Genomic DNA, 57,671 nt, shown 5'->3' with positions numbered 1-57,671 from the left:
TGCCAGGACGAATACGAATACGATACTTAGAAGGTCCGTCTCGAAGAACAGCGTTAGTGTCAGATCTACGAACGCTAACACTCGCAAGATTTTCGCCTGAGCCTCGCACTGAGTCAGGACTAAGTTGAACTGCATAAGCAACGTTTAGTACACCCTCTGGAGGAATGCTGCCATTGGATCTGAACGTAACCGTTGAACCAGCCTGAGTTGCTGAAATGACAACTGTATTTCCTGCCAATTCACCCCGAATGCTTTTAGGCAGAAAGACAAATCCTAGTGGCAACTGATCAACAATCTCGATTTGATTGCTAGCAACGGTGTTTAAGTTCCGCACCGAGAGGCGATAGATCACTGTATCGCCCGGTTCTGCGGCGGCGCGATCGGCGGTCTTGGTAATTTGAACGGGCTGAGATGCACCCACGCAAATCGGGCGATCGAGCAAACTTAGTGCCGAGAGCGTGAGTCCTGTTCCGGCTGCATTACTAATCGCTACCGTTGTTGAGAACGTCGCTGGATCTCCGTCCAGACTGATGCCTCTACCATCTAATGCTGTTGCTGTGTACGAAACCGTATTCGCAACATCATCTCTTGCTGTAATTACAATCCGAATTTGACGTTGACTGTAGCGATTCAGAGTTGTAGGCGGACTGACGATCAAAATGTAGCGTTTACCGACTTCAATCTGTCCGTTGCTACGATTGAGAAAGAAGTTATACGCTCCCTTTGGCTCGTCATTTGCAAGAAAGAAAGGATTGCTATTTTGAAGGTTAGGCGGCGCACCTGTAAAACTCGTTCCCGCTCCTGTTCTAGTGAGTGAAACCAATGCCATAGGCATATCGTTCGCACTCGCGTCATACAGTCCGGCGCTAAACCCAGCATAATCTGGCAAAACTTCTCCCCCACAGCCTCGAATTCGCCCAAACGGATCAACTAACTCCTGCTTCAGTTGATTGGTTGTCCCTGAAACAGTATTTTTTTCTGCATCTTGGAATGAATAGGAGGCAGTGTTGAGAATATCTGTAGCAGCTTTCACAGCTACAGGTTGGAAGAGAATACTGGAGAGAAGTAACGCCGTTAGAAGACGACTTCGTTTGCGGTGAAACATGGGGGAGCCAAATCGGGTAGGAGACTGCGGACTGACGAAGCAGTAGAACAATCGCTCGTCAAACTGATATAGGCGTTCTGAGGCTGTAGCACCCAACATCTTCTGGTGAGGATAGAAGAGTGTAGGGAGGCCAAACCACCTCCCTAACCTTGAGAAAAACTAGCGGACTTTGACTTGATAGGCTGCGATCGCACTAGCGTTGGGTTTGAGATCTTGGCTCATCGTCCAACGCACGTGACTATAGGCTTCTGCTGGCGCAGGGCGCTCTTCCACCTTGCCGTTGGGCAGCGTCACTTTAACAACGGGACGCGCCACAAAGGTTTTGCCCTGATCAATGCTGTAGGTCGCGGTAATGCCTTGGGCAATGGTCGCTGAATCTAGCTGATAGACCGTTCCTTTAGGCACAGGCTGCGTGACTGCAAACTTCTTGGCTTCACGATTGCCTTCGTTTTTACCCGTCACGGTAAACCGGAAAATATCGCCCGGTTTGGCTTGCGCCTTGCCATTCATCGGCTGCCAAGTTGCGATGGTTTTGCCCTGCTGATCTTTTTTCACAACTTGCTGATCTACCACCAGATGTAGATTGATCTTCGGTTGTGTCAGAACATTTTGCGCGATTTCTACGAAGTTGCGCGTTGAGCCAATTGCTGAACCGTTGAAGATCTGCGCGATTGCAGGGGAGCCATTTAGCGGAAGTGCTGAGAGTGCGATCGCGGCACCTACACTCAATATCCAATACTTTTTCATGATTAATCCTTGTGACTGCAACAACTCAAATTTCGGCTTCTTCAAGCTCCGTTCATCCTTGCCAAAGCCATTTCCTTTACTTGATCGTTCGCTGGAAGATGAACGCACCTCCTGCAGAACCAGGCGCGACAGACGATACGGTATCGGTATAGGTCTGGATGTCTACCGGAGTGCCACTGGTTGTCACCGCGATCGCTCCACCTGGATCGACTGCGGAACCATTACTGCCGTTCGTGGCGTACTTCTGATCAAACGTGGTCGTAAACCAAGTGTTGGTTCCAGCACTGCCATCCTCAGTAATCACCAGATTATTAGCAGGTAAGGTAACGCTGTTCGTTCCACCGCTCGTCGAGATGTTTTTGTAGGTGATGCGATACTCGATAATTCTGCCTGGAACCGCGGCAGCACTAAGATCCGCCTGATCGGTTGTAAATGTACCTGCCGCACCCGCAACTGGCGTTCCATTCGGTTCTAGCATTCGCGCTTCTTTCACCAGGCTGACATAGTTGGTGTAGAGACGATCAATGGTGATGTTACTCGGCTCGTTGGCTGGGCTACCATCATTATTTGTATCGATAAACGCCGTAATTGGAACTGGGAAACCTGTCAGTTGAGGCGCATCAGGCAAATCGATTGTGACCTTGTAGTTAGCTGTGCTATTGCCTGCAATGGTCAACTTCACCGGACTGGTAGCTGTGGCTCCTGTACCTGATACAAAAGCGAATCCGCCTGCTGAAGTGTAGTTATAGAGAGCATTATTGCCCGTTGCCGGATCGGTAATGGTTACCTTGGTGTTGTCTGGTATTGCCGTTGTAACATCTGGAGGCGTTGGCAACAGAGAAATCATTGCCGAGCTTGCACTAGTATTTTGAGCGGTGTTGTCAAACGTAACTGCTGGCGTTTGAGCATCTGTTAATGGCGTGTCTGGCGATAAACCAGGCGGAACAACAATTGATTTGTTGGTGTAATCATCGTTATTGCTAGTTGGTCCAACTGCACCGGGTTGTCCGAATGGACCGTTGAGAGGTGTTGCCGCGATCGTATATATCGTGTCTTCCCCCCCTGCTGGTTTAGTTCCAGCACCCACACCCGCATCTACACCTTGGTTCGTGTTACCTGCGATCGCCGGATCGGTTCCAGTTCCTGGATCCATCCCATCCGCAGCAGGATTAGCAACCCCATCACTAATGCCGCCATTGGCAGCAGAAGTTCCGCCAGTAGTTGCATCAGGGTTACTACCAGCTAAGCCATTGTTCGCCGTTTGGTCACCCGACTCGTCATATACAATCTGCGTCGGTGTTCCGGGTACAACAGCGCCGGGTTGAGACTGACCAAAGACCTGAGCAATATTGGCAATTTGTCCACCTGTAAACGAACCCATTGGAGTGAGGTCGAAGGCAAAGCCAGAAATGGTGTTTCCTACTCCAACCGTTCCTCTAGAAATTGGAGTGGTAGTAGTGTCATAGATGAAGCCGACTCGCGTGATAGGTGCCCCGGCTGTGGGTCGAGTGGTTGTCCACTTTGCCTTGAGTGCCGTTGTGGTCACAGGATCTTGGGTATAGACTGGCATCCATCCCCCAGGTGCAGGAGTGGGAGCGGTTGCACCGAGCTGTAAGCCAGCAGGAATCGCATCGGAAACAAGCACGTAAGGCTTGGTAGTGATGTTGTCAACATCTAGCTGAGTACCGTATAGATCGGATGCGACTAGTCCAGTTGGAGGAGTCGTAGGATTCTCGACTCGTAGTGCTAGCCGATAAGTGAGAACGTCATCTGTAAGCACGCTTGGCGTGTTGTTGTTGGCGTAGCTGCCCACTGCTTTAAGGACAGATGCAAAGGCTTGCTGTCGAGCATTGACCACAATAGGAGCGCTAGTCGCCATTGCTTCCCGCACTCCAGGATTGGTCTCATTTGTTTCGCCGCCAACTTCTACCTCATTGTCTACGGTGTAAACGTCTTCCGTCTCAACGCTGCCTGTGCGGTCTTGGTTCTGTCCATCGGCAGGAGCCGTTTTACCTAGTGATACGGTGAGCGTGTCTCCTGCGATCGCAGTTCCCAACACCTTAATCGGTACGCGAACTTTAATTGTTCCTGTTGTCCCTGTTCCTGGATTTGCAGGCAATGACCCTTCGGTGGCTCCGGTTCCCAGCAAATTGCCTGTCGTGTCCCCAGCAGTGGGAACATCTTTAAACGTTCCTAATGGTGCGCCGTTTAATTCAACGATTTGAATGTTTCCGTTTTGGCTAAATTTGGTGGGGTTGGAGAGCGTAGCAACACCTGGAATAAAAAACTGCGTCGGATCATTTCCTGTGTTGGTAATCAGGAATTCTACATAGAGCGTGTCTCCAGCATTTGGAGCCGCCACGCTCGGAGGTTGAGCCGTTACGGTAATTCCAGCAATTTCAGAAACGACGATCGTAACCTCATTAGAGGTCGTGTTATAAGTCGTGGTTCCATCTGTAAATGTACCTGTTGCGGTATTTCTGATCTCTTCTCCAGCGGCTGTGCCACCAGCTAGAACGGGAGCAGTCATGGGAAAGGTACTGCCAATTGCAACTGCGGCTAACACATACCGCCAGCGTGAATGTAGAGATTTCATACGGGTAGATCGAAGTAATAACAGTCAGAAGCAAAGCTGTTAAAACTAAAGGGCACCAAGACGTATCGTTCGGTCTTCAGATGTTAAGAAGTAAATTTCTAATCTCCATTAGAAGTCGGAGGTTGAAGATACTCCTTTAGAAGGAGGACACGAGTAAATGAAACGAATAGCTCAGTAGTTAGAACTAGGGTTAGACTGCCCTAAATTTCAGCGATGAACACATTGAGATGAAACGTCCATCGCCTTCTCAGCGATCTCACTGAGAAAAAGTAGCAAAATATACTTTAGGTTCAATGTTGCGACGCATTGCTCCGACACGACAAATTAACGCACCGCAGGGATCGTGCGTCCAAGGCTATACAGAAAAATTTAGGGAAATTACTTAGACAAGGCAGATCAGATCTAACTCTTTAAAGCGCGTACTGACTACAGGTGGGACGTTTGTGTACAGCACATCAGGTTTCACCTCGTAATTCACTAAGAACAGTCCCTTTCAGCAAAAAACAGCGCGCGATCGCGCGCTTCCATCAGTGCCGCTATGCCAAGCAGTGGTGTAGAAAGCCCATGCAAAAGCAGACTGTCTTTATCAAATGCTCTGCCTACCTCAGCACCAGAACGTGGCGCTTAAACAGAACCATCTTCTAGAAAGTTGGGTTTAGGATGCTGTTCTGAAGTTGCAGAATCATCAGAAAAAGAAGAGCGCTCTGTCGATCGCGACCCACCACTGGGCGAAGTCAATCGAGACTCCGCTCCACTATTATGGGTTGCAAACTCGCGTTCAGATGAGGTAGGTGGCGTAGGCGGATCATGGGGATCGCGTCGTCGACGGCTAGAAATCGACTCATACAGACTCTTAATCACCACATAGAGAACAGGGACTAAGAGAAAACTCAAAATGGTTGCTACGAGTAGACCTCCGAAAACTGCCGTTCCTAACGACCAGCGACTCGCAGAACCCGCTCCGGATGCGACGACGAGAGGGAAAAATCCAACTAGTGACGCCGAAGCCGTCATCAAAATCGGACGAAATCGTTGTTCAGAGGCATGCTTCGCGGCTTGCACAATCGACATTCCTTCCTCTCGCGATTGATTGGCAAACTCCACAATTAGAATGGCATTTTTACTTGCCAAACCAATCAGCATCACTAGGGCAATCTGGCAGTACACATCATTCTGCAACCCTCTTAGCGCCACAAATGACATGGCTCCTAAAATAGCCAAGGGAACCGTTAATAGAATAATCAACGGATCAACATAGTTTTCGTACTGAGCCGCTAACACTAAGAAAACAACAACAATACTCAACCCAAAGATCAGCAGCGTTTGACCACCCGATTTAAGTTGCTCAAGCGCAAGTCCCGTCCAAGCATAATCGAGATCGCTTTGACCTTGAGTGACCTCTGTAAACGCTTGTTGCATTGCCGCGATCGCTTCTCCAGAACTCCGACCCGGTGCAGGACTACCCTGAATTTTAATCGTGCGGAACAAGTTGAAGTGACTGATAACCTGCGGACCAGAAATCTGTTTTAAAGTCGCGATCTCACTCAGACGAACTAGCTTATTGTCCCGAGAGCGGACTTGAATTTGACGAACATCATCGGGCGAACTACGATATTTTGCATCTGCCTGAACATAGACGCGGTAGTTGCGCTGAGCGAAGGTGAAATCATTGACGTACCGACCTCCCATAAACGCACCTAATGTGCTGACCGCTTGACCATAGTCAACGTTTAGAGCTTCTAGCTTGTCGCGATCGAGATCTATCTGAATCTGGGGTGTACCCGTCGTGAATTGTGTGAAGACCCGTTGCAGCACAGGATTTTGATTAGCTTTGGCAATAATCTGCTGAGCCGTTGCTGCAAAATCATCAATGCTGAGTTTACCGACTGACTTATCGAGTAACTGAAGCTCAAACCCACCCGTGCTGCTGAATCCAGGTACAGCGGGAAGATTAAAGGCACTGATAATCGCCTCTTGATTTTTACCAACCTCTTGGTTTAAGCGCCCCACAATCGTCGCGACTGAGTGCTCTTGACCATGCCGCTCTTCCCAAGGCTTGAGCCGGACAAAAAAGGCTCCTTGGTTAGGCCCACTGCCATTGAGACCAAAGCCCGGAATTAGCACATAGGTCTCCACCTCCGGCATTTGTGACAGCGTATCAGAGACCGTTGCCGCTACTTTTTCGGTGTAGCTGAGCGGCACGCCATCGGGAGCTTGAATAATGCCGAGAAACAAGCCCTGATCTTCATCGGGGACAAATCCGGAGGGCACGGAAGTGTACACCATTACGGTAGCCGCTAAACCCAGAACGAACACTCCTACGACTAGCATTCGCACTCGAATTAATCGATTCACCAAACTGCGATAGCGATCGATAACCCAACCAAAACCTCGATTAAATTTACGGAAGAACCAAGCCAGCGGACCTCGTCCCTCTGAATCCGTCTGACGCAAAAGAATGGCAGAGATACTCGGCGTAAAAGTGAGCGCATTGAACGTAGAAATTGCGATCGCAAAGGCAATAATGAGCGCAAACTGCCGATACATAATTCCGGTTGATCCGGGCAGAAACGAGACAGGGATGAACACCGCCATCAGCACCAATGACGTTGCAACCACAGCCCCTGATAATTCCTGCATTGCTTCGACTGAGGCTTGACGAGCATTTAACCCCTGCTCCATCTTTGCTGTAATGTTCTCAACTACGATAATGGCATCGTCTACAACAAGACCTGTTGCTAGAACAAGTCCAAACATCGTGAGATTATTAAGAGAGAATTTAAACGCCAACGCAAACGCCAACGCGCCGATCAGGGATACGGGAATAGCAATGACCGGAACAATCGTAGTCCGCCAATTCTGTAAGAAAACAAAAATGACCAGAATAACGAGAACGATCGCAATAATCAGAGTATTAAATACATCCTCGATCGATACTTCAATATACGGAGTCGTGTCGTAGTTGATAACATACTTCAGCCCCGGCGGAAAATTTTTCTCTAGTCCAGCCATCGCTTCTTCAAGCGCTTTGGCAACTTCCAACGCATTACTTCCAGGAAGCTGATAGAGCAAGAGCGCCACGCCAGGTTTTCCTCTAATTAGGGCAGAAGTCGTGTAATCCCTCGCGCCAAGCTCAGCCCGACCAATATCCTTAAGCTTGACCAAGGCACCGTCTGATTGGCTTTTAAGAACTAAATTCTCAAACTCAGTTACGTCTTTCAATCGGCTATCGACCCGCAGCGTAAAGGTATACGCTTGGTCATCCGGAGCAGGAGCCTGCCCCACTGCGCCTGCTCCGACCTGAACATTCTGAGAGGTGAGCGCATTGGCAACATCGGTGGTCGTCAATCCTCGACTTGCAAGTGCATTCGGGTCGAGCCAAAGTCGCATTGCATACTGCCGCTCTCCCACGACGCGCACATCGCCAACTCCCGGAATGCGTTTGAGGGGATCAATCACATATAGATCAACATAGTTACTAATAAAGGTGCTGTCGTACTCTTTGTTTTCACTAAAGAATCCGTATACTTGCAGAATACTAGTTGATCGCGATAGCGTTGTTACTCCCGTTTGTCTCACCGCATCGGGAAGCGTGGGTTGCGCGATCGCAGCCCGGTTTTGCACGTTGACCTGGTTGATGTTGCGATCAGTGCCCGTCTCAAAGTAGGTCGAGACAGAACTAGCGCCATCATTGCTGCTGGTTGAAGAAATATACGCCATTTTCTCCACCCCGTTCACCTGACGCTCGACGGGCGTGGTAACGGTTTCTTCAACGGTTTCAGCATCCGCGCCAATATAGGTTCCAGAAGTAATAATCTGAATAGGCGCAATGTCTGGCAAGCTATTGATCGGCAGTAGGGGAATCGCGATCGCGCCAGCCAGCAAAATCAGCAGCGTACAAACCGTAGACAGAACGGGTCGTTTGATAAATGCATCCGAGATCGATAGGATGACCATAGGTAATTCCTAAGATTGGGGCTGAACCGGAGAACCGTCGCGCAACTTCAGCGTGTTGGAAACCGCAATGCGATCGCCTGCTTTGATACCCTCTGTCACTTGATAACTGTCGCCCTGCACATCGCCGAGCTTGACGGGACGTTGATGAGCAACTTGGCGCGGTTCGCCTTGAGACGTATCCTCATCCACCGCAAACACAAAGCTTTGTCCGCCGATGCGAGTTACGGCAGTCGTTGGAATCAAAATGCCCGGACTTTGGCTCCACAGCACCTTCGCCCGCACATATTGTCCGTCTCGCAGCTTTCGCTCTGGGTTGGGAAAGCGAGCCTTGACTAAAATTGACTGAGCGCCAGATTCAATTTGGGGAGAAATAAAATTAATGTTTCCCCTGGCCAAAGACTGGTTGGTATTGGGATCGATCAAATCGACAGGCAACCCGATGCGGAGTTTGGATTGGTCATTGGAGGGAACCGAAATTCGCATGTCAAGGGCGTCGTTTTGAATAATCGTCGTTACCGTTTGCCCCGTGTTGACGTAATCTCCGACTTTGACCGAAAAATCTCCTACCACTCCGTTAATGGGAGCAGTGACATCCTTTTGATTGAGACTGACTCTGGCAGCAGCAGTCTCTGCCTCAGACTCCTTAACCCCTGCTGCAAACTGATTGACATTTGCTCTGGCGGCCCCGACTTGCTTGGTTGCTGCTTGCAGGGTTGCGATCGCGGCATTGAGATCATTTCGGGCAACATCGAGTTGACGTCTAGGCTGTGCGCCGACTGCCACAAGCTGCTGAGTTCGGTTAAAATCGGCTCGCTTAAGCTCTACATCAGAGGCTGCTTTCACTCGGTCGGCTTCGATCGCTTGCAGTTGCGCTTCAGAACTATTCAGAGCGGCTCTCGCAGAATTTGTAGCAGCGTTGGCTTTCAGGACATCGGCCTGAGTTTGATCGAGACTGAGGGAGAAGATTTGCTTCCCTTGCTGAACGCGATCACCACTCGCCACAAAAACACCTTCTACTCGCCCCGGAACCTGCGGCTGCAACGAAACTCGGCTTAAAGCTTCAAGCGATCCCACAAACTCAGCGCTATCTTCAACTTGACCTGACTCTACAGTTTGAACCTTAACAGGAAGCGCAGGAGGAGCCTTGGCTGAAGCAGAAGGGTCACTCTTTTTGCAAGCGGTGACTGAAACAGTGACGAACAAAGCAAGGAGGAGCGGCTTCAGCGATCGCTGAAAGAGAGGGATTTTCAGCATTTTTAGGTAAGCGTTTTTGAGAGGATCCCACACACATTAAGAAAAGTACATATAGCAAAAGAGGTAGGTTCTTACGTGCTTATCGAGGTGTGGTTTGGCGACTGCCATTAGTTTCAGAGTGCCTCTATAGGAAGATGTCTCACGAACTAACTACAGCAACAATAGTTACAATCGATCTTAATGTTGCGTAACAAACCTTCGATCCCGGAAATTGGTTAGAGTGCGAACTAGTTTAACAGTGTACACCATCATGTCAACCGCCTCTGCACAATAAATCCTCATCAATAAACACTCATCAAGCCGTAATTTATTTCATAGATTCTGCAATGGCAAAAGCTACACATTGGCATTCATGGCAACGCGCTATTGTGCAAAACGTTAAAGGGCAAAATTCTAAAGAAGCGTCGATCAAGCTTCTTGCCACAGTCGGAATAGTGGCAAATCTGGCGGCATGTCAGCCAAGCTTCCATCACTCAACAACAGGTGAGCAGGCGGCGACAGCAGCTCAGCCAAGCTTTAAGCCTGATGAATTTGGGACTCTGCAAGATCAAGGACGGCAACGAACCTATTACTTGCATACGCCGCCAAATTATCAGTCTGCCCGTCCCATACCCCTTGTGTTAGCTTTTCATGGCTCCGGTCAGCAAGGCAAACCCCTCGCAGATCTCACGGGTCTGAATCAGTTAGCAGACCAACAGGGCTTTATTGTTGCTTATCCTGACGGCATTGAGAAGAAATGGAATGTGTCTGGCAAAGCCACTACAGGTGAAGATAATGTAGCATTTGTCGATGCTCTCTTGGCCCACTTAAAGCAAATTCGCGCGATCGACACTCGCCGAATTTATGTCACGGGCATCTCAAACGGAGGCATTTTGGTGCAAAAACTCGCGTGTCAACGTCCTCAAGAAATTGCCGCGTTTGCAACCGTTGCGGCCTCTCTTCCCCATCAGTTTACGCCGACTTGCCAAACTAAAACTCCGATTTCTCTGATTATGATTAATGGCACGGCAGATGCGGTTGTGCCGTGGAATGGTGGTTCGCCTCCTAAAGTACAAGTCGGTCGGCAACTCTCGATCCCGCCTATTCCCGCCGTGATCAATTTTTGGCAACAGCGTGATGGATGCACATCTCCAGCCACGACTCAAACAAGCCAGAACGATCGCGTTGAAATTTCCCGTTATGCCAATTGTCGCGCTGGGTCAGAAGTGGTGTTAGTTGCCCTAAAAGGAGCAGGGCACGTTTGGACGAAAGGCGGACAGTCGGCATTTCCAGATTCGGGACAGATGGTTTGGAACTTTTTTCAGCGCCATTCGCTCTAACGAAACTGTTTAAAGCTGTTTTAGAAGCGCAACATTCGTTTTTCAATAAATCTTTGGTGAGGTGACTAGCGCTATACGAATATGTAAGGGTGAGGGAGATAGTCCTTTGGAGGTATGCCTAGTTTTATGAGTGCATTAATTCAACAGATTCAAGCGAGTTTGCTTAACTTAATTGGTGATGGAGTCCGCTTGCTGCCAGGATATTTGACGGCGATCGCAGTTCTGCTCTTCACTCGCTACCTCGCACAATTTGTGAGACGGATGATGAGTCTTGGGACAAAACGTGCACTCCGAAGTCAATCGTTGCAGTCGCTGTTCACTCAACTTAGCTATGTTACTACTTGGATTGCTGGAATTTTAGTGGCTTGTGTCATTTCAATTCCAACGATGCGCTTAGGCGATGTTATTGGATTGTTAGGACTAAGTTCTGTTGCAATCAGTTTTGCGTTCCAGGATATCTTCAAAAACTTTTTGGCAGGCATTTTATTACTGTTAAACGAACCGTTTCGACTCGGTGATCAGATTATTGTTGATGATTATGAAGGAACGGTTGATGAAATTACCATTCGAGCCACGCAAATCCGTACCTACGACGGAGAGCTAGTAGTTATTCCTAACGCCCTTGTGTTTACAAGTCCAGTTCATGTTTTAACGGCGTTTCCCCATCGCCGCACGGATTTAGAAATTGGCGTTCACTATGAAACAAATTTACCTGAGGCAGTCCAGACGCTCTACCAAGCCTTGTTAGAAGTAGAAGGCGTTCTGCCAAAACCAACTCCTGAAGTCGATGTCGTGAGCTTTGGCGATAGCTCGATCAATCTAATAGCACGGTACTGGACGTTACCTCAGATTATGCACGTCAGGCAAACGAAAAGTCGAGTCATCATGGCACTGAAAGCGACGTGCGATCGCGCTAACATCAACATCCCGTTTCCGATTCGGACGCTGCAGTTTGAAGTTCCAAAGGAATTGACACTAACAAAGGGAGGCACGTCGCTGGATCAAGTTGCTCATCAGGATGGCTAAATCCTACGGAGACTGGAGCTTATTGAGTCTGGCAAAGAGTATTACTAGAGAATGGTAGCGACCTCCTTGAGATACACTCGGCTAAACGGTTCGTGGAACCCTAGCTGATATTGCTCAAACAGTCCCTCACGACGAATGGAGATCTGATCTTCTTGCTTGATCACAATCGTCGAATCTTCAAACACATCTCGGGTTAGCATCATCTCAATATCGGTTGGATGATCCAAGATCACAACATCGCTGCCGTAGTAGAACATTCCAGCAGTGTCGAGAACGTTTTCTCGGTACTCGGTGATCAGGAGATCGAGTTTAGGATTCCGCAATAGGTTCTGAACGTTCGTGTTGTAGTCTGCGTGCTGGTTTTTCTCAGAACGATTAATGAAAACAGCATCTCGGCAGACCGCGCCAATTGTCCAGTCTGGATGAATCAACAGGATGTGATCGATCAATTCCTGAAGTTCTTGAACTGCAACGCGATTGAACGTGATGGTTGGAATGCGGGCATCGGCTCCAGAAGCGAAAAACGTTTTCAAAATTGCAGATGTGACATCAACCCGTTCCCCGATCGCAGGTTTCAAGTGCATGAAAATGCCAGGAGCCGCGTTAATTTCGATAATGCCAAACTCGCCAGATTTCCAAGAGTGGGCTAAATCATGAGCGATCACATCCACACCTAAACACGTTAACCGGAAATGCTGAGCGACATCTTGCGCCAACACAATGTTGTCAGGATGAATGGAATGCGTTGCATCAATGCTCATCCCGCCTGCTGACAGGTTTGCCACTTTACGTAAAGGAACGGTTCGACCTGCCTCTAACACACTGTCGAGCATTAAATGTTGCTCTTTGAGATGGAGTTCCATTGACTCATCGAGCTTAATTTTTCCGAGGGGCGATGTTGGCGTATCGCTGCGATCGGGCTTGCGATTCTCGCGCTCGATCAATTCTTGAATCGTCGAGTCTCCATCGCCTGTAATGGTCGCCGGATGGCGCTCTGTTGCCGCCACAAACCGACCATTCACACACAGCAATCGAAAATCTTTACCCGTGATACTGCGCTCTACAATCACGCGAATCGATTGGTCGGGTGGAACTGCTTCAACCGCACGATTGAAGGCAAATTCTAGCTCATCCTCATCTTGCACATTTGCCGTAACGCCGATGCCTTTGTGACCAACGACAGGTTTAACAGCAACCGGATAACCTGTGCGCTCGGCGGCCACCAGAGCTTCATCGAGGTCAACAACAATCCTGCCTTGAGGAACCGGGAATCCGAGAGTACTTAAAAACGCTTTGCAATCGTCTTTGCGGGTCGTAAAGTCAGAATCTAAATGGCTATCTCCATCAAATGTGGTGGCAACTCCCCGCACTTGCTTTCTGCCGTAGCCATACTGCATCAGCCCTTCATCCCACAGATAGAAGGTCGGAATCCCGTGTTCTTCTGCCGTTTTAAGCAAAGCATACACTGTAGGTCCGCCATAGACAGACTGACGAAATGAAGCTTGCAGTTCTTCAATTTGGTCTTCAATCCAAAATCGTTTATTTTGCGTAATGGCTTCAAACCAGTCCCATACGCAGTAAATGATGGCTCGACTAGTACGGCGATGTAAGGCTTGAACCGCAATCTGAAACGACTCATGAGCCGGGGCAATGCTCCAGCGATCGAGATGCAAATCCATGTCGAGTCGGTTGACTTCGGCGAGGACACGAACAAATAAGTGAGCGTGAGATTCGTAAGATTCATCCGCGAGATGAGGATAGCGATCGCTAACTTTTGCAACATACTGATCAAGCGGCAGGGGTTCGGTATTTCCTGTCAGCGTGAACCGGAAGGCAAAGGCAGCCGTATTGAGGTACGGATTTGGACCAATGTAGTAATTGAGATTAAACAGGTCAAACGCATCAGTTTTCCTGGCGTTTACGCGAGTTGGATGAGGATCTGTATGTAAAACCATTGGTCATGAATGCGATCGCAACTACGGTTTGACATTAGTTCTGAAGCCCACTCTTTGCGTCTACCATAAGGCTTTGATTGAGCCAGCCTACGTTATGAAATCTTGAAAAATTGCATGGTTAAGTTGTTTTTTAAGGAGCGATCGCGCTAAGTATTCTCTCGATCGGGTTAGTCCTACGGATGGGTGAAATTAATGCATTAATTGAGTAATCTTTATAGCACCTAGAGAGCATTCAAAAGTTCAAAGAGGAAGCAAAATTATGAGTACTGCAACAGACGCCACTCTTAGAGGTGAAGTGCAGCATCTCGCTGAGTATGCATTTCACCATCACCTAATCTCTGGATATGGAGACGGAGAATACTCAAACGAGTATCAGATCGTTTACCAGGGTAAGCCAAGGCACTTATCGTTAGAGCAAGCTCGGTCGTTCCTATCTAATCTGATTGAGTGCCCTTAGCGGCTACGTTACTTCATCTACGCAACTAGCACTGGTACTCAATCAGAAATTTGCTATTAAGTGAAACATCAGCGTTTGCACAGATTGCAACTTACATATAACAGGGTGTAGTTAGGATTGAGTATTTTCTTGTGAGCATCAGTAAGATATGACTTATGCAATCACACTGGATGCTTCAAGATTGGCAAAGTTAGGAGCTGAGTGAGCCAGTTCTAACCATAAAAAAATTAACAGAGAATCGTAAAATTAATGAGTAAAGCGGGTCAAGTTCGTAACTTAAGTCCCGCTTTTTTGGTAGCTGATTAAGCTCAACTTAATTAGCATAAAGACCACTAGCATAAAGACCTACAAATTTATGTCTTAATCTCTACCAAACGGGTGTTATTAACCATTTCGTCTCTGTGATTTATTGAGAGACAGACTGGACGACACATAGGGCACGGCGTAGGAAACAACATGGTAGCGAATTCAGAACCCATCGTAGAAGCAACCGAGAATGTAGCATTGCCTGAAACCTACGGGCAGCTAGTTATCATTGGAGGAGCGGAGGACAAAGAAGGAGACTGTAAAATCCTTCGGGAGTTTGTGCGACGAGCAGGAGGACTTCAGGCTCGAATTGCTGTAATGACAGTAGCGACTGGCCTGCCTGGTGAAGTGGGTGAGCAATACATGCGCATTTTCGAGCGGTTGGGTGTTGAAGACGTGCAGGTTGTTGACACAGCAAGGCGCGAAGATGCAGATGATGCTAGAGCCTTAGAGACTATTACCCAAGCTACAGGCGTCTTTTTCACAGGAGGTAACCAAGCTCGCATTACGGAGTGCATGAAGGATACACAACTTGACACAACCTTGCACAAACGATTCTCAGAAGGCATTGTGATTGCGGGCACGAGTGCTGGAGCTGCAATGATGCCCGATATGATGATCGTCGAAGGTGAGTCGGAAACTAACCCCCGGATGGAAGTTGTCAACATGGATCGGGGCATGGGATTTTTGCCCGGTGTGATCATTGATCAGCATTTTGCTCAACGCGGTAGATTAGGGCGTTTGCTATCTGCGGTAGCGCAACAACCCGTCAATCTAGGATTTGGTATCGACGAAAATACTGCGATCGCGGTCAACGGCAAGGAGCTAGAAGTCATTGGTGAAGGAGCCGTGACCATTGTTGATATTGCCAACATCACTCACAACAATGTTGATGAATTATTAAAAGACGAGCCATTAGCGATGTGCGGAGCCACGCTGCATATTCTGCCGGACGGATACAAATTTGATTTAGAGAAGCGATCGCCAATGACCTAAACGGCCTGTCTGAGTGAAACACTCACTGGCTTAATCAATGAAGCTTAATTAATGAAGATGAACGAGAGAAGCGATCGCATTTAGCGATCGCTTCTCTCGTTCATCTTTAGCATCACTTACGGTTTGTGCAGCGAATTCCCTTTGGTAATCGCGCTCTGCGATCGTGCAATTCTAGAATTCCTGAGCCAAGGTGAACGCTACTGATTTTGAATCTTGGCAATGCTTTAAAGAGAAAGTCGTTGAGCGCTAATCTTCGCTTTTAGTCAAATGTTTGCTCAACTCAACTGTCCTGTGGAATAATGGATATTCGTGTCTTGACATCATCTTCTCAAAGCTGCTGAAATTATGGCTAAAAACAAAGGCGTAAGAATTGTGATTACGCTGGAATGCACTGAGTGTAGAACCAATCCAGCTAAGCGTTCTCCGGGTGTTTCTCGCTATACCACCATGAAGAACCGTCGGAATACCACAGCGCGTTTAGAATTGAAAAAATTCTGCCCGCACTGCAACAAACACACCGACCACAAGGAAATTAAATAGCCTGAAAAATCAAATAGCTAGCAGTATCTAATAGCCTGCTTGTTGTCAGCAAAAGCGATTCGTTTTTGCCCGTAGTTTGCAAGATTATCCTGCTGACTACCGCCCATTGACCTCTTATCGTATTGTCGAACCATGAGTTACTTCCGCCGTCGCGTCTCTCCCATCAAACCAGGTGATCCGATCGACTACAAAGACGTTGATCTTCTGCGTAAATTCATCACAGAACGCGGTAAAATCTTGCCTCGTCGCATCACTGGCCTAACCGCTAAGCAGCAGCGAGATTTAACCGTCGCCATCAAACGAGCCAGAATTGTTGCGCTGTTGCCTTTTATTAACCAAGAAGGTTAAGTCCGTGGAGTGTTGTTAAGGTGTTAGGATGTGAATTTGGTTCTTTAAAACCAAAGGCACTTCACTTTGTTGACTAGTAGCATTTAACACATAACACCTCAACGACCTCCATGGAGAAGGGAACTTTAGTCGAATTTCGCGCCAACGGAGACCGCCGCCTTGCGATCGCTGAGCGTCCGGAAGGCAAAAAGCACTGGATTGTGATTGATGAACGCGGTCAACATCACACCCTTCATCCTCGTCAGATCGAATACGAGATTTCAAACCAAACCTATAAGCCTTCCGATATTCCTCACTTTCTCCAGACGATTCAGCCCTACCTCGATCCGTCAAGTTTGGAAGTCGCGTGGGAGATCCTGAATGAAATGGGGGACAGCGTTAACCCTAGCGAGATGGCCTTGCTGCTCTTTTCCGAACAGAGCGCTGCACTCTGCTATGCTGCCCATCATCTTCTCAGCGACGATAAAATTTACTTTAAACAGAAGGGCGATCGCTACGAACCTCGTCCTGCTGCTCAAGTCGCCGAACTGAAACACCAAGGGGAAGCAGAGGCGCAACGCCAGCGAGAATGGCAAAGCTTCTTAGAGCGAGTGCAGCATGCCACAACAAGCGAAACGGTCGAGTGGCAACCGAGTGATCGTCCGCGCCTCGATTCGCTGGAGCGATTTGCGACCTTTGGCGAGGAAGCGACCAATCGCACTCCCGCGCTGGAAACTTTGGCAGCTCTCAAGCGTCATGAAACCCCTCAAGGTGCGCTGGCGCTTCTCGTTGAACTTGGGATGTGGAGTCCTCACGAAAATCTTGCGTTGCGGCGCAGCCAAGTTCCTACAGCGTTTTCTACCCAGGTTCTGCAAGTGTCGCATCAGCGTTTGGAGTTTCCGCCCGATGATTTAGACCGCGATCGCCTCGATCTAACGCAGTTAAAGGTCTACACAATTGATGATGAAAGTACCCGCGAGATTGATGACGGGTTAAGCCTAGAAATTTTGCCAGATGGTCGAGAGCGACTGTGGATTCACATTGCTGACCCAACCCGATGGCTGACGCCAGGCGACGAGCTTGATTTAGAAGCTCGTCGCCGCAGCACGACAATTTATTTGCCGACGGGCATGATTCCCATGTTTCCGTCTGAACTAGCAACAGGGCCGATGAGCCTCAATCCAGGAAAAACATCCTGCGCCTTGAGCTTTAGTGTAATTTTGGATGAGTCAGGGGCGGTTGAGGACTACAGCATCCACGCCAGTTTAATCAAATCGACCTATCGCCTCACCTATGAAGATGTCGATGAAATGGTGCAGTGGGGTGTGCAGGCAGAATCGGAATTAGAAGCGATCGCTAGGTGGGCAAAGCGACGGCAGGCATGGAGGCAATCCCAAGGCTCGATTACAATTCACATGCCCGAATCCTCAATCAAGGTGCAGGACGAAGAGGTGACGATCGAGGTGTTGGAGGATTCCATTTCTCGGCAGCTAGTGGCAGAAATGATGATCTTGGCAGGGGAAGTCGCCGCTCGTTACGCTCAGACCCACAGCCTGCCGCTTCCGTTCCGCTCTCAGCCACAGCCCGATCTTCCCTCCGAAGAAGAGCTTCTCTTGCTTCCGGCAGGCCCAGTCCGCGCTTGTGCAATTCGTCGCTGCATGCCGCGCAGTGAAGTGACGGTGACGGCAGCTCGCCACGCTAGTTTGGGTCTAGACACTTATGCCCAAGTCACTTCTCCCATTCGTCGGTATAGCGATCTGTTGGCTCACTTTCAGATCAAGGCGCATTTGCGGGGCGACGTTCCTCCCTTTTCAGAGGAGACCGTGAAAGAACTGATGCTAACGATCGGCAGTACTGCGTATGAAGCGGTCTTAGTTGAGCGTCAAACGAACCGATACTGGGGACTAGAATTCTTGCGCCGTCATGCGGATCAAGTTTGGCAAGCGTTGATGTTGCGCTGGCTACGAGAACACGAAGGCTTAGCCCTCGTTTTGTTAGAAGATTTGGCGCTGGAGTTGCCCGTTCTGCTCAACCGGACGATCGCGCCGGGCGATCAAATTCTGCTGAAGGTCAGCCGCGTCGATCCGCGTCAGGATGAAATTCGGTTCCAAGAGGTAGCGGCACAAGCAGTTGGCTAAGTTGCACTTCTAAGATGACTGCATTCTGACAGACTGATCGCTTGGTATGCCTGTTATCAGGATTGAATAAAAATTGTGCGATCGCTCTGATCAGATTCTTTTTTAGTACTGACCATAAAAAACTCGATCTGCAGATGGCTAAACGCAATTAGATCGCCATCTTGCAACACGCGGCGTTCTAAGATTGGCAAACGCTGTCGATTGAGAAATGTCCCGTTGGTGCTACCCACATCCATTACATAAAAGCCCTGCACAGGATGATGCCCGATCACCGCGTGACAGCGTGAAATAGATCGGTCTAAAACAGTAATTGCACAATTATGACTGCGGCCAATCAGCCAGGTAGAAGCCGTTAGGGCAGAACGCAGCACAGGTGAAACCGCAGTCACCTTAGCCTCTCTAGTTTCTGCTAGATTTGTTGTCAAAAATGTCGTTTTTCCTGTCGTTGCCGCTTGGATGAAATAGGGGGTCGTACACTGACTGGGTGGTTCTAAAAATGGCTCAACTAAGGTAGACAACTGCTCCACGCTATAGTCAAGATCCGCAGGAAGCGATCGAGAAGTGGCAGAATGCTTGTTGAGAAAGCGGTGCGATTCGCTGCACGAAGCTCCGAACGATCGCGGCTCTGAATTGTCATAACAATCCTCTTCCTGACTAGACGGTGACGGATTTAACATAATGCCTATTTGAGAAGTAACCGTACTGTGCCAACAAGCCGAACAACCAAACTTTAAATATCTGTCACCATCAAGCTGACAAGCTTCAGCTATTCACTCGGCAATCATTAGCATTGATATTACTACTACCCTCATCCTCAACCCTTCTCCCCTAGGAGAAAGGAGTGGACTGTTGTTCCCTCTCCTGCGGGAGATAGCCAGGGTGAGAGCGATTCGGATGGTAAATCAAATGCTGCCAGGTTAATAGGTAGTAGCGAAACTTGAAAAATCCCGTTTGGATGAAAGCAGATAGGTTGAACTGGAGCCGTTCTCACCCTTTTGTGTGAGCTTACTTGTGTTAAGTAGAATAAACACCATTCTCTGTACAAGTGACAATAGGCTGCACTGCCTTCTTCTCAGAAGCTTTACATGAGGACTGAAATCAATTCTCTTTCTGAATTCCTGATGAAATTTGCTACCACAGACACTTCTTCTAAATAAGGATTCCAGTAATATTACTCAAGTATTAATACAAAGCGAAGAGGCAATTAAGCTAGAAGATTCGTCGCTTCAAAAATATATAAAGCTAATTTTCTATCTACTTCCATGAATTATTTATACTTAGGATTGGTTGATGAATAAGTAGACGCGATCGCGCTGATACTCTAGTCGAAACATCGGGTCATTCTGAGCTTTTTGGAGAAGAGCCTGCGCTAATTCTGGGCTACTCGCCCAACCTGGATCTTGAAGGTTCAAAAGCACATACCGAAATGGATCTAAGCGATTAGGCGGCGCAACAAGTTTGGTGTACTCTAGCGCTACTCGGTGGGTTAGATGAGGCGCAATGTAGCTTGTTGTCAAAACAGATTCTTTAGCACGACGTTCTTCGATTTGGTGGATCGTGCTAATCGCTTCTTGCGTTGCTGACAGGCTACTTAATCGTGTTAAATAAAGCGAACCAAAAAACGTGTACTTTGCCAAGGCTAAAAAGCTAACCAATGCCCAAAGGACAATCCAACGCGGTTTTCTAAACCAGGCAGATCCAGCCGCAAGACTTGCGATCGCCGCTAGTAAAAGAAACGGCACAGCAGGAAGCGAATATTGATGCAGCAAATCTCGTTGAGCGGGCGAGTCCGACAAAACATTGATGAGGAAGGTTGGTAGCGCAGGCAAGAGTGGTAGAAGATGACGGCTAGAAATACCCCACAGAAACGGAATACCGATCAGTGCCAAGTAAATAGCTGTATCAAGCGAAAAAACCTTGCCTAGAATCAGTCCTGGCTTTAGAAAAAGATTCGCGATCACGTCAGATAAAGAGTTGCCTAAATAGGCGTATCGCGTCACTGACTCAACTCCCAAAGGCCGAAAATAAGGAATGACAACCTGAGTGGCAATCAAAAACCACGCCGTTCCCAGACTCAGCGCGATCGCACCACAAATTCTTTTTTGCTCAAAGATAATTAACCATAGCCCCATCGCTGCCACTGTAATTGAAAGCGCATCCCGGCAACCTAGAATTATCACAACACAGAGCGTAAACCAGCCCGTCCGGTTGCCTTTTGCTGCCCAAACTGCCCCCAGCAGAAGCGGTAGCGCGATCACTTCAGGGTGAAAATCAAACAAATTGAGATTGAAAACCAGTGGATAGAGCAGGTAAACCAACGCGATCGCGGTTGCCTGCGATACCTCTAATCCGGCTTGTCGCGCCAAATGCCAACTCGGTAACGCTCCTCCTGCTAATGAAAGCGCCTGAATTGCAAATAGCCAGTAGACACTGGGATACAGCTTATAGAACCCCGCAATCCCGTAAATGATCCAATCCGCGTGTCCCCCCATGACGTGGTATCCCCAAAAAGACACAACGGGGGGCAAACCTTGGCTAATGAGGTAAATTGCCTGGTCAAAATAGCCCAAATCCAACGCTGTAGATTGAAATAGCTCATGGCGGAAGCTGCTGCAAACAAAGAGAATGAGAGCCGCAATCGTCATTATCACGCCGACTTGCCAGGGGAGATCAAGAAGTAAAAGGCGCTTTTTCCAGGGAGCATGCATGATCAGGAAACGGATTGTGATGTAAACAAGCCGCGAGAAACGGATAAAGGGCTAAGTGCAGTTTAGGAGAATTTAGTCGTATTTTTCGGAGCTTGCGATGTCGTTCCTACGTCCTAACTTCTACAGTCCCTTCCTTATTTGTCCTCTAGTGAGCGACAATAAAGTAACTTTCCCTTCTACCCGATTGAAGGAGCTATGAAGGGAAGGCTGTCTGATAGAATTTGTAAGGTTTTTACAAACTTAGCTAATGGGATCAACGCGGGTACGAATTGCAATTGATGCCATGGGAGGCGACAACGCTCCTGCTGAAATCGTGGCTGGAGCGCTCCGGGCACAAGAAGAATTGGAGGCAGAGGTTTTACTAGTTGGCGAGGCCCAACAAGTAGAAGCCGCTCTCAAGCAACACGCGCAAACTTCTCTGATTGAAATTGTTCCTGCTGAAGGAACGATCGAAATGGAAGAAGAGCCGCTCACGGCCTTGCGTCGCAAGCCTAAAGCATCCATTAATGTGGCCATGGATCTGGTGAAAAAGGGTCGAGCCGATGCGGTGGTATCGGCGGGACATTCGGGTGCGGCCATGGCGGCTGCGCTGCTGCGTCTCGGTCGTCTACCCGGAATCGATCGTCCAGCGATCGGGGCGGTGTTGCCGACGCTGATTGCCGGAAAGCCAGTTCTAATTTTAGATGTTGGAGCAAATGTCGATTGTCGTCCCAAGTTTCTAGAGCAATTCGCGCTCATGGGAACCATTTATTCTCAGTATGTTTTGGGGAATCCCGATCCAAAAGTTGGCTTGCTCAACATTGGTGAAGAACCGAATAAAGGGAACGAATTAGCGATTCAGACCCACCAACTGCTGCAAGAGAATCCGGCCATTCCCTTTATTGGCAATGCGGAAGGGCGAGATGTGCTGTCAGGGCATTTTGATGTGATTGTCTGCGACGGCTTTGCTGGAAACGTTCTGCTCAAATTTGCAGAAGCCGTTGGAGAAGTGGCACTGCAAATTCTTCGGGAAGAACTTCCAAGAGGCTTGCACGGTAAAGCAGGCGTTTCGCTCTTGCGTCCCAATCTCAAGCGGATTAAACAACGGATGGATCACGCTGAGCATGGCGGTGGACTCTTGCTTGGTGTAGCGGGAGTTTGCATTATTAGCCACGGCAGTTCTCAAGCGCCGACGATTTTTAACGCCGCTCGATTGGCAAAAGATGCGATCGACAATCGGGTGTTAGATCGCATTCGGTCTAGCTATGAAAAAACCGCCGTGAGTAGCTGAGCCACTGATTTCCCACGAAGACGCACGGCGTCTGAACTATTGCCCTGCAAAGATGGAGTAAAGAACCTTGGAACACTCAGGGTTAGGACTAGCAATTACAGGCTGCGGATCGGCAACTCCCGCTGTGTCTGTTGACAATACTCAACTCAGTCAAATCGTGGAGACATCGGATGACTGGATTGCCTCGCGGACGGGCATTCGTCACCGACGGTTAGCGCCGCCTGATGGCTCCCTAGCTGAGCTTGCGGCAGAGGCGGCAAAGAGCGCGATCGCAATGGCAGGCATTACCGCAATGGATGTCGATCTGATTCTCCTGGCAACGTCCACTCCGGACGATTTGTTTGGCACTGCCTGTCGAGTTCAGGCAGAAATCGGAGCGTCTAGAGCCGTAGCGTTTGACCTCACGGCTGCCTGTTCTGGTTTTGTCTTTGGCATGGTGACTGCCGCACAGTACATCCGCACTGGTGTTTACCAAAATGTGTTGTTGATTGGGGCAGACATTCTCTCCCGCTGGGTTGATTGGACAGATCGACGCACATGCGTTCTATTTGGCGATGGTGCAGGTGCAGTTGTAATGCAGGCAACCGAGGTCGATCGCTTGCTCGCGTTTGAGCTTCGCAGCGATGGCATGCTTAATAAGTGTCTCAATTTGTCGTATGAGAGCCAACCAAAACCTTTATTGGAAGATGTAGCAATCGCACAGGGTACATTCAATCCAATCACGATGAACGGGCAAGATGTCTATCGCTTTGCCGTCAAGCGAGTTCCCGAGGTGATCGAAAAGGCTCTATTTCGGGCAAATCTAACCGTTGAACAGGTCGATTGGCTCCTGCTGCACCAAGCCAACCAGCGAATTTTAGATGCCGTTGCCACCCGACTTCATATCCCTTCCCATAAAGTCATTAGCAATCTGGCACAATACGGCAATACGTCGGCGGCGTCGATTCCCCTAGCGTTAGATCAAGCCGTGCGCCACGGACAGGTCAAACCCGGAGATACGATCGCGGCGTCTGGGTTCGGCGCAGGCTTGACGTGGGGAGCGACGCTCTTTCAATGGGGACGGTTCGATTAGTTCCTCGACAGATGCACTCTGACAGATCCCTATCCATCACTTTTCTATCCATCACACTGTAGAACCACTAATGACGAAAACTGCATGGGTATTCCCTGGGCAAGGATCTCAGGCAATTGGCATGGGCATCGATTTACTGGATCTGCCATCCGCAAAGGCGCGATTTGAGCAGGCTGAGCAAATTTTAGGCTGGTCTGTTATTGAAACCTGTCAGAACGAAGACGACAAGGTTTCTCAAACGCGCTACACGCAGCCTTGTATGTACGTCGTTGAAACGGTTCTAGCAGACCTGCTCAATGCTCAAGGACATCGCCCTGATTATGTAGCAGGTCACAGTTTAGGAGAATACGCCGCTCTCTACACCGCAGGCGTCTTTGATTTTGAATCTGGACTGCGCCTGATTCAACGCCGAGCCGAATTGATGGACACTGCCTCAGATGGCATGATGGCAGCATTATTAGGCTGCGATCGCGCTCAACTCGACGCTATTCTTGCTCAAACGCCCGACGCCGTTCTTGCCAATGACAATAATTCTGGACAGGTCGTTATTTCTGGAACGCCCGACGCGGTTGAATTGGTTTTAGGTCAAGTCAAGGCGAAACGCGCAGCCCGTCTCAATGTGAGTGGGGCCTTCCACTCTCCGCTGATGGCAGATGCCGCTGCTCAGTTCAACACCGTTCTCGATCAGGTTGAATTTCAAACGGCTCAAGTTCCAGTATTATCGAATGTTGACCCAACTCCCAGCACTGACGCGGTGGCGCTCAAAGATCGGCTCAGTCGTCAGATGACGGGTTCTGTCCGGTGGCGCGAGATCTCACTAGAGTTTCCTCAGCAAGGCGTCAGTCGTGTGATTGAGGTCGGACCTGGTAAAGTTTTAACAGGCATTATCAAGCGTAGCTGCCCTGAGTTAGGTTTAGAAAATATTAGTAGTGTTGCAGACTTACCTGCTTAGTGGGGACGCTAGGAGTCACACTCCCCCTACCCAATACCTATGACCCCCAATTCTATAGAACCATCCCCCCAGTCTTCAAATCTTGAACCTCAGCGCGAACCGTTCATCAGTCTAGCTCTCTATCACCTGTTTAAATGGTCTGTTGTCGCTCCCGTCCTCCACGGCTATTTCCGGGGGCACATTCATGGCGCAGACCATGTACCTCGCTGCGGACGATTACTCGTTGTCAGCAATCATGCCAGCGATTTTGACCCTCCGTTACTATCGTGCGCGGTAGGGCGTCCTGTAGCCTACATGGCAAAAGAAGAGCTATTTCAGATTCCAGTTCTGAAGCAAGCCATTCAGGCGTATGGAGCGTATCCTGTGAAGCGAGGGAGCGCTGACCGCGCTGCGATGAAAGCCGCGATCGCATCAATTAAATCGGGCTGGGCAACGGGCGTATTTCTTGATGGCACTCGCACCCTTGACGGGCGCATTACTGATCCAAAACTCGGGGCGGCATGGATTGCTGCCAAAACAAATTCTCCACTCTTACCCGTTAGCTTGTGGGGAACCGATCAAGTCTTTAAAAAAGGCTCTACCATTCCGCGTCCTGTGCCTGTGACCATTCGGATTGGAGAGATCATTTTGCCGCCGCAATCGAGCGATCGCGCTGAACTGGAAGCCGTTACTAGTCGCTGTGCCGAAACCATTAATGCCTTGCTTGACTTAGGTCGCTAATGCTGGCACACGGGATTGCCCTAATCTGAAAAACTAGCTTCAAGCTTCAAACAATTTCGACCGTTGACCTGGAGACGATATTCCACGCGATCCATCAGTCGATTGAGAATGAGCCATCCATAGCCATGTTCCTGCATCTCTTGCGGAGAAGGAGCAAGATAGGTAGATAGGTCGTAGCCCGCGCCATGATCCCAAATTTCTAAGGCAAACTCTCGGTTTCTCAATTCCAACCGCAGAATCACGGGAAGCGTCGGCTGATCGCGGTGAGCGTGACGCACAACATTTGAGTATGCCTCGACTAAGGCAAGGCGCAATCGAGTCGATTGACGTGACCAATCGACTTGATCGCCAATTTCAACTTCCAGCGTACCAAGGAGCCAAGTCTCAGCCACGTTAAGGAATTTTATATCACTCGGGATCTGAAGCTCAGTTCTCATAAATTACAGAACCTCCAGAGAAAGAATCGTCTGGTCATCTTCCTGAATAGCAGTTTGGGCTTGAATGCGACTGAGAAGTTGCTTTAAATCTAAGCATTCCCTTGTTTGCTGTAATAATTGCCATAGTCCAGTTTCTCTCAGCATCGAACCCGTTCCACATCCTCCTGAAGGAGACTCACTATAAACAGTTGCTTCTGTAATACCATCGCTTGTCAGTAGCAACACTTCGCCAGGTTGAAGCGCCAGATGACCTGCGGTCGCCCTCCAAGTTGGTAGAATACCGAGCGGTACTCCGCGAACTTTCAGGTAATTCGGCTCAGCAGGTTCGGTTCGGTTTGACCAGACTAGCGGATAAATATGTCCAGCATTGGCGTATACCAGTTGTTTTGTATCTGGGCTATAGCGGGCAAGAACTAAGGTGATAAAGCAATTTGCACTAACTAGGTCATTTACTAAAATGCTGTTGAGATTTCGCATCACTTCATCTGGTTCTGGCGGCGCTTCTTGAGCTAATTCTCGTCGTAAGACCGAAATGGCGCTTGCCATAAACAAGGCGGCTGGAACCCCTTTTCCAGACACATCCCCAACCGCTAACCAAACATCGCCATGGGGATGCTGATATACCTCAAAAAAATCGCCGCCCACTTCGCTTGCCGGATGACAGCACGCTTGAACTTTAAACTCCTCCACATCGGGCAATGTCTGACGTAGGAGATTGCTTTGAATCTGGCGGGCGACTCCTAACTCTACGCGAATCTGCTCTGCTTGCTGTTGGGTACGCTGATAGAGTTGTGCTTGCGAAATAGCGAGCGCGGCTTGTTCTGCTACTTCTTCAATGAGATGAATATCTTCTTTCGACCACAAAGGAGTATCAACTCCTCGATGCAACGAGAGAATCGCTAGTAACCCTTGTTGATACGTGAGCGGAACAGCAAGATGAGGCGCTTGCTCACCTTGACTAGATGGCTCCATTCCCGTCTGGTGTTGCTTGAGAACCGATTGAATCAGAGCAGACTTGCGATCTGCATCGCAATCTTCGTCTCGGCAACTCGTGGAGCAAAAAATGGCCGATTGAGAGAGTAGCACATCTCCTTCTACCGGGTGGAGCATGCTACAGGTCGCTTCAAACGCCTGCCCCAAGGTCTCCACGATTGTTTGCAGCATACTCTGATAGTTTAGAGAACTGCGAATGGCGGAAGTGATGGCATTAAAGAGTGATTCCCGCCGCAGGGCGCGCTTTAAATCTTCGGTGCGTTGTTTGATAACACGGTAAGTTTCGGTTGCCTGCTCGATCACGACTTGAAGTTGCTGAGGCTTCCAAGGCTTTGTGATGTATTTGAAAACTTTACCTGCATTGATGGCATCCACCAAATCTTCAAGATCGGTGTATCCCGTGAGAACAATCCGAATTGTGTCTGGGAAGCGATCGACGGTTCTGCTGAGAAACTCAGTGCCGAGCATTTCGGGCATCCGTTGATCAGAAATAATAATTGCCATCTCGCCATGATCATCCAGCAGTTTGAGAGCCTCGATCGCGCTCGTTGCTCTAACCACGTCATAGTCCCGCCGGAACGTGCGATAGAGCAGATCAAGGTTATCTGGCTCGTCATCTACGATCATGAGTTTAAGCTTGGGCTTTGATTCCCGTCTCATGCCATTCCTCACTCCTTAGAGCTCATAAACTCTGGGTAAAGTGTTCCCTTTCTAGGGGTTGAACGAACGGCTGGGGCAGAGGCGCAAGCTGAAAACTAGTTTGATTGAGCCAGGTTTTGCCAGCTCTGGATGACAGTTTGGAGAGGACTGGGAAGTTGATTTTGAACTGAGTCAGAGTATTGAACCGTTGCCGCTGGACTCGTAAGCGTGACGGTAAAGAAATCAGCAGAACCTGGCTTTGCAGGATAGCTGAGCCGATCAAATTGCTCCAAATGAGCTTGCTCTAGCATCTTCTGAAAGGGCTGTAGCTGCTGAGGAGAGAGGCGGTAGACCTTGGTTGGAGCGTAGGTTCCGTTGGCTCTCATTCTGGCGTGAAGGAGCCGTCCATCAGCTAATAAAACGGTTTGAGCCGTTTGCCCAGCGAAGCCGCCGCTTGTGATGACGCGAAAAACGGTTCCTCGCTCCAATGGTTTCGGAAGTTCGTCGTCTCCCAAGCGAGTCGGATTAAGTTGGCTCGTGCGGGTCGAGGGTTCAAGCTTGATCACGGAACCTTGACGATCGCTGCGATACGTCCATGCTTGGTTCTCGCCTTCAACGCGCACCCACCAACCGTCAACTAGCGCTTGGGTGCAGAGTACTCCGGGTTCTGCTAAGCCCAGACAGCCATTGCTCCAAGTGCGAGGCTCAACTTGGATGATTTTTAACGATGAACGGGAAACGTCGGATTTTCGAGTAATGTCTTGTAGAATCGCATTGGTCACCCGGATCGGAGCCATTGAAGAGCGAGAGGCGTTGACCGGACGAGCAGTAGCGTCTTCAGATGAATTACTCAGTTTCTTGACTTCGGAAGATTGCTTGAGGGGATTCGCCGAAGCAGGTTGAAGCAATGGCATTCCGGTCATGAGAGACAACGCTCCAACAAGCGCGATCGCGGCAAGAAGCTTGGCAGAAGAACTAGGACGCATGGGAAAATTCTGAAAGAGTAGGTACTAGTTATGACGACACCAGCGCAGGGCAAGGTTCCGGGACAGGTGTTTATTTAGTAAGCAAGAAATTTAACAAAGTGGACAAGTTAGCCCGATTGCACAATCAAACCAACTATCCAAACTAACCACCAATTCCTAGTCGTCCTGCAAGGCTGGGCGTTAGCGGCAGCAGAATTGTAATCATTAAGAATAACGCTAGTAACCCAAGGGCGGCTCGTGCGTCGTCCGGTTCTGTCAGTTCGTTAAAGCTTGGACGCTCAAGGCTGCGTTGCAATACCACAATGACGATTGCCCAATACAAGGCTAATGGGTTTACGAGGGAAGCAATTCCGAGGACCAAAATAGTAGCAACCGTGGTTCTATTAGCGGTTTTGCGTCCGTAAATCGCTTGAACAATTCTGCCGCCGTCTAACTGTCCAGCAGGCATGACATTGATAGCAGTAATCACTAACCCAATCCAACCGAGAACGACTAAGGGATGAATAGCGACAATGGGTTGTTGAACAGCCGTTCCTAAAAGCACCCGTGCCAAGGTTCCGATCAAGATCGACCCTTCAAAAAACTGGGTTGGCACTTTGAATAGACTATCGGCATTAGAAAGAGACAGTCCGGTAATCAGCATTCCTAGCGATAGAATCCCTCCAGCAGCAGGACCCGCGATCGCGATATCAAATAAGGCGCTGCGGCTTGGCAGAAATGATTCAAATCGCGTAATTGCGCCGAATGAGCCAATTTGCCAAGTCGGAATGAAATAGGGCAGACTCAATCGAACCTGATAGCGGCGCGCCATGAGCCAGTGACCTAGTTCATGAATTCCCAAGATTGCCAGCAGCCCTATGCTAATGGGTAATACTTCCCGATAGCGATCAATGGAGCTGTAGAAGTCAAATCCTAATAGAATTCCCCCTGTTTCTAAGCTTGTAGCGATCGTTGCGATAAACAAAACGAGTGCCAGCAGCTTCTGCGTTAGAGTAGACGGCTTTGGATCATTTTTACTGGGTAAAACAACCACCACTGGCTTTCCTTGGGGATTTTCAACCAGAAAGAGATGGTAGCGATCGCCGACCCGTTCTTCTAAACTCTTCGACAGCCTAGTGAAGGTAGGCTCAACCTCGCCCCGCAAATTGCCTTGAAAGATAGCTCCTTCTTGATAGGGCGTTGTTTCAGTTACAAAAAATGTATCAATTCCAAAGATTTCTTTGATGGTTTGCAAATCTTCTGCCGGAATCGGTAAAACTTCGGGAGGTTGAAGCGCTTCTGCGACTTTTTCTACGGCTTGCTGCTCGCTCAGTGCCGCTTGAGAAGGGGAGTCCCCGTTAGGTTCTAGGTTTGGATTGGCGAGGGTTGCCGCTCGTTTCGATAAAACATCTTGCCCAGCGGCTCTTAGCTGGCGTCCAATAAAAATATAGGAGGCTGTAGATGCAATAAATAACAGCAGCATCCCAGCAAGATTTAAATAGATTCCAACAGCAAATAGTCCAAAAAAGAGCAGCCAAGGAGCCATCAAGACCACAGACTGGAGCCACGCTAAAATGCCTATCTTTCCATAGGGTCGAGCGCGGTTAAACCCCCAGCCCAAGACAGCTATAGCGACTAATACGGTTAGGGCAGTAATCATACTATTAAACCCCTGTAAGACAGTGCTGACCTTGATTAAATTCAGTCTCAGTGCAGCGTTTACAGTTCTATCAGTGGAACATCTTCAGTTCTACTGTATACCGAACGCGGGGTCTTCTAAAGGGAGAAAGCGAGACATCACAAAAATTGTGTAGAGACAGTCCATAAAACTATCTCTACACAATTTCAGCAGCGTGTTGTCCAACCAACAAATTATTGCTTCATGCTGTTTAGATTGCTGAGCGAGTTGCGGTAGCCCTCGGCATTACTATCTTGGCGGTAAAGCTCTGCCGCCTTCTGGAGATCCAGGAACGCGGCTTGACGATCGCCAGAGCGGGCAAGTAACATGCCGCGATTGTAATAAGCTTCAGCGCTATTGACATTGAGCCGGAGCGTCTGATTGAAATCCTCGATCGCGCCCTGCAGGTCGCCGAGTTGCATCCGGGCTTTGCCCCGCGCCTCGTAAGCCTTGGGATCGTTAGTGTTGTAATTTACTGCTTGTGTGTAATCGGCAAACGCACCTTGTTTATCGCCTAGCTGAGATCGCACTGAAGCCCGTGCAGCATAAGCAGTGGTCAGGGTAGGTTGCGCTAAAAGGGCTTGATCGTAATCTGCGATCGCGCCTGGTTTGTCGCCCATGATACCCCGCAGATCGCCTCGACTTTTCAGAACATCGGCATAGTCTGATTTCAGGCGAAGTGCTTGATTATAATCGTCCATTGCGCCGGACTCATCGCCTAACGCCGCTCGAATCAAACCCCGTTGATGGAACGTCTCAGGCTGATCAGGACTGAGTTGAATGACTTGCGTATAATCGGCTTGAGCCGCTTCTAAATTGCCCATTTTAGAATTTGTAGCCGCGCGGCTGAAGTAAGCGGCAATGTAGTTGGGCTTGAGGCGAATCGCTTGGCTGATGTCCTCGATCGCAACGGCGTCTTCGCCCATATCGTGACGCAAGGTTCCTCGAATCAGAAAGGCTTCCGCATAATTGGACTGAAGCTTGATGGCTTGATTTAGGTCATCTAACGCGCCCGTGCGATCGCCCTGATTAAATTTGACATACCCCCTATTTAAGAGGGCTGGAGCATAAGTCGGCTGGACTTGTAGAGCTTTCTCAAAATCTGCGATCGCGCCGCTCGTATCTTGAGACTGCGATTTGATGTAACCTCGATTCACATAGGCCGCTGCCAAAGTCGGATCAAGCTCAATTGCCTTGCTCAGATCGTTGATTGCGGCTTCCATGCTGCCTGAGTTATAGCGAACGCCACCGCGATGAGCGTAAACGATCGCATCGGCTGGGTTCATTGTGGCCGCGTGATTGAGGTCTTGCATTGCCCCTTCACGATCGCCAAGCCGTGCCCGTACCATACCCCGTCCGACAAACGCGCCACTCAAGCTCGGATTGCGTTGGATCGCTTGGTTATAGTCCTCTAGCGCCTCACGATAGCGGGCGCTGCGGGCCTTGCTTTCTCCCTGATTGTAAAAATTTTGAGCTTCTTGAATAACTTTTGAAAGTTCGATGGTCTTGGCCGGTGGCTGAGTCGTTTCAGCGGAAGCTAGGCCGCCAACAGCAGCAATCATACTGATTGTAGTAAGAGCGGTCAGCGCAAAGCGCGAGGCAATTGCAACCTGAGATCGAGTGTGACGAATGAAGCGCATGGCTCTCCAACGCTATGGGATTTTTAAACTTCCCTCTCAGGATTCCCATAACTAGCCATCGAGTTGCATTTTAGATATCTCGCTGACGCTGCACTGCTATTTTAAGTTGCTACTAAGTTGGCACTAACTCACCCGGACGGAGTTTCACCCACTTTCCTGATTCCTCTTTGAAGCTGAGGCAGCCAACTACATCCCACTCCATTTCGATGTAGTCACCGCGATCGCGGATGTTAACATTGATCGTTGGCTCAGTTGCCTCAAAATCGGGCGTTTCGGTCAAATGAACTTGCTGGTGCTGCGTTTCTACTGCGTTGTAGGTCGTGCAGCGATCGACGTAATGGCAATTGATGCAAATACACATGGTTCTAGTCTCTCTGCTTCAAATAGAATCGAGATCCTCTCTATTTCTGCTACTCTAGCTCAGGCACAACCATTAAATCACTCACTATTGGTTGATTTATGTTGCGGAAACAGCAGAGGTTGAACCCCAAATTTTGTTGCTTCACTAAGTCTAAATTACCTACGGATTGATCGACCATTGACTGTTCTGAACGAGTATCAACTAAACGTGTTATCCGACTCCTCGGTGCTGTCTCCTCGGAAATGGCCCTTCAGCATCAAGTGGCTGCCGAAGGCAGCTTGTTTGGTAGGAGGGACAGTCCGAGACGCCCTGCTCGGTCGAGAATCAGAGTATTTAGATCTCGATTTTGTGTTGCCCAGCGATGCGGTCGAAACGGCAACCGCGATCGCCCGCCACTATCGAGCCGGATTTGTGCTGCTTGATGCAGAACGTCAGATTGCGCGGGTCGTGTTTGAGCAAGGAACGGCTGATTTTGCGCTACAGGTAGGAGCTTCTCTAGAAGCAGATTTGCGGCGACGCGATTTTACCGTCAATGCGATCGCATACAATCCGCACACAGCAGAGTTGCTTGACCCACTTGGGGGTTACGAAGATTTGCAGCGCAAACGCCTCCGCATGATTTGTGCTGAGAATTTGCAGGAAGATCCCTTACGGTTGCTGCGTGCCTATCGTCAAGCGTCTCAACTCGGATTTACGCTAGATCAAGACACGCAGCACGCCATTCGCCAGCTTGCCCCGCAGTTACGCCACATTGCGGCAGAGCGGGTCCAATCAGAACTAAATTACCTGCTCAGCACGGTAAAAGGAACGCCTTGGCTGCGGAGCGCTTGGGAAGATGGCTTACTGAATGATTGGTTCCCCGACGCGACCGATGAAGGATTGCGCCGAATTGCGGCGATCGATCAAACTACCGTCGTGATTCAAGAAACTTGGGTAGAATTTTGGGCAGAACTGGTGGGCGGAGTCCGTGGTGCGACAGCCGGAAAATCCCGAATGGAGCCAAAAGCGTCGGGATCAGCCCGAACTTGGATTACGATCGCCAAGCTTGCTAGCCTGCTCTCAAGCGATCCCCAAACTGCAGAAGGGCAGCTATGGCGGCTGAAATACAGTCGGGCAGAAATCCAGGCCGCAAGTATGGTGATCAAAGCATCGCCTGCATTTCAGCCTGCTAATCCTTGCTCCAAGTGGACGCTGGCAGAGCAGTATTTCTTCTTTCAGAGCGCTGGCATTACGTTTCCAGCGGTGATGCTGCTGGCGATTAGCGCTGCCAAGCTCCAAAGGGATGTGCACGAAGTCTCAAGTATGACAGCGGGAATGTTTTTCGATGGGCTAAGCGCTGGCAATTCCGAAGGAGGCGCTCTCCTAATTCATCGGTTTTTAAACAGCAATGATCCAGTCGCCCATCCGAAGGCTTTGGTGACAGGGCAAGACCTAATGAAGACCTTGCATATTCCTGCTGGGCCTATTATCGGACGACTGCTCGCCGCACTGCAACTGGCACATGCTGAACAAAAAATTACAAGTCGTGATGATGCGTTGGCGCTGGCTAAAACCTTCTTGGCGGCTGATTCCTCGAATTTTTAGCTTATAGCCTCAAATTCTTATTTTTTGACACGACGCGGGATCGGTAAATACTGAATAGTCGCTCTGAGGAACGGTGTTTTCTCGGTTGTGGTAAAGAGTAGCGAGACTTTTGCCAAAAACTTCCGGAGTGAAAAACTTGGATAGAGAAGGTAACAAGATACCCATTTCAAATCTTGACTTCTGCTGTCAAGCAACATCCTGCCTTTGTTACAAATCATTCGTCTCTACCGCTAGGAATAATAGAAATAGGGAGTCCTCAATTTTCTTCATTAAAGAAACCAATTTGACAGGAACTTAGTTGGTTTCCACAATCAAGAGGAGTAATTTAACGTGCTCGTCATGATCCCCTCACTCACCGATTAAAAATCTGCTCAAAGAGTTTTAATGTCTTTAAACTCTACCCTTAGGTAGGTTGCAATCATAAAATTTAATTAAAGGACGTTGAGATCATATGGCGACAGGCTTTTCATCTGCATCTACTAAAAATTGGGTCAATCGGACGCGATCGCACCGCACCTCTCGTGCCATTGTGTTGTTGATGATTGCAACAGGGTTAATTAGCATCTGTTTGTTTCGCGTTGCTTACCTACAGCTTGTGCAGGGCGAGTACAATCGGCAACTTGCTGACAACAACCGGATTCGCCCGCTGCCGATTGTTGCCGATCGCGGCAATATTCTCGATCGCAACGGCAAAACACTAGCGACGAGTCAACTCTCGCGATCGGTGTATCTCTATCCACGCGAGCAAACGAAAGAGCAATGGCAGGAAAGCGCTAAAGAATTGAGTCAGCTTCTAGGGATGCCTGCCGAAGAAATTCTCAAGAAAATAGAAGAGCGAGGATATCGATCGGCAATGCCTGTGCGGATCTTTCGCAAACTCGACGAGAAACGCTTTATTGCCCTTTCTGAAAGCGGAACGATCCCCGGACTCGAAATGCAGCCTGAATCGAACCGATTCTATCCCCATGGCAGTTTGGCATCGCATGTGATCGGCTATATCGGTGAGGCAACCCAAGACGATCTCAAAGGCCATCCCGAATTTCCGGTCGGAATGCTGCTGGGTCGAATGGGAATCGAGCGGATCGCAGATGATGTGTTGCGCGGAACTTGGGGCAATCGCTTGATTGAGGTGGACTCTGTTGGTAAAGAGTTGAACATGTTGGGCGTACAGCAACCTGCTTCAGGTTCCCCTTTACAACTCACCTTAGACTTGAAACTGCAACAGGCGGCGGAGAAAGCGTTGAACAATCAGCGCGGTGCGGTTGTGGCAATGGACATCAAGACCGGAGCGGTATTAGTGCTAGCGAGCGGTCCAACGTTTGATCCCAACATGTTTACGCGCAAGATTACTCAAACCGAATGGGACGCGCTTCAAAACGAAAACACGCCCTTGTTAAACCGAGCATTGCAAGGCTATCCACCGGGAAGCACATTCAAAATTGTGACGGCGACAGCAGGAATGGAGTCGGGTAAGTTTTCGCCCACTTCCACCCTACCAACCTATGGCGCAATTAATATTGGCGGCACGCTGTTCCACGAACATGGGGGCGCGGGCTACGGTGTGATTGGCTTTCGAGATGCGTTTGCCTTCAGCAGCAACACGTTCTTCTATCAAGTCGGCATGTCGGCTGGTCCCGAAGAAATTGCGAAATGGGGACAGAACCTCGGCATTGGAACATCGTCGAACATGGGGCTTGAGGGGGGCAATCATGGCGTGATTCCCACACCAGAGCAAAAACAAAAGCTCTACAACGAGCCGTGGTATGGAGGCGACACAGTGAGTATGGCGATCGGACAAGGTGTTGTTCAAGTGACGCCGCTCGAGATGGCAGTGATGGTGTCTGCGATCGCCAATGGTGGTAAGCGAGTTAAACCTCACCTCATGGTCAACCAAAACTTTCAGCCTGAGATGCAGCCCGAAGCGACCGGAATGGATCCAGGCACAGTTAACGCGATTCGAGAAGGACTCATTGCAGTGGTGAAAGAAGGAACCGCGCGTCAGCTTAGCGATGGCTCTATTCCCCCAACAGCTGGTAAAACCGGAACGGCTGAAGTGCTTGGACAACGCGACAACGCGGTCTATGTAGGGTATGGTCCGGTCAAGAATCCACAGATTGCAGTGGCGGTTGTGGTAGAAAATGGCGGATTTGGAGCAGAATCGGCAGTTCCGATCGCGCATGAGATCTATAAAGCTTATTTTGGCCCTCAGAAGAAACCTAATTCTTAATTCATGGCCAATCCATTTCTAGGATAGAGATTTTTGGGTATTTCCAAAAATCTCTTTTTTGTTATGAGAGGAACAAATATAATTAGTATGAAGGGAAAACTTGTGTACTTGCCATATTTGTTCAGTTAAGAATTTAGATTTTTTGGGCGGGAGTAAGTTTGTGAATCATGAGCTTCTGAGCTTTTCTATTATCTTAGAAACAGAAAACTTGGTGAATGCTGACTTGAACGGGCTCTCGCGATCGCTCTCTTCACTGGCTGCTCAAGAGCCTAGCCCCACTTGTGCAAACGAAGTTATCCTAATTGATAGTGGCGATGCGCCAGCAGATCTACTACAGGAGTTGTGTCATCTTTATCCCTGGATTAAAATTCACGAAGCGCCTATAGGTACTGGATATTATCAGTCCAAAATGCTGGGTGCGAAGCTAGCAACCGGAGAAATTATTGTCTTCTATGATTCTGATTGCCTGTACGAACACTATTGGTTAAAAGTAATATTGCAGCCCTTTTACCAATCAGAAAATATTCAAATTGTTGCAGGTGAAACGGCAACAGTCAGTGCAGGAATTTATGGAACTGCAATGGCCATGACTTACATTTTTCCTCAATTTTCTGGGCAAAAAGAGTTAGCTCCAGCTAAGCAATATTTTCTTAATAACGTTGCCTTTCGCCGAGAGTTTTTGTTGCGCTATCCTATCCCTACTCAGTTGCCGCTCTACCGAGGCAATTGTGTGATTCATGCTCATGATCTTCGAGAACAAGGCTTCACGATTTGGAAACAGCCACAGGCAAGAACGCTACATGCACCGCCTAATGGTTTAGCTCATTTCTTCTGGCGATTTTTATTAATCGGTCATGATTATTATTGGCAAAAGCGATTACTGAGACGCGGAAAAAAGCAAGACCAACTAGACGATCCAGCGATGAATGGGATTAGTGGCAAGATACAGGTGTTTTACGATCGCCTTCACAAAATGGTTGCAAACGATCCTCGCCATATCTTCTTTTTTCCTTTGGCCATTCCCGTTATGTTCGTGTCAGCATCGCTAATCTACATTGGCTATCTCATTTCTCTACAGAAGCCAAATTATTTACTAGAGCAATACAGCAAGATTCTAGATAACCACTAATGCTCACTATCTTTTGGATGATGTCAGATAGAGGCTGTCTGAATTGGTAATCACCCATTCAACGCCGGAAAGAAGTTTTCCCCCACCGATCGCTTCAGTCGTCGCATTGCTCGACCTGCCATATCGGTAAACAGCAACTCCCCACACAGAAGCTGTGTAGCATAGCGCGTTGCCTTCTCATATTTGACGCCATATTTATAACAAGCGCCCGTCCACTGGTAAAACACGCGAGACAGATTGAGCGCTGCATCAAAGTTCGCCGCAAACTCAGCATGAATCCGGTTGGTATACTCGTGAGCCGCATCGTCTGCGATCGCACGAGCCGCGATCGCCCCACTTTTCACCGCATGCAGAATCCCATCGCCAAACAATGGATTAATCAATCCCGCCGCATCGCCAACTAATAAGATCCGTCCTTCATGCAGTAATTCTTTGCCGCTCCAGGTCGGTAAGGGATGTCCCCGAAAGCGGAGGTTGTTCGGATCGTATTTTACATTCAGCGCATCCATATACTCAAAAATCGTTTTCTGCAATTCCGTCCGAATCGTGCTGTCGCCCCGCGCATCTTTCTTATCTGGACGAAACAACCCCGCGCCGATATTAAGGTGATCCGCTTTCGGAAAAATCCAGGCATAGCCCCGTTTCACTGCACCGTATTCTAAATGAGCAATATCAGGACGCAATTCTCCATGTCCATCGCCCCACTGGTGAGGCTGTTCGACCTCTAGCGCGATCGCGATCGCAGGATTTTTTCTTAACTTCGTCGCCTTGACGGTCACGCCATTAGCGCCATCGGCTCCGATCACATACTTTGCTTTTGCAACAAACTGGGTTCCGGTTTTGACCCCTTCCGCCCGGACAATCACGCCATCGGATTGGGGATCTAGCGATCGCAGCGCAACCCCATCGCGTAAATCTGCCCCCAGTTGGGCCGCTCGTTGCGCTAACACATTGTCAAAGATCGGACGCTGCACCATCCACAGCGACAGCGTTTCATCAGAACCGGGAGGATTGATCGGAGCGAGGTAAGGATCATCAAATTTCCAGGTATGACGCATAAACATCACATCCGATTCGACAAACGCTTCTGGCGCTAAATCATATAAATGGTTTTGCATAACCATTGGCATTCCGCCGCCGCACGTTTTATGACGTGGCAAAAACTGTTTTTCCAGCAGCGCAACCTTTAGTCCTGCTCTTGCGGCTTCCGCCGCTGCCGTTGCCCCCGCAGGTCCGGCTCCACACACGATAACATCGTAATTCTGCATAGATTCAAGACTTGCTACATCGCGATCTTTAGCTTAAAGGGAAAGGGGAAAGGGGGGAAGAGGAAAGATTAGTATGTTTTCAACCCTTCATCAAGCCTCACAGTTAAATCCCGCATTTCATCACCTTAACTTTCTACCAAAAGGTTGATGACTTCAGATCTAGAGCTACTTTTCAATCTGTATAATTAAGGCATCAGGGTAAGTCAGCCGAATCGACGACCAAGCAATACACTGTCACATGTGTTCTACCTTTCAGTAGCGATCAATTGATAATGATTTTGGCTACACGACGTGCGGACAGCATTAAATTTAGGCAGGTGTAGAACTAAATATTTAATACGAGAAATAATCAAACAAATAGCGTTTTATAGCGAAATTTTACTGAGTCAACTTTAGCTAAGAATACATATTATCTGCCACCCTATTTGGCTGGAACTGCGCATTTTGTTTAGTTCCATCCTTAGAGCGTTAGGCATCATACTGCTTAACCAGGCCATTGATATACGCTAAATTTCTACTGCACTTTTTTCTACTGCACTTTTAATGAAGAGCGCTTGAGCTGGAGAGAATGAGGCGATCTGATGAGAATTTTAGTGATTGAAGATGAGAAAGATGTTCGGCTGAATATTATAGAAATTTTGGCGTCTGGTGGCTTCGACTCAATCTATGCAGAAACTGGTTTAACCGGCATTGAGTTAGCAAAAGAAACGGCTCCAGATTTAATTATTTGCGATATTAAAATGCCTAATTTTGACGGCTATAGTGTCTTGCAAGAACTGCGTCAAGATCAGTCAACCAGTATGATTCCGTTCATCTTCTTGACGGCAAAAGCAGACAAAGCCGAAATTCGTCAAGGCATGAATTTGGGAGCCGACGACTATCTCACAAAACCGTTTCGCCGAACAGAATTATTAGAGACGATCGCGGCTCGTCTCAAACGCCATAGTGCCCAATTAGATATTCAAAAAAAGGTTAAAGAACTTCGAGATATTAATAACCAAAAGGACGATTTTGTCACTACCATTACTCACGATCTGCGAGCGCCGCTTACGACCATTAAAGTTGCTTTGCAATTGATGGAGGCTGTGCCCAACAATCGCAAGCAATATACAGAGATTGCGCTAGCGGCTTGCGCTCAAGGAGAGGAACTCATTCAGAATTTGCTCGATTTATATCAGTTAGAGTCGGGTGAGACGTTAGCAGCCTCTGAACCGTTAAACATTAGAGAGCAGTTGCGCAAGCTCGGCGAGTCTTTTCAGGTGCGATCGCGCGAATGTCAGCAAGTTTTGAAGCTCGATATTCCCGATGATTTGCCCATTATTGTGGCAGATAGCGTTAGTTTACAAAGAATCTTTGTCGAACTTCTTAATAACGCTTGCAAATACACTCCAAGCCGGGGAGAAATTATGTTTAAAATCGAAGCGAGTTCAGAAGAACCCGTCCCTGTGCTAAACATTACGATCGCGAATCAGGCTGAGATTCGGGCTAAAGATCTGCCGCACATTTTTGATAAATTTTATCGAGTTCCAGGCAGCGATCTCTGGCAAAAAGGCGGCACAGGACTGGGACTGGCATTAGTTAAAAAACTAATCGAGCAGTCGCAAGGAACAATCCAAGTTAGCAGTCAAGACGGTTGGACGACATTCAAAATCAAACTTCCCTATGAAACTCTTTAAGCAAGGCTTAAATTGTAGACCGAAGAAAATCTACTTTTAACTTTTATAAGCAAGAATTTAGGCATAGGCGCAGTAGTGACAATGAGCTATGCAGGAAGACGAACAGCAGAAGTTACAGCAACAGTTACAGCAACGCAATGCCGAACTAGAAAATCTGGTTCAAACCCTCAAAGCTCAATTACAAGCAGCGTCTCTGCCCTTAGCTACGGATTCTAGTGGCACCACTGATGAACAAGATCAGGCACAGAAAGCCTTGCAGCGCCTCAACTTCCATGTCGACAATTCGCCTTTTGCGGTGATCGAATGGGATCTAGAGTTGCGGGTCACACGATGGTCGCGAGAAGCCGAAATTCTTTTGGGCTGGAGCGCTCATGAAATATTAGGCAAACGGTTTGGAAGCTGGAAATTTGTGGTTCGGGAAGACTTTAAGAGCGTTGACCCAACGCTCGCAGCCCTGTTAAGCGGACAAGTGACGCGCAACGTCTGCTATAACCGCAACTACACCAAAACAGGAGAAATCGTCCACTGCGAGTGGTACAACTCGGTTTTATTTGACGAGTCTGGCGAACTGGTGTCGATCATGTCCCTAGTGTTGAATGTGGGCGATCGCAAGCAAGCCGCAGAAGAACTGCGCGAAAGCGAAGAGCGCTTCCGACAACTAGCAGAAAATATCCAGCAAATCTTCTGGATGTATGACTTTGAAGAACAGAAGCTGATCTACATCAGTCCGGTGTGCCAACAGGTGATCGGCTACGAGAATGAACGCTGTTACGACAAGTCCCTAGAGTTTTGGCTAGGACATATACGCCAAGACGACTTACCTCAAGTCATGAAAGCCAGTCGGCAAGCAGTCCGGGGCAAACCTGCCGAAGTGACTTTCCGCTTCACCAAACCGGACGGAGCAGAACGGTGGCTCTTAGCGCGGGCGTTTCCGGTGCGGAATGCGGCAGGGCGCGTCTATCGAATCGCCGGAATTGCAGAAGATATTAGCGATCGCAAAGAGCAAGAACGTCGCCTCCGGTTACTCGAATCGGTCGTGGTCAACGCTAACGATGCGGTTGTGATCACCGAAGCAGAACCCGTAGAGCCGCCCGGACCCAAAATCGTCTATATCAATGACGCCTTTACCCGCATGATGGGTTATCGATTTGAAGAAGTGATCGGCAGAACGCCTCGCATTCTGCAAGGGCCGAAAACCGATTGGGGTGAATTGAAGCACATTCGGACGGCGCTAAAGAAGTGGGAACCAGCGCTGGCAGAATTAGTGAACTATCACAAAGACGGCTCAGAAGTCTGGATCGAACTCAGTATTTTTCCCGTCACAGACCAAACTGGGCACTATACCTATTGGGTCGGACTGCAACGAGACATCACTCAGCGCAAGCAAGCAGAGGTGGAAATGCAAAAAGCCCTCGATCAAGAACGGGAACTGAGCGAGCTAAAATCCCGGTTTGTTTCGACCGCCTCTCACGAATTCCGAACGCCGTTGAGTACCATTCTCTCGTCAGCCGATTTACTGGAGTTTTATTTAGGAAATTGCACGGTTGAGAAGCAGCGTGAACATATTGAGCGCATTCAAGGGGCAGCGCTCAATATGAACAATTTGCTTAGTGATGTGCTGGTGATTGAACGAGCGGAAGCCAAGTTTGAACCGACAGAGCTAGATTTACACCTGTTCTGTCAGGAACTAGTGGACGAGATGCGGATCAATGATCAAGATCAGCATCGCTTCGAGTTATATGTCCAGGCAACGGGGGGAAAAACTCAAGCGCGAATGGACAATAAGCTGCTGAGGCAGATTCTGACCAATCTGCTCTCCAATGCGCTGAAATATTCCCCCATTGGAACTACCGTTTATCTGAGGCTTGAATGCGATCGCACCGCTGCAAAGTTTGAAGTCAAAGATGAAGGCATTGGCATTCCGCTCGAAGATCAAGGCCACCTATTTGAGCCATTCCATCGCGGAACCAATGTTGGTGCAGTATCAGGCAATGGATTAGGGTTAGCGATCGTCAAGCAGTCGGTGGATGCTCATGGGGGGCAGATCGCGATCGCGAGTTATGAAAAAGGGACAACCGTCTGTGTGACGTTGCCCCTTCAGCCTAAAGACTACAGCAATGTTGAATAAAGAGTAGATTTCTGGCAGAAATTCGTTGATTGTTGAGCGAACAATAAATGTTGAAATGAAATCTTTGGCTACCGTCTTTGTAGTGTCCTTAAGATTTGTATTGTCTTAGAAATTTGTACTGTCTTTGAAATTTTTTGTCCTTGATCCGTTGTCAGGGAGACGGTTAGACTATCTGCTTAAAATCTCAAGCTCTGGACATTACTGGGTTGGTAGCGCGCTCCTTCAAGCTAGAAGATCTGAGCAAATTATCTCCTTGATGAACACTTGTAGAAAGGCTCCTAGAGAGAGATACCAAATCTGGCATCTCTTGCCAACAGTGAGTGCAGAACCAATACACTCTTCCTTGGCGAGCATGGCGTAGGAGTTTGCTTGAGCAACAGGGACATTCAGACACAGTATTCAATCCCAATTTCTTTAAAGTGTTTCTAAATCAGAGAGACGTGTTAAGGAGGTGTTTCATACCTCTGTTTCATGCCTCTATTTCTAACATTAAGGCTTGCAGGGATCATCCGCCATAAGGCACTTACCCGTTTCTTGGGTAGGTTTCCCCACTGAGCGTATTAACTTTTGCACTGATTTTTTTGGCTGGATAAATACATTTCTTCAACCTCATTCTTTAACCTAAATTGATAGAAATGTAATGAGGGTAAGTTAGAACGGTTTTCGTCGCTTTGAAGAATTGAAAGTCGTTGATTTTGTCCCTTCGACTTCGCAGATTCAGCTCACAGATGTAACAAACTGCAGCAAATAGTTTGAAGGCAACAGTTCAGTAGACCAGCAATCGATCGCTCATTTCTTGGTGTAGAAAGTCTAAAAGCGGATGATGTGCCATTCTCGGATTAGAAACGTTTATAATTCTCTTTCTGATTGTTTGTATCATGTTCGAGATTCATGCTCACGTCTTCAAATCCCTCTCATAACTTGATTGATTTATTGTTGCGGTTAGTGTTAGCCAGCATCGCTGGAGGAATCATTGGGTGGAATCGTGAGAAACGCCACAAGGCTGCTGGTTTGCGAACCCACATTTTAGTGAGTTTAGGAGCAGCGCTGTTTGTGTTGATTCCATTGCAATTGAACCTAGATTCGATGAGTGAGAGCGTTGGTCGTGTCATCCAAGGGATTGCGGCAGGCGTCGGATTTTTGGGGGCTGGAGTAATTTTGCATACCAAGCGTCCTAATACAGATGAGCCAAGCGCTAAAGGACTCACCTCCGCCGCCGCAATTTGGGTAACGGCTGCTCTTGGTGCGGTGGCGGGTTGCGGATTATGGGAGCTTGCGATCGCAGGCACTTTTTTCACGCTATTGACCCTAGAAGGATTGAAGAAAGTTGAGCGGCACTCGTTTGATCGCTACGACAATCCAGAAGATTGACCGAAAAGAGGCAAAATATATTGAGTAGGAAAATACCGAGAAGCTCCTCTAGGTGTTGTCAAACGAGTAAGAACGAATGAATCGGGAAATTTCTACGGACGGCGCTTATGTCAGAAGAACGCCTCCTGATCAGGACTGGATTGATCCAGCTTGGACTGTTGGGCTACTGCTTGGTGCAGTAATTTTGCTAACCGTCAACTTGGGGAGCTTGCCTCTGCGAGATTGGGACGAGGGAATTGTCGCTCAGATTGCGCGGGAGATGGCGCGATCGCCGTTTGACTCACTCACCTGGCTCTACCCCAAAGAATTAGGCGGAAACCCCTATTTCAACAAACCGCCTCTGATTCACTGGCTAGTTGCCCTAGCGTACCGAGCGGGTGGCATTAGCGAATGGACATCGCGGTTGCCGGGAGCCTTGCTGACGGCTCTATCGGTTCCAGTGGTGTATGGGATTGGTCGAGAAGTCTTCTTTCAGCGCTCGGCTGCCGTATTTGCGGCGTTGGTCTACCTGACGACGCTACCCGTGATTCGGAATGGACGCTTGGCGATGCTCGATGGGGCAGTGCTGTGCTTTTTAGTCGTTATGGTCTGGTGTGTGCTGCGATCGCGGCGGGATTTGCGTTGGGGACTCGGCGTTGGCATTAGTTTCGGGCTGATTTGTCTCACTAAAGGAATTCTAGGGGTTTTGCTCGGCGCGATCGCGCTTGGTTTTCTGGCGTGGGATACTCCGCGTCTGCTGGCATCCGGGTATCTGTGGGGCGGTTTTCTGCTGGGTTGCGTTCCGGTGGCTTCGTGGTACGGCGCACAGATTCAACACTACGGACAAACCTTTATTGACGTGCATCTGCTGAATCAGTCGCTTAAGCGCATTTCAGACAAAGTCAGCAACAATCAGGGTCCAACTTGGTTTTATGGGTTAGAGATTCTCAAGAATGGCGTGCCCTGGGTACTGTTTTTGCCATCTGGATTTCGTTACGCCTGGGAGAACCGAAATTTAGGCTGGGCAAAGCTAGTGTTAATTTGGAGCGGGCTTTATTTTGCTGTGATCTCGGTGATGCAAACGAAATTGCCGTGGTATGTGTTGCCGATCTATCCCGCACTCGCTTTAGTAGTTGGAGCGCAACTCAATCGCATGTGGACACCGCTTACAGCCGCACTCCGGCAATACCGGCGCATTGCTCATGCTGGAGTTTGGGCTGCCTGGTTTGGGGTGTTGGCGATCGCGGCTTGGGGTCTCTGTGCGTTCTACACCTTCTCTTCGCCATTCCAACCGGATGTCCAGCTGATCTTTGCAACGCTGGCGCTCACCCTCACGATCACCGCAATCTTGATTCTGCGGCACGATACTCAATTCATCGCTTGTCTCATCTGGGGGATGTACTTGACGCTACTGACCTTTGTGATGTCAGATCACTGGGTTTGGGAGTTAGAAGAAGCCTATCCGGTCAAGCCTGTGGCGGCGATGGTGAAACAATTTACCCCCCGAAAGCAGATCATCTACACGTCCTATGCTTACAACCGCCCCTCGCTCAATTTCTATAGCGATCGTCGGGTACTCCCAATTTCGGAGACAGAGATCAAAGAGCGTTGGCGGGAAGACGTTCAGCCCTACTTTTTGCTGGAGTCTAAGTGGCTAGAGAAGTTACCGCCCAGAGAACGGCAAGTATTGGCAGTCCAAGAAGAGTGGATATTGGTAGTCCGAAGAACTAACCGATTCTTTACACCCAAGATCATCGCCCTCCATCCACAAAAGTTTGATCTTGATTAGTAAGGTGCTATTTCTGCTCAGTTTTTTGAAACGCTGCAATGATCAAACAAACAATGCCAACGTTAATGAAAACATCCGCTAAATTAAATACCGGAAAATTAACCAGTCGAACATCGATGAAATCGACTACATGACCTAACACAAAGCGATCGATGCCATTTCCGAGTGCGCCGCTTAAAATAAACCCGTATCCAAACTGTTCCCACCGGGGAAAGCGAGGACCGAACCACGCCATTGCCATCAAGCCGATGCTCACCGCCAGCGAAAGCCAGCGCAACCAAATGCTGCCCGAAAATAGACTAAACGCTGCGCCTTTGTTGACGACATACGTGAAGTGAAAAACGCCTGGAATTAGGGGAATTGACTGGAGTAAAACTAGCGTCTTTACCACCCAAAGTTTAGTGATTCGATCGAGAATTAACCCCGCGATCGCCGCGATCCAAAAAAAGCGATTTTTGAGCATGAATCTAGTAAAACATGACACGTCTGAGGCAATAGGCAAGCACTGCGATCGCGCAAATCACCGCTAATTGTCCTGGTAGCAGATTAACAGAATACGTCATCAGTGCCTTTGTAAAGGGCATAGAAGCAGCATCAATCCACTTCAAGAAATAACTCAATATTAGATAAGCGATGCCGACGGTGTGAACCACAATCACACCACACAGTCCGCTAAATGCTAGCGACTCCAAGCGAGGCGGTGCTTTAAACGCAATGTATCCACAGATCCAAGCTGCCGGAACAAACCCAAGCAAGTAGCCAAAACTCGGTTCTGTCAGATACTTCATTCCCCCGCCTTGAGAGAACACCTGGAATCCTGCCAAACCAAGCGCGAGATAGGCAATCTGCGACATTACCGCCGCATTTCGGCCGCCCAAGCACCCGACCAGCATCACTGCACCAATTTGATAACTCACACCCAAAAAATGCAGAGGCACTTGCCCATTTGCCCACGTCCAAGGCATTCCTGTGGTAGATGCTTTTAGTAACGTCCCACCGATCGTTAGCAGCAGCCCAATCAACGCCCATAGCAACTCTGTCAGCGTAATCCTAAAACGCTGTGATTTAGCAGGAGCACGGCGACGACGACGAGAAGGAGACGGTTTCATAGCCATGGCATTGTACACCACGAGTTGGGAAGCAGGGCGATTTGTGTAGAGACAGAAGAGGGAAGAGGGATGAGGGATGAGGGATGAATGACAAATGAAAATTTAAGCACGTGAACCCAAGAAACTTGTATTGGGATCCTCCGATTCCTTGAAAAAATTGGAGAGCTTTGCCCAAGTCTCTACACAAGGGGACGCAAATAATTCTGTCTCTCTGCTTATGGTGTTGCTTTAAGGAGCTTGATCATTGATGATCAAAAGCTGTAGTTGTTTATCGCGCTCATGGTTGCCAACTTCACGACTCTCGACCGGATTACCCACATTTATGAACAACCATTGCCCGATCTGCTGTTTGAAGCCCAACGGATTCATCGAGAGCATCATGATCCGCGTGCAGTCCAAATGTGCACCTTAAGCAGCATCAAAACGGGTGCGTGTCCTGAAGATTGTGGGTATTGCGCTCAGAGTGTCCACCACAGCACCGGACTGCCACCCGAACCGTTGATGAACATCGCTGACGTGCTAGAAGATGCAAAAGCCGCAAAAGCCGCAGGCTCAACCCGGTTTTGTATGGGGGCAGCTTGGCGAGAAATTCGGGATGGGGCGCAGTTCGATCGCGTTTTAGATATGGTGCGACAAGTGGCAGCGATGGAGATGGAAGTTTGCTGCACATTGGGAATGCTAAAACCGCATCAAGCGCAACAACTCAAAGAAGCTGGGTTAACGGCTTACAATCACAATTTAGATACGTCACCGAGCTATTACGAAAAAATTATTTCCACTCGCACCTATAAAGATCGACTCGATACGATTCGAGCCGTGAGTGATGCTGGTATCTCAGTTTGCTGTGGTGGCATTTTGGGATTAGGAGAATCGGTGCGCGATCGCTTAGAACTGTTAGAAACTCTCTCCCATCTTGATCCGCCACCTGAGTCGATTCCGATCAATTGCCTCATTCCAATTGAAGGAACGCCGCTAGAAAATGCATTGCCGATCGATCCATTTGACATGGTGCGGATGGTTGCTACCACGCGCATTTTATTTCCAGCGGCAATGGTGCGACTCTCGGCAGGTCGAACAGAGATGAGCGATGAACTGCAAGCGATGTGTTTCTTAGCTGGAGCAAATTCAATTTTCACAGGCGCAAAGTTGTTAACAGCCGCAAATCCAGAGCGATCGCATGACGAACAACTGCTTGATCGCTTAGGCATGATTCCTAAACCGCTTTAAGCCAAAGGTAGTGAATGATCTCTGAATCTCGATCTATATCTGACGCGATCGCGCTAGCAGTCTATCAGGTTTAGATCGATGAGTTTGGAAGAAGCACTACCGTTTAATCGGTTAAGAATTAGGATTAACAATCGATCCTATAAACAAAATTTCGCCTGTTTTGTTATCTCGAATTGCGCAGAAAAACGGTCGGTTCACAATCATTTCAAACGGAGGAGTTTCGACCTGAACCGAAGTAACGGTTATTCCTACCGAGGTCACTGCTGCTGCTTCAGTTCCTTCTTCATTCACTTCTACAAATGTTTTATGTTTTACTTCATTAATGTTAGTTGTAGCATTGCTAAGGTTAGAGAAATTGGCCTTTGATCGGTCAAACGCAACTTCCATTCCTAATGCAGATAGCGCCTCTTTTAACTCAGTGTCATAAGATAACTTAAATCGTGGAATTTGAATTGATCCTTGACGTTGACTAAACTGCTGCATCCAAGCTTGCCAATTCTTCTCAGTCAACGTTTTATAGAATGTTGACAAGTTCGATTTTTCATTAGGCAGAAAGACATAAAGGCTCATTTGTTCGCTGCCGTAGGGTAAGCTAACCGCTTGAAACTGCTCGTTTTCGTAGTAGCGGTATTTGCCTTTTTGCTGCATCAACGGATGCTGCTTCTGCATTCCATTTGCCAAGTAGAATGGACGAGTTTTGGTTTGCTGCTTATCAAACTCGTCTGTCCACTTGCCTTTGAAGTAAACGGCGTTGAGCAAAAACATGACTTGATCCGGTCGGATCTGCTCAACAATCTGATTGATTCTGCCGCGAGTACTTTCTTTAACCCAGTTATTAATTTCACCAGGGGCAGCCACAGAAGTGAAGTCTAACGTTTTAACTTTCGCATTGTAAAAAGTTTGATTGCGATCAATAAATCCAGAATTAAACGAAACTCCCTCTCGTGCCCACAGCGAATTCGCGATCGCAATTTGTACACTCGGATCGGCTTTCTCTAAACCAGTTTTCAAATCTGCATTTGCCTGGTTCAATTCACTTAAACTTAACCCTTGAATTTGCAGCGCTTTTGCCATTGCCTTCTGCGTTTCGCCGCTTGCGCCGTTATAGGTCATCGACAGCGCGATCGCAACACTCGACGGCGACACAAACACATTATCCTGACCGTCTTGCTTCAAAATTTCTGAAAATAACTTGAATCCAAATTGCGTATTTGCCTTGACTAGTTTAGGGTTCACCTGCTGCGATTTCCTCTCTTGTTTTAAGGTTGGAGGAGATGGCGTTGATTCTGCCATCTCCGAGCAACTTAAAGAACTCAACGCAACGATCGCGGCAATTAAAACAACCCCAACTCTTGGCAACATTCGCAATTCCATATCGTTCAACCTAGTTCTGCACGCTCTAAACTATTAAGCCCAAGAAAAAGTCGTAATCCGTAAAGATTGTGGTTTTCGCTACAAGCCGGATTACGGATTACGAATGTTACTGACCTTTTCGTGTGCGGACACCCTGTTAATTCACACTTTAACGTTGCCCTAGTTAAACTAAAGTCGTGGTTACAGTTTTTGAGACGCTGGATTTCAAGATGCTGGAACTGTCCACCATGCCAATCCATAGGACTGAGTGGGCTGATTCACCTGTTCGTGAAAGACGACGCGAATTTTGTAACGTCCGGTTTGGGGAACTTGCTGAAAGATGTGTTCTACATTGTCGATCGCGCTGACCGACGACCAGATGCTTCGTCTAACGTCCGCATCTTCGGCTTTCATAAGATAAAGATCGAGATTGTTGAGACCGCGATCGCGGAAATTCTCTCCCACGTCATACTCACCATTTCGATTTTTATCGTTCAGTTCAACCAAGCGATCCCAAGTCAACGTGGCTGACACGTAGCTTCCCTGCTGAAGCGGTTTTTCTAGCACGTAGTCTTGATAATTTTGAGAGGGCGCGCGTCCTGAAGGCGTTTTTAAGCCCACTTTGCCATAGTCCCACGCGATCGCAGGTACAGGCTGAGTTGGGTTCCATTTTCCTGCACTAAACTGCTGATAGGCCCGAAAGGCGTTCAGTTGCCCGGCTCCCATTTGAATATTCAGCGGGATTTTTGGATTTTTATACGCATCAGAATCCGTCCAGATCCGATTGTTTTTCTCCAACATGGTTCGCGTCATTCCCAACATCAAGCCGTTGCCACTATCTTTAAGCTTGTCAGCAGAATTCATCAGAACAGCTTTCATGACTTCATGGCGACGCGCATCAGTTGTCCAGGGAACCTTGCAGCCAGCACCCCGTTTGCAGCTTTGGCGGAGGTTGCGATCGCCAAATTCTTGCAGAAGCGCCACAGTTCCAGTGACATGCGGAGCCGCAAAGCTTGACCCAATTTGATTCAGTTCATCTCCTTTCAAACTAGCGACCGCAATTTTAGTTCCGGGAGCCGCCAGCGAAATCGAGCGGCGTCCTCCCAAACTTGTTTCAACTCCATCATTGCGTTTAAGAATGCTAGGAGCAACATCACCGATATTAGAGAAATCAACTTTTGCAAACAGCTTTTCCAATCGGCGCGTAAATGAAATGGTCATGCCATTGTAGTTGTCCGTTGGAATCGGAATTCCGCCCTTTCCTTGATTCCCCGCGACAACGTAAAGCACATCATGAACTCTCGCAGACCAATCCACACATTGGGTTAAGAGCGCATTTCCATCCAGCTTAGGATTCGGGCGTGGATCTTGCTGTAGAGCTTCTCCAAAGCTAAAGTTAATTGCCCGCACATCTCCTCCGTTCTGCATCGCCACGTGCTCTGCGGAGCGACATTCTTCTGCTTGCCCGCCCCGTTGGGGAGTCGCTGCCGCCGAGGAATATAGTTTCGCGCTCGGAGCCACACCGCGCACCGCTTTACTATCTCCGATCATCACACTCGCGACCTGGGCTGCATGAGTATCGAGATTGGCATTCCCTTTTGCAGGTTGGTCGCGGTAGAAGGCGCGAGTCAACGCCACAACCCGATTCCGACTTGCTGCCTTATCGACGCCAAACTGCCCCGGACGCCCGATTTCAACTTGCCCGATCGCGATCTTTTGCCCAGTCAATCGGTAGGGCGGAGACTGCAACTTCAACGCATCGATGCCGTCTTGCCCGATTGATGAATCTTGCACCAGCACACTGTAAACAGGAACTCCGCCCAATAGAACGACTCCTACAATTCCAATTCCTAGCGGCCCAACTCCTAGCCGCCCAATTCCTAGCCGAAATCCTCTCACCATCTTCGTTCCCTCGTCATACCACTCTCTATTTTCACTTGATCCCCTCAACCCGATTTCCCAAACTTCAAATTAGGTATTTCTTCCTAAAGATTTCTCAAGTTCTGGCTAAGTTATGAGAGAAAAGATTCACAATTTGTTAAACTAATTACAACTTTTGGAACCCAAGGGGACTAGCCATCATGACTCAATCGTCCAAGAAGCCGATTGTCGTTGCGCCATCGATTCTATCTGCTGATTTCAGTCGTTTAGGAGAAGAAATCCGGGCTGTCGATGCCGCCGGAGCAGATTGGATTCACGTTGATGTAATGGATGGTCGCTTTGTCCCCAACATTACGATCGGTCCCTTGATTGTGGAAGCGATTCGTCCGGTTACCCAAAAGCCGCTAGACGTTCACCTAATGATCGTTGAGCCAGAAAAATATGTCGGTGATTTTGCGAAAGCAGGCGCAGATCACATCTATGTCCACGCTGAGCATAATGCCTCACCTCACCTGCACCGGACACTTGGACAAATCAAAGAATACGGGAAAAAAGCAGGCGTTGTTCTCAATCCAGGTAGCCCGTTGGAATTGATCGACTACGTTCTTGAACTGTGCGACCTCGTGCTGATTATGAGCGTTAACCCAGGATTTGGGGGTCAAAGCTTTATTCCTGGTGTCCTGCCTAAGATTCGTCAGTTAAGACAGATGTGCGATGAGCGTGGTCTTGACCCGTGGATCGAAGTTGATGGTGGTTTGAAAGGGAATAACACTTGGCAAGTAATTGAAGCGGGAGCGAATGCGATCGTAGCGGGTTCCGCCGTATTCAATGCCCCAGATTATGCCACTGCGATCGAAGGAATTCGCAACAGCAAGCGCCCTGCTCAAGAGTTAGCAGCCGTCTAATTACGACCATTTAATTTTAGAGACAGGTTGCTTTATAGGCAGCCTGTCTTTTTAATTTTATTTTCAACGCAGTATCCCTAGCTGGCGATGAATTTCAAAAACCTATAGGTCTATCAAGTTTACTTTCTCTTAGCCCCTTCAGTGTCAGGAAACAGCACAGATCTTGGCTTGCGAGATCGAAACCACACCATACCTCCTGTAGTTGCAACGAACATTAGGAGAGCTACTGTGTTGGAAGGTTCGGGAACCGCACGACCACAGGAACCCAGCCCTTGCGGAGCTTGAACACAGGCTTTCGTCTCTACGCGCTGTACTAACCTAAGAGAGGTTGGACGGTCAAATGTGCGAGAGTACGTTCCCCCAACTTCTGCTACGGCGAATTCCTGACGTCCTCCGATCCTGGTGTCCGTGAGGTTAGGCAACAAGGTGAGATTGTCTCCAGTCGATCTAATCTTGAGACGATCGCCGCTTCCTGGCGTATTCAGGTTGCCTAACACCGTAATATTGAGTGAATCTAGAAGGGTTTCTACTCCGTCTGTAACGTCATACAGTGCCAGCGAAATAGCACCCGTTGCCCTTGCAAGTTCTAAGCTCGGATTGTCGATCGCGGTTCCCAGAGCCAGTAGAGCGAAGAAGTCGAAGCCAAAGCGGATAGGAGCGGTTTGACTTGCCGAGAGAAAGAGGTTTTCTGTGCTTGCCGCCGATCGAGCTAAGTTCTGAAAGTCAGTTCCGTTCCCAGCGGCAGAACTATTCGCTTTAGCTTCGGCTGCAAATGGTTCTGTTGAAGTTGGGGAAGAAAGCTCACCCGCAAGAATAGTTTGTGCCTTGGAGAATGCTAAACTAGCGGCGTTGGTAGGGGAAGCTGCGATCGCGATCGCAGCAAACGGCGCAGTGACTAACAGCCACGACTGACGAATTCTAAACTTTAATTTCATGCAGTTTGCTCACAACCTTGACTAGGGTTGAGTTCCTATTTCGAGGGTTTGCTGACGCTGAATTCTGACGACGTTTGATACCCTGAAAGACGGCAATTGATAGCTATTAGATCCGCAGTGGACAGGGTGTATCTTAGATAGACCTATCTTGGATCTACGGCGTACCTAGCTGGTAGTGCTACAGAGATAATAAACAGAATACGGGAAGATTCAGTAAATAAACTGAGGTTTCACGAAAAATCTATATAAATCAAACGCGCTGTACTCGTACAAGTTCGTAATGGTAGTATATTCCTCCTTTGGCATGATGTTACCGCCATCCTTTAACGCCTATTTCTTAATACAGAACGAGAAAGGCTTTGGATAAAGTACATCATGGCAAATCTTTTAGAAACAGCAGCACAGGCAGGGTCATTCAGCACATTTTTAGAAGCGGTGAACAAGTGTGATCTTGCGTCTACTCTAACTGCAGAAGGCTCTCTAACTCTACTCATACCGACCAATGATGCATTTACCAAACTGCCGGAAGGGACGCTAGACGCACTGCTAGAAGATGTAACCAAGTTGAAGAAAGTGCTGATGTATCACGTTGTCTTTGGCGATGTGCGATCACAGGATCTCGCTGAGATTGACGAAGCGCCAACTGTAGAAGGCTCCATCATTGCGGTTGATCATTCATCAAACGGCATTACTGTAAATGACGTTCGTGTTCTCAAGACAGATATGCTTGCCGACAATGGCGTGATTCATGAAATTGAAGGGGTATTAATGCCTGCAATAGTGGCAGGTCATTCATAGGTCTGCGAGTCTTGATGCTACGAGTGCGAATGATTTGTTATCCTAGACTCCTCTCGGACACACTTTCAACAGGAATAGGGCATTGAACACATTTGCCGCACTGAACCCTCAAATCCGGCGGAGCTTGGGGGTTCTCTTTATTGCGGGACTGTTATTTTGGTCAAGTCTAGCAAGTCTACTGCCGACGTTGCCGCCTTACATCAAATCCATCGGAGCGGCAGATGATTTGCTGGGGGTCGTTATGGGATCCTTTGCGGTAGGGCTGCTAATCGTTCGTCCTGTTCTCGGACGCATGGCAGATACTCGTGGACGCAAAGGGGTACTGCTAATTGGAATTGGTGTGGCTGCGATCGCGCCCGTCTGCCACCTGTTGACGCAATCAATTCCGTTGCTCATTCTCGTACGGATGTTTCACGGAATCAGCATTGCCGCCTTTACAACCGCCTACAGTTCTCTCGTGGTCGATCTTTCTCCACCTCAAAAACGCGGTGAACTGATTGGTTACATGAGCTTGGTTAACCCGATCGGCATGGCGATCGGTCCGGCAATCGGCGGATTTCTAGAGGCGTGGCAAGGATTTGCTCCGGTCTTCTTTCTCGCATCCGGCCTCGGCGCAGTGAGCTTCCTCTGTGGATATCAAGTCAAGCCACCTGCTTTGAATCCACAGCCTGAAGCAGAGCAATCTAGAGAAAATGTATTTTGGCGATTACTGCTCAGCGATCGCATTCGGATTCCGACGATCACAATGTTACTAGTCGGGATTGCCTTTGGCGCGATCGCAACGTTTGTACCACTCTATATTGCCGAAGCGAACGTCAATTTGAATGCTGGATTGTTTTACACGGCGGCAGCAATTACGAGTTTTGGAACACGATTTGTTGCTGGAAAAGCTAGCGATCGCCACGGCCGCGGACGCTTCATCACGATTGGACTGCTCTGCTATGGTTTGGCAATGCTAGTGCTGTGGCAAGCTCGCACGGCTGAATGGTTTCTTGTGGCTGGATTGCTAGAAGGAATTGGAGGCGGAACCTATTTGCCCATCATGATTGCCTTGGTTGCTGATCGGTGTCAGCCGCACGAACGCGGACGCATCTTTGGCTTGTTTATTGGTGGATTTGATTTGGGCATTGCGATCGCAGGTCCGCTTTTAGGGTCGGTTTCAAAATCACTCGGTTATCGTGGACTGTACGGCGTTTCAGCTTGTGTTGCATTTGCTGCACTGCTAGTGTTTGTAACGCTTTCGAGCAAGAGTGTTTCTCACTCAGTTAAGTTCGCATTGGGCTACAGCAAAGATCCTTATGCCATTCCTAGAGACAGCATAGTTTCTCAGTAGCGCATCTAACGCTGCTAATTGCTACTTACGCTTCGTGTACTTTGCCGTTGGGCATCACTGCCCCTGAAAGTTTCGCCCCCGTCATCTTCACCATCACGCGATCGTCAAACCCCACTTTTGCCCCGCGCAGATTCGCGCCGCTCAAATCTGCGCCGCTCAAATCTGCGCCAATTAGGTTGGCATCTTGCAGATCTGCCCCACACAGGTTTGCCCCTAGCAAATTCGCCCGGAACAAATTTGCTCCTTGCAGCTTTGCTCCTTCTAAATTCACTTTATGCATGAAGGCATCGCTCAGGTTTGCATTGTTTAAGTTGGCATGGCTCAGGTTATAGCCCGACAAGTCTTTCTCTTTCAAATCGCGACCGCTGAGATCGGTTCCGGTCAGATCACGCTCTTGAGAACGTGGCGGCGTTTTTGGCGGTTGATGATACTCCGCCCGATAGTGCGACTGCCGATAGTAGTTTGACTGTTGAGAGGTGCTGGACTGTTGAGAGGTATTTGACTGTTGAGAGGTGCTGGACTGTTGGGAGGTACTTGACTGTTGGGAGGTATTTGACTGTTGGGAGGTGCTGGACTGTTGGGAGGTACTTGACTGTTGAGATGAAGACGACGGCTTAGGTGGAGACGGCTGAGCTTGCGGGGGTTTGTGATACTCCGATCGATACTGCGACTGCGAGTAGTAGTTTTGATAATTTTGAGAAGATTGGGCGGCATGCCCGTTGCCCTTTTGACTATTCTGCGAGGAGTGCCCGTTGGACGAGTGCCCATTTTGAGACGAATGAGTAGAATACCCGTTCTGCGAAGAGTGCCCATTGGACGAGTAACCGTTTTGGGACGAATGGGTAGAATGCCCGTTGGACGACGGACGGTGATAGTAAGAATGATAATAAGTCTGTCTCGATTCGCTTCTTGACGGTTCGTGCGATCGCGTGGGTTGCGGTTGAGGTTTCGGGTTGCGCTCATGCTTTCGCAACACATCACGAGCATGATTGAGTTCCTTGATTTTCGCTTCCGCTTTCTGCACAAGGCGGGGATTATCTTTCGGCACACGGTCAGGATGCCAAATGAACACTAGATCTTTGTACGCCTGATTAACCTCTTCCCAAAGCGCACCAGGTTCGAGTCCCAATACTTGATAACAGCGTTCTAGTTCTCCCATCTACTTCACCACCCGACTAGCCCGAAGTTTACAAGAAGTGTGATCACTCACTCACCATGTTCCCTAGTGAAGTAGCCATCGCGCGTTTGATCTAGTCTAAACGGAACTCCTACCTATTGGGTCTAAGTAAAGACTGATTTAATCTCATTAACCCAAAGATTAGTAAATTGAATCATACTCTCCCCAAAACGATCAATAAAAAGGGGACGTCAAGCGTCCCCTTCTCTTATTTAAGAGATTGAATTCTACTTTCCGGTAGAGTTAATCTCTTAAAATATTGAGAAGGCCAAATGCACTTCCCAAAGGATTTAGAATGGTTCCTAACACAGAACCAATCCTAGCCAATCCATTTTTGCCGACCACGATCGTATCGTTGTTCCGTAGCGCCGGATTGTTCTTTGAATTGATGCCTTCTTTAAAGTTCACCGCAAGCTGACGTCGATCAACAGTTCCATTCGGTTGAAGTCGTAAGAAGTCAACTTGCTTTGTCCGAGAACTAGTGATAAACCCACCTGCCGCTAGAATGGCTTGGTTCATTGGCGTATTGGGTGGCACTTGAATCTGACCAGGCTTACCCACTTCACCCACTACATTTACTGTAATGGAGTCAGGCGAGAAGCTAGCCGTGGCAACGGTTGCTGCATCTTCTGGAGAGAGAGCAACGGCGGTCGGAATGACGATGCGATCGCCTTGTTGCAATCGGAGGTCTTGCTTAGCATCCCCGGCTTTGAGCAAATCCATCAAGTTCACATTAATGCTGCGCTCTGTGCCGTCACGAGCCGTTCGCTTCACTTGAATTTCGCGAATATTAGCCCGTTCTGTAATGCCGCCTGCGATCTGAATGGCTCGCGTTACGGTTGGCGCTTTTACTTTCGCAGTAACATTCGTTTGTCCGGTCGTGGCTTGACCAGGTGTCACCGGAACCTGTTCACCCACTACGCTATGAGGACCCGGACGGTTCACCTCTCCAGCAACAACGATGTCAATCGGCTCATTGTTGTTTGACTCTAAGGTTGTTCCGGCAAAATCGTTGCCCATAGCGGTCGTTGCCGTGCTTGCCGGAACAACAATGCTATCGCCATCGCGCAGTTGAATGTCTTGGCTCAAGTCTCCCGACTTTAACAGTGCCTGCAAATTAACTTGAATCGGTGTTGTGCCCGCGTTGGTTCCAGGCAGACGGCGTAGAATCTGAACTTGCTGAAGATCAGCGCTCTGGGTAAGACCTCCAGCGAGTTGCAGCATTTTTGTGAGCGTAGGCGTTCCCGCTTCGGTCAGCGATGTCGTGTAAGCTCCTGGGCGCGTCACTTCTCCTGAAACCGCGATTTGCACCGGACGGGAACTCATCAAGCTGACTGTCACAACTGGGCGCGTCAACCATTCTCTGTAGCGAGATTCGATCGAGCCAGAGGCTTGGCGCAAAGTCAAGCCGCCCACTCGAACTGTTCCAGCTAATGGCAGGTTCAGCGAGCCATCGGCTAAGACCTGGTACTCACCGCTGTACTCAGGCACCCCAAAAACATCAAGTTTTACCTTGTCTCCTGCCCCTAGCAAGTAGCTTTGATCTACTATTGGAGCACTCGCTGGAGCCGAAATTGGGGCGGGACTAGGCAATACTGGGGCACTGCTGGGTGGTAAAGCTCTTCCTCCAGGGGTAGTCGTCTG

Annotated in this window: 43 protein-coding genes and 1 pseudogene (1 of these 44 running past the window's edge); 22 read left to right on the top strand and 22 right to left on the bottom strand. The window is 48.7% G+C overall.

What is annotated here, in order from left to right; genetic code table 11:
* The 5 genes from AC5JLB_RS21910 to AC5JLB_RS21890 form a co-directional block, all read right to left on the bottom strand.
* Positions 1–1,204, bottom strand: partial view of a hypothetical protein gene (locus AC5JLB_RS21910; protein ID WP_495875945.1) — the 5' portion only. It extends 344 nt beyond the left edge of the window; only the first 1,204 of its 1,548 coding nucleotides appear in the window; its start codon is at positions 1,202–1,204; the stop codon falls past the left edge of the window.
* A gap of 60 nt (positions 1,205–1,264) precedes the next feature.
* Positions 1,265–1,852 carry a hypothetical protein gene (locus AC5JLB_RS21905; RefSeq protein WP_495875944.1) on the bottom strand — a complete coding sequence of 196 codons (588 nt, stop codon included), beginning with the start codon at positions 1,850–1,852 and terminating at the stop codon, positions 1,265–1,267.
* A 76-nt stretch (positions 1,853–1,928) separates the two neighbouring features.
* On the bottom strand, positions 1,929–4,448 hold the full coding sequence (locus tag AC5JLB_RS21900) for a beta strand repeat-containing protein (RefSeq protein ID WP_495875943.1): 2,520 nt from the start codon (positions 4,446–4,448) through the stop codon (positions 1,929–1,931).
* Between the two features lie 624 nt (positions 4,449–5,072).
* Positions 5,073–8,405, bottom strand: a complete 3,333-nt coding sequence (locus AC5JLB_RS21895) for an efflux RND transporter permease subunit (protein ID WP_495875942.1) — start codon at positions 8,403–8,405, stop codon at positions 5,073–5,075.
* Between the two features lie 9 nt (positions 8,406–8,414).
* Positions 8,415–9,659, bottom strand: a complete 1,245-nt coding sequence (locus AC5JLB_RS21890; RefSeq protein WP_495875941.1) for an efflux RND transporter periplasmic adaptor subunit — start codon at positions 9,657–9,659, stop codon at positions 8,415–8,417.
* Between the two features lie 326 nt (positions 9,660–9,985).
* Here AC5JLB_RS21890 and AC5JLB_RS21885 point away from each other — a divergent pair, with 326 nt between their 5' ends.
* Both AC5JLB_RS21885 and AC5JLB_RS21880 read left to right on the top strand, forming a co-directional pair.
* Complete coding sequence (locus tag AC5JLB_RS21885; protein WP_495875940.1) at positions 9,986–10,978, top strand: extracellular catalytic domain type 1 short-chain-length polyhydroxyalkanoate depolymerase; 993 nt, start codon at positions 9,986–9,988, stop codon at positions 10,976–10,978.
* A 126-nt stretch (positions 10,979–11,104) separates the two neighbouring features.
* Positions 11,105–12,004: a mechanosensitive ion channel family protein gene (locus AC5JLB_RS21880; RefSeq protein WP_495875939.1), complete on the top strand. Its 900-nt coding sequence runs from the start codon at positions 11,105–11,107 to the stop codon at positions 12,002–12,004.
* A 44-nt stretch (positions 12,005–12,048) separates the two neighbouring features.
* Here the strand turns inward: AC5JLB_RS21880 and AC5JLB_RS21875 are convergent, their stop codons facing one another.
* Complete coding sequence (locus tag AC5JLB_RS21875) at positions 12,049–13,959, bottom strand: ATP-binding protein (RefSeq protein ID WP_495875938.1); 1,911 nt, start codon at positions 13,957–13,959, stop codon at positions 12,049–12,051.
* Positions 13,960–14,218: 259 nt separating this feature from the next.
* Between AC5JLB_RS21875 and AC5JLB_RS21870 the strand changes: the two genes are divergently transcribed.
* From AC5JLB_RS21870 to AC5JLB_RS21850, 5 genes are all read left to right on the top strand, one after another.
* Positions 14,219–14,416 carry a hypothetical protein gene (locus AC5JLB_RS21870; RefSeq protein WP_495875937.1) on the top strand — a complete coding sequence of 66 codons (198 nt, stop codon included), beginning with the start codon at positions 14,219–14,221 and terminating at the stop codon, positions 14,414–14,416.
* A 456-nt stretch (positions 14,417–14,872) separates the two neighbouring features.
* Positions 14,873–15,718, top strand: coding sequence for a cyanophycinase (locus AC5JLB_RS21865; RefSeq protein ID WP_495875936.1), 846 nt, complete (start codon positions 14,873–14,875; stop codon positions 15,716–15,718).
* 345 nt (positions 15,719–16,063) lie between these two features.
* Entirely contained in the window at positions 16,064–16,258 is a 195-nt protein-coding gene (rpmG, locus tag AC5JLB_RS21860) for a 50S ribosomal protein L33 (protein ID WP_495875935.1), read from the top strand.
* A 132-nt stretch (positions 16,259–16,390) separates the two neighbouring features.
* Positions 16,391–16,606 (top strand): 30S ribosomal protein S18, encoded by a 216-nt coding sequence (gene rpsR / locus AC5JLB_RS21855; protein ID WP_162422596.1) that lies wholly within the window; start codon positions 16,391–16,393, stop codon positions 16,604–16,606.
* A gap of 110 nt (positions 16,607–16,716) precedes the next feature.
* On the top strand, positions 16,717–18,723 hold the full coding sequence (locus tag AC5JLB_RS21850) for a ribonuclease catalytic domain-containing protein (RefSeq protein WP_495875934.1): 2,007 nt from the start codon (positions 16,717–16,719) through the stop codon (positions 18,721–18,723).
* Between the two features lie 56 nt (positions 18,724–18,779).
* Here the strand turns inward: AC5JLB_RS21850 and AC5JLB_RS21845 are convergent, their stop codons facing one another.
* Positions 18,780–19,400 carry an FHA domain-containing protein gene (locus tag AC5JLB_RS21845; RefSeq protein ID WP_495875933.1) on the bottom strand — a complete coding sequence of 207 codons (621 nt, stop codon included), beginning with the start codon at positions 19,398–19,400 and terminating at the stop codon, positions 18,780–18,782.
* A gap of 600 nt (positions 19,401–20,000) precedes the next feature.
* Entirely contained in the window at positions 20,001–21,368 is a 1,368-nt protein-coding gene (locus AC5JLB_RS21840; protein ID WP_495875954.1) for a DUF2079 domain-containing protein, read from the bottom strand.
* Positions 21,369–21,678: 310 nt separating this feature from the next.
* Here AC5JLB_RS21840 and plsX point away from each other — a divergent pair, with 310 nt between their 5' ends.
* The 4 genes from plsX (at position 21,679) to AC5JLB_RS21820 (ending at position 25,445) form a co-directional block, all read left to right on the top strand.
* Complete coding sequence (gene plsX / locus AC5JLB_RS21835; protein WP_495875932.1) at positions 21,679–22,701, top strand: phosphate acyltransferase PlsX; 1,023 nt, start codon at positions 21,679–21,681, stop codon at positions 22,699–22,701.
* 67 nt (positions 22,702–22,768) lie between these two features.
* The gene (locus tag AC5JLB_RS21830) at positions 22,769–23,773 is read left to right on the top strand and encodes a beta-ketoacyl-ACP synthase 3 (RefSeq protein ID WP_495875931.1); all 1,005 of its coding nucleotides are present in this window, start codon (positions 22,769–22,771) and stop codon (positions 23,771–23,773) included.
* Between the two features lie 70 nt (positions 23,774–23,843).
* Complete coding sequence (gene fabD / locus AC5JLB_RS21825; protein WP_495875930.1) at positions 23,844–24,725, top strand: ACP S-malonyltransferase; 882 nt, start codon at positions 23,844–23,846, stop codon at positions 24,723–24,725.
* A 39-nt stretch (positions 24,726–24,764) separates the two neighbouring features.
* On the top strand, positions 24,765–25,445 hold the full coding sequence (locus tag AC5JLB_RS21820) for a lysophospholipid acyltransferase family protein (protein WP_495875929.1): 681 nt from the start codon (positions 24,765–24,767) through the stop codon (positions 25,443–25,445).
* A gap of 20 nt (positions 25,446–25,465) precedes the next feature.
* On the opposite strand, the gene AC5JLB_RS21815 is transcribed toward AC5JLB_RS21820, so the two are convergent.
* The 6 genes from AC5JLB_RS21815 to AC5JLB_RS21790 form a co-directional block, all read right to left on the bottom strand.
* Positions 25,466–25,882, bottom strand: coding sequence for an ATP-binding protein (locus AC5JLB_RS21815; RefSeq protein WP_495875928.1), 417 nt, complete (start codon positions 25,880–25,882; stop codon positions 25,466–25,468).
* 3 nt (positions 25,883–25,885) lie between these two features.
* On the bottom strand, positions 25,886–27,535 hold the full coding sequence (locus AC5JLB_RS21810) for a SpoIIE family protein phosphatase (protein WP_495875927.1): 1,650 nt from the start codon (positions 27,533–27,535) through the stop codon (positions 25,886–25,888).
* Positions 27,536–27,630: 95 nt separating this feature from the next.
* Complete coding sequence (locus AC5JLB_RS21805; RefSeq protein ID WP_495875926.1) at positions 27,631–28,500, bottom strand: DUF8738 domain-containing protein; 870 nt, start codon at positions 28,498–28,500, stop codon at positions 27,631–27,633.
* A gap of 142 nt (positions 28,501–28,642) precedes the next feature.
* Positions 28,643–30,139, bottom strand: a complete 1,497-nt coding sequence (locus tag AC5JLB_RS21800; protein WP_495875925.1) for a site-2 protease family protein — start codon at positions 30,137–30,139, stop codon at positions 28,643–28,645.
* A 212-nt stretch (positions 30,140–30,351) separates the two neighbouring features.
* Complete coding sequence (locus tag AC5JLB_RS21795; RefSeq protein WP_495875924.1) at positions 30,352–31,797, bottom strand: tetratricopeptide repeat protein; 1,446 nt, start codon at positions 31,795–31,797, stop codon at positions 30,352–30,354.
* A gap of 112 nt (positions 31,798–31,909) precedes the next feature.
* Complete coding sequence (locus tag AC5JLB_RS21790) at positions 31,910–32,158, bottom strand: Ycf34 family protein (RefSeq protein ID WP_495875923.1); 249 nt, start codon at positions 32,156–32,158, stop codon at positions 31,910–31,912.
* Between the two features lie 177 nt (positions 32,159–32,335).
* Between AC5JLB_RS21790 and AC5JLB_RS21785 the strand changes: the two genes are divergently transcribed.
* The 3 genes from AC5JLB_RS21785 (at position 32,336) to AC5JLB_RS21775 (ending at position 37,098) form a co-directional block, all read left to right on the top strand.
* A complete protein-coding gene (locus AC5JLB_RS21785; protein WP_495875922.1) occupies positions 32,336–33,742 on the top strand; it encodes a tRNA nucleotidyltransferase/poly(A) polymerase-related protein in 1,407 nt (468 codons plus the stop codon).
* A gap of 451 nt (positions 33,743–34,193) precedes the next feature.
* Positions 34,194–35,969, top strand: a complete 1,776-nt coding sequence (gene mrdA / locus AC5JLB_RS21780; protein WP_495875921.1) for a penicillin-binding protein 2 — start codon at positions 34,194–34,196, stop codon at positions 35,967–35,969.
* Between the two features lie 160 nt (positions 35,970–36,129).
* On the top strand, positions 36,130–37,098 hold the full coding sequence (locus AC5JLB_RS21775) for a glycosyltransferase family 2 protein (RefSeq protein WP_495875920.1): 969 nt from the start codon (positions 36,130–36,132) through the stop codon (positions 37,096–37,098).
* A 50-nt stretch (positions 37,099–37,148) separates the two neighbouring features.
* Here AC5JLB_RS21775 and AC5JLB_RS21770 read toward each other — a convergent pair.
* A pseudogene (locus AC5JLB_RS21770) lies at positions 37,149–38,369 on the bottom strand (NAD(P)/FAD-dependent oxidoreductase); the annotation flags it as partial.
* A 578-nt stretch (positions 38,370–38,947) separates the two neighbouring features.
* Here AC5JLB_RS21770 and AC5JLB_RS21765 point away from each other — a divergent pair.
* The 4 genes from AC5JLB_RS21765 to AC5JLB_RS21750 all read left to right on the top strand — a co-directional run bounded on the left by AC5JLB_RS21765 (position 38,948) and on the right by AC5JLB_RS21750 (position 45,309).
* Positions 38,948–40,042 carry a hybrid sensor histidine kinase/response regulator gene (locus AC5JLB_RS21765; RefSeq protein ID WP_495875919.1) on the top strand — a complete coding sequence of 365 codons (1,095 nt, stop codon included), beginning with the start codon at positions 38,948–38,950 and terminating at the stop codon, positions 40,040–40,042.
* A gap of 88 nt (positions 40,043–40,130) precedes the next feature.
* Positions 40,131–42,170, top strand: a complete 2,040-nt coding sequence (locus tag AC5JLB_RS21760) for a sensor histidine kinase (RefSeq protein ID WP_495875918.1) — start codon at positions 40,131–40,133, stop codon at positions 42,168–42,170.
* Between the two features lie 891 nt (positions 42,171–43,061).
* A complete protein-coding gene (locus AC5JLB_RS21755; protein ID WP_495875917.1) occupies positions 43,062–43,541 on the top strand; it encodes an MgtC/SapB family protein in 480 nt (159 codons plus the stop codon).
* 76 nt (positions 43,542–43,617) lie between these two features.
* Complete coding sequence (locus AC5JLB_RS21750) at positions 43,618–45,309, top strand: ArnT family glycosyltransferase (protein WP_495875916.1); 1,692 nt, start codon at positions 43,618–43,620, stop codon at positions 45,307–45,309.
* Between the two features lie 7 nt (positions 45,310–45,316).
* On the opposite strand, the gene lspA is transcribed toward AC5JLB_RS21750, so the two are convergent.
* Positions 45,317–45,772 (bottom strand): signal peptidase II, encoded by a 456-nt coding sequence (gene lspA / locus AC5JLB_RS21745; protein ID WP_495875915.1) that lies wholly within the window; start codon positions 45,770–45,772, stop codon positions 45,317–45,319.
* A 4-nt stretch (positions 45,773–45,776) separates the two neighbouring features.
* A complete protein-coding gene (locus tag AC5JLB_RS21740) occupies positions 45,777–46,424 on the bottom strand; it encodes a biotin transporter BioY (protein ID WP_495875914.1) in 648 nt (215 codons plus the stop codon).
* A 273-nt stretch (positions 46,425–46,697) separates the two neighbouring features.
* Here AC5JLB_RS21740 and bioB point away from each other — a divergent pair, with 273 nt between their 5' ends.
* Positions 46,698–47,645 carry a biotin synthase BioB gene (gene bioB, locus AC5JLB_RS21735; RefSeq protein ID WP_495875913.1) on the top strand — a complete coding sequence of 316 codons (948 nt, stop codon included), beginning with the start codon at positions 46,698–46,700 and terminating at the stop codon, positions 47,643–47,645.
* 111 nt (positions 47,646–47,756) lie between these two features.
* Here bioB and AC5JLB_RS21730 read toward each other — a convergent pair whose 3' ends face one another.
* Positions 47,757–49,007: a serpin family protein gene (locus AC5JLB_RS21730; protein ID WP_495875912.1), complete on the bottom strand. Its 1,251-nt coding sequence runs from the start codon at positions 49,005–49,007 to the stop codon at positions 47,757–47,759.
* Between the two features lie 216 nt (positions 49,008–49,223).
* Positions 49,224–50,900: a S8 family serine peptidase gene (locus tag AC5JLB_RS21725; RefSeq protein WP_495875911.1), complete on the bottom strand. Its 1,677-nt coding sequence runs from the start codon at positions 50,898–50,900 to the stop codon at positions 49,224–49,226.
* Positions 50,901–51,079: 179 nt separating this feature from the next.
* Here AC5JLB_RS21725 and rpe point away from each other — a divergent pair, with 179 nt between their 5' ends.
* Complete coding sequence (gene rpe, locus AC5JLB_RS21720; protein WP_495875910.1) at positions 51,080–51,784, top strand: ribulose-phosphate 3-epimerase; 705 nt, start codon at positions 51,080–51,082, stop codon at positions 51,782–51,784.
* A 119-nt stretch (positions 51,785–51,903) separates the two neighbouring features.
* Here the strand turns inward: rpe and AC5JLB_RS21715 are convergent, their stop codons facing one another.
* On the bottom strand, positions 51,904–52,719 hold the full coding sequence (locus tag AC5JLB_RS21715; protein ID WP_495875909.1) for a hypothetical protein: 816 nt from the start codon (positions 52,717–52,719) through the stop codon (positions 51,904–51,906).
* Between the two features lie 375 nt (positions 52,720–53,094).
* Between AC5JLB_RS21715 and AC5JLB_RS21710 the strand changes: the two genes are divergently transcribed.
* Together AC5JLB_RS21710 and AC5JLB_RS21705 are read left to right on the top strand one after the other, a co-directional pair.
* Positions 53,095–53,517: a fasciclin domain-containing protein gene (locus AC5JLB_RS21710; RefSeq protein ID WP_495875908.1), complete on the top strand. Its 423-nt coding sequence runs from the start codon at positions 53,095–53,097 to the stop codon at positions 53,515–53,517.
* Positions 53,518–53,599: 82 nt separating this feature from the next.
* On the top strand, positions 53,600–54,850 hold the full coding sequence (locus AC5JLB_RS21705) for an MFS transporter (protein ID WP_495875907.1): 1,251 nt from the start codon (positions 53,600–53,602) through the stop codon (positions 54,848–54,850).
* A 25-nt stretch (positions 54,851–54,875) separates the two neighbouring features.
* Here AC5JLB_RS21705 and AC5JLB_RS21700 read toward each other — a convergent pair whose 3' ends face one another.
* The gene (locus AC5JLB_RS21700) at positions 54,876–56,009 is read right to left on the bottom strand and encodes a pentapeptide repeat-containing protein (RefSeq protein WP_495875906.1); all 1,134 of its coding nucleotides are present in this window, start codon (positions 56,007–56,009) and stop codon (positions 54,876–54,878) included.
* A 261-nt stretch (positions 56,010–56,270) separates the two neighbouring features.
* Positions 56,271–57,671: polysaccharide biosynthesis/export family protein (locus AC5JLB_RS21695; RefSeq protein WP_495875905.1), on the bottom strand; the 1,401-nt coding region annotated here is incomplete at its 5' end.

This window comes from Myxacorys chilensis (assembly GCF_059505265.1).
Note: the sequence above shows the minus strand (reverse complement) of the source record. Positions and strands in the feature narration are given on the sequence as shown.

Coding starts and splice junctions, on each gene's coding strand:
- AC5JLB_RS21905 (WP_495875944.1), bottom strand. CDS start 1,852: ATGAAAAAGTATTGGATATTGAGTGTAGGTGCCGCGATCGCACTCTCA.
- AC5JLB_RS21900 (WP_495875943.1), bottom strand. CDS start 4,448: ATGAAATCTCTACATTCACGCTGGCGGTATGTGTTAGCCGCAGTTGCA.
- AC5JLB_RS21895 (WP_495875942.1), bottom strand. CDS start 8,405: ATGGTCATCCTATCGATCTCGGATGCATTTATCAAACGACCCGTTCTG.
- AC5JLB_RS21890 (WP_495875941.1), bottom strand. CDS start 9,659: ATGCTGAAAATCCCTCTCTTTCAGCGATCGCTGAAGCCGCTCCTCCTT.
- AC5JLB_RS21885 (WP_495875940.1), top strand. CDS start 9,986: ATGGCAAAAGCTACACATTGGCATTCATGGCAACGCGCTATTGTGCAA.
- AC5JLB_RS21880 (WP_495875939.1), top strand. CDS start 11,105: ATGAGTGCATTAATTCAACAGATTCAAGCGAGTTTGCTTAACTTAATT.
- AC5JLB_RS21875 (WP_495875938.1), bottom strand. CDS start 13,959: ATGGTTTTACATACAGATCCTCATCCAACTCGCGTAAACGCCAGGAAA.
- AC5JLB_RS21870 (WP_495875937.1), top strand. CDS start 14,219: ATGAGTACTGCAACAGACGCCACTCTTAGAGGTGAAGTGCAGCATCTC.
- AC5JLB_RS21865 (WP_495875936.1), top strand. CDS start 14,873: ATGGTAGCGAATTCAGAACCCATCGTAGAAGCAACCGAGAATGTAGCA.
- rpmG (WP_495875935.1), top strand. CDS start 16,064: ATGGCTAAAAACAAAGGCGTAAGAATTGTGATTACGCTGGAATGCACT.
- rpsR (WP_162422596.1), top strand. CDS start 16,391: ATGAGTTACTTCCGCCGTCGCGTCTCTCCCATCAAACCAGGTGATCCG.
- AC5JLB_RS21850 (WP_495875934.1), top strand. CDS start 16,717: ATGGAGAAGGGAACTTTAGTCGAATTTCGCGCCAACGGAGACCGCCGC.
- AC5JLB_RS21845 (WP_495875933.1), bottom strand. CDS start 19,400: ATGTTAAATCCGTCACCGTCTAGTCAGGAAGAGGATTGTTATGACAAT.
- AC5JLB_RS21840 (WP_495875954.1), bottom strand. CDS start 21,368: ATGACGATTGCGGCTCTCATTCTCTTTGTTTGCAGCAGCTTCCGCCAT.
- plsX (WP_495875932.1), top strand. CDS start 21,679: ATGGGATCAACGCGGGTACGAATTGCAATTGATGCCATGGGAGGCGAC.
- fabD (WP_495875930.1), top strand. CDS start 23,844: ATGACGAAAACTGCATGGGTATTCCCTGGGCAAGGATCTCAGGCAATT.
- AC5JLB_RS21820 (WP_495875929.1), top strand. CDS start 24,765: ATGACCCCCAATTCTATAGAACCATCCCCCCAGTCTTCAAATCTTGAA.
- AC5JLB_RS21815 (WP_495875928.1), bottom strand. CDS start 25,882: ATGAGAACTGAGCTTCAGATCCCGAGTGATATAAAATTCCTTAACGTG.
- AC5JLB_RS21810 (WP_495875927.1), bottom strand. CDS start 27,535: ATGAGACGGGAATCAAAGCCCAAGCTTAAACTCATGATCGTAGATGAC.
- AC5JLB_RS21805 (WP_495875926.1), bottom strand. CDS start 28,500: ATGCGTCCTAGTTCTTCTGCCAAGCTTCTTGCCGCGATCGCGCTTGTT.
- AC5JLB_RS21800 (WP_495875925.1), bottom strand. CDS start 30,139: ATGATTACTGCCCTAACCGTATTAGTCGCTATAGCTGTCTTGGGCTGG.
- AC5JLB_RS21795 (WP_495875924.1), bottom strand. CDS start 31,797: ATGCGCTTCATTCGTCACACTCGATCTCAGGTTGCAATTGCCTCGCGC.
- AC5JLB_RS21790 (WP_495875923.1), bottom strand. CDS start 32,158: ATGTGTATTTGCATCAATTGCCATTACGTCGATCGCTGCACGACCTAC.
- mrdA (WP_495875921.1), top strand. CDS start 34,194: ATGGCGACAGGCTTTTCATCTGCATCTACTAAAAATTGGGTCAATCGG.
- AC5JLB_RS21765 (WP_495875919.1), top strand. CDS start 38,948: ATGAGAATTTTAGTGATTGAAGATGAGAAAGATGTTCGGCTGAATATT.
- AC5JLB_RS21760 (WP_495875918.1), top strand. CDS start 40,131: ATGCAGGAAGACGAACAGCAGAAGTTACAGCAACAGTTACAGCAACGC.
- AC5JLB_RS21755 (WP_495875917.1), top strand. CDS start 43,062: ATGCTCACGTCTTCAAATCCCTCTCATAACTTGATTGATTTATTGTTG.
- AC5JLB_RS21750 (WP_495875916.1), top strand. CDS start 43,618: ATGAATCGGGAAATTTCTACGGACGGCGCTTATGTCAGAAGAACGCCT.
- lspA (WP_495875915.1), bottom strand. CDS start 45,772: ATGCTCAAAAATCGCTTTTTTTGGATCGCGGCGATCGCGGGGTTAATT.
- AC5JLB_RS21740 (WP_495875914.1), bottom strand. CDS start 46,424: ATGGCTATGAAACCGTCTCCTTCTCGTCGTCGTCGCCGTGCTCCTGCT.
- bioB (WP_495875913.1), top strand. CDS start 46,698: ATGGTTGCCAACTTCACGACTCTCGACCGGATTACCCACATTTATGAA.
- AC5JLB_RS21730 (WP_495875912.1), bottom strand. CDS start 49,007: ATGTTGCCAAGAGTTGGGGTTGTTTTAATTGCCGCGATCGTTGCGTTG.
- AC5JLB_RS21725 (WP_495875911.1), bottom strand. CDS start 50,900: ATGGTGAGAGGATTTCGGCTAGGAATTGGGCGGCTAGGAGTTGGGCCG.
- rpe (WP_495875910.1), top strand. CDS start 51,080: ATGACTCAATCGTCCAAGAAGCCGATTGTCGTTGCGCCATCGATTCTA.
- AC5JLB_RS21715 (WP_495875909.1), bottom strand. CDS start 52,719: ATGAAATTAAAGTTTAGAATTCGTCAGTCGTGGCTGTTAGTCACTGCG.
- AC5JLB_RS21710 (WP_495875908.1), top strand. CDS start 53,095: ATGGCAAATCTTTTAGAAACAGCAGCACAGGCAGGGTCATTCAGCACA.
- AC5JLB_RS21700 (WP_495875906.1), bottom strand. CDS start 56,009: ATGGGAGAACTAGAACGCTGTTATCAAGTATTGGGACTCGAACCTGGT.